The organism is Shewanella corallii (assembly GCF_023349125.1).
Taxonomy (GTDB): Bacteria; Pseudomonadota; Gammaproteobacteria; order Enterobacterales; family Shewanellaceae; genus Shewanella; species Shewanella corallii.
The window spans coordinates 403,701-461,371 of record NZ_JAKIKT010000002.1; the positions used below are offsets into that span (position 1 = coordinate 403,701).

Below are 57,671 nucleotides of genomic sequence, written 5' to 3' on the forward strand. Positions count from 1 at the left end.
TCGGCCCGTACCGAGAAGCCTTAGGAGGTAATCATTTACCCGCCTTGAACCTACGGTTCAAGGGCTACACCCGCATCGGCACCCTGGAGAGCACCAAAATTCAGTTTATCTGTATGTATGCAGATAATTGATAAATAAAGTATTTCCTTAATTGTGGAAACCAGAGCAGAACTCAGACGCCGAATAAGGCAACAGCGCAGCAAACTTACAGCTGCCCAGCAGACAGAGGCGACACAACAGCTCGTCGACCTGCTGCTACCTGAGCTGCTCAAACGTCAAGTCCAACATATCGCCCTTTACCTCTCCAACGACGGTGAACTCAATACCCTTCCTCTTATTCAGGCGCTGTGGCAACACAATATTCTCGTCGCGCTGCCGGTATTGCACCCCTTCTCCCCCGGGCATTTGCTGTTTCTCCACTACCACCCCGATTCCCCGATGACCACCAATCGCTATGGGATAGCCGAGCCCAGGCTCGACATCAGTCAACTTGTGCCTTTGCATAAGCTGGACCTGATCCTGACGCCTTTGGTTGCCTTCGATAAACAGGGAAACCGCCTTGGCATGGGCGGCGGTTTTTACGACCGAACCCTGGCTTGCAGCAATGCACCTGCAGCCATGGGAATTGCACATGAGTGTCAAAAGGTGTCTGCGTTGCCAGTGGAAAGCTGGGATATACCTCTACCAGAGATAGCCACCCCTGATGCTCTGTATCAATTTTCAACCCCCAATCTTCATCTATAGACCTCAATAACTGACGTCTTCACACCTTGAAGTAAAGAGGAATCGTGATCTCAGCATTCGCACCAAAGCTGCACTCTTTGGACAGGCATGCCCTGCTCATTGGCGTCATGCTATTTGTGTTGCCCATTCTGGCTGCGCTGTCGACCCATAAAATGTTGACTGCGCACCTGGTGGATTATCGGATGCAACAAACTATGGATAGTATTACTGGCCTGATTAACCAGCAAACCCATAACGGCGAGTCGAAAGATGCCCACAATCAATTGGTCAATGCTTTTAACTTTGACTGTGGCGCCAAAGATCAAGCCCTGTTGTCCAGCCCCGGGATAAGCCCCAGTGAAGTTCGGGTAGTACAACTTGAACTGGCCGGCGCGCAACGTTGTTCCAATCTGGGGACGCCGGTTGATTTCCATCTGGATAGTGTGAAAAAGGTGGATGGTGTTCCTATCTATCTGGGCACCAGCCGTTCGCCCCTGCTGGAAAGTCGCGCGCTGGTTTATATATTGCAGTTGGGCCCCCATCGCCTGCTGGCCATGGTAAATAACCGTGTCTACAGCGATATGCTCAATAACAACTGTAAAAACTGCTACCAGTTGGTATTCAACTACCCTGAACTGAAACCTATTCTGCTTGGGCCAACAGTGCTGAGACAAGACAGGTATAAGTACACCCGAGCCCGGGATGCAGATGCCTTTGGACTCGAGCTGACCCTTAATGCTGGCGATCAGTTGCACAAAGAGGTCAGCGAGCAGGTGTGGCTGGTACTGCTGCTGTCATCTCTGGGTATTGGCTTTGCTGCCAACTGGTTGGTTGCGCACTGGCGTAACCGCCGTATCTCTCCCGGATACCTGATTAGAAGAGGTCTGGAAAATGGCGAGTTTATCCCCTACTACCAACCTGTAATCGATACCCAGACCGGTGAGCTGATAGGTCAGGAAGTCCTGATTCGATGGCAGCGGCCCGATGGACAATTAATCCCTCCCAGCCAGTTTATTCCCTATGCGGAGGAACATGGACTTATCATCCCCATGACCCACCTGCTGCTGGAGAAAATTTGCCAGGATCTTCCTTCCCTTCAGGGTTGGGTGAGTATCAATGTGGTCGCAGAACACCTTGAGAAAGGCCTGTTAAGTCAATATCTCAAGTCCAAAGAGACAGATATCAGCCGAATCTGTTTTGAGCTCACTGAGCGGCAGCCAATGACCAACTTCAGCGCTGCGGTAAAAGAGATTGAGACCCTGGGTAAGATCTGCCATGGCGTCAAACTGGACGATTTTGGTACAGGTTTTGGCGGCTTTGGCTACCTGCATAAGCTGGGGATCAAGTGCATTAAAATCGACAAGATGTTTATCGATACCATAGGTACAGATGACCTTAAGCGAGGAGTGCTGAACTCCATTATTGCCTTCGGTCGTGAGACCAGTATGGAGATGATTGCAGAAGGGGTGGAAACCCAACAGCAGCTTGATTATCTGTCCGCTAAAGGGGTTCATCTGGTGCAGGGATATTTCTATGCCCAGCCCTTGTCACTGGCGGATCTGCTGCTGCGTTACCCCATTTTGAAGCCACACGATTAACCCCTTGTCAGGACAACCGGTACCCAGTTGTACCGGTTGTCTCCCCCATAGCCTCCCTTCATTTATCCTGGTTGCTTGCGTAACAACATGCCCTCTCATACCTAAGCCATAGTGCTGCTCTGGTTTCCTTCTCGTCCCTCAGGTTTACTGTGGACCGCTAATTTAGCGATATCAGCAACACTTTGTGACACTTGTCAGACTTTCCAACCATAAAACAACAAATTCACAAAGCTTTTATTGATCATGATAACCATTATCATTAACCTTTAAATCCGCAATACACCCCATACGCTAAATAACAATATCAACAGAAGAGACTGGATCCATGTTCACAAAAAGCACCCTGGCACTGGCTGTCATCCTGGCCATGCAATCCCCTTTGGTTGCAGCACACAGTAAAGAGACCCGTGCCGCGTCCCAACAGCAAGCCGCAGAAGAAGAAATGGAAACCATTGAAGTTCGCGGTGTACGCCAGCGCCTGGAAAAGGCCGGAGTACTGACCGACAGCATCATGAAAACGGAAATCGTCAGTGCCGAACTGATTGAAAACAAAAATGCCGTCAACCTGACCGAAGCGATTGACAACACTCCCGGTGTGCGGGTTTCCAACGAATGCTCCATGTGCGGGGTAAAACGCATCATGTTGAACGGTCTGCGTGGCGAACAAACCACGCTGCTGGTTGATGGCCTGCCGGTGCATGCCATGATTGCCGGCTACTATGCCGTGGATGCCATTCCCACTACAGGGGTAGACCGTATTGAAGTAGCCCGCGGCGCCGGTGCATCCCTTATCGCCCCTGAAGCCATAGGCGGCACCATCAACGTCATTACCAAAACCGCCACGGAGAATGCTGCCACAGTGGATGTTTCTGTGGGTGAGGATGGTAACCGCAAGATAGGTATTCTGGGGACAGGTATCAGTGAAGACGGCAAAACCCGCGCGACTTTAATTGCGCAGTACGATGCCAGAGATCAGGTAGATGAAGACAACAACCTGGTGAACGAGGCTCCCTCTCAGGAAAACCGTACCTTTACCGCCCGACTATCCCATGATCTGACAGATAAGGACAACCTGACCCTGAGGTACTCCAATGTAGACTCAGAAATTATTGGCGGTCCAATGATTGGCGCTGAGTTTGCTGATGGTGTGGCCAGCAGCATAGGCACAATTATCGCCGGTTACGACGGTGTCGATTCTGATCTGTTGTTTGATGGCAGCGACGTACGCAACGACTTTGTGGGTAAAGCCTGGGAAACCACAGAGTGGATCCATACTCAGCGTGATGAGGTGACCCTGAGTTGGTTGCGGGAACTCAATGATGACCTGAACATGACGCTGTCAGGTGTGTACTCCGACCACAGTCAGGATTCATTTTACGAAGGCTTTCGTTACTACGCCGAAGACACCATGATGTACTTCGACGCCAGATTTAACTACTTTCTCAACGCCAGTCACCTGTTGACCTTTGGCGTCGACCACAGAACCGAAGAGATGCGATCTCAGTCCAGCGGCGAAGTGGCAGCACCCGATAAGTATGTGTCTGACTCCTTCGACTATGACACTCTGGGCTTCTACCTGCAGGACACCTGGCAAGCGACTGACGCCCTGGAAATCGCCATGGCGCTGCGTTACGACAACGTTCAGGCTGACTTTATCGACCCCAAGAAGCCGGGTAAAGAGATAGACAAGTCGATTCTCGCCCCACGGGTCGACATTCGCTACAGCCACAACGACGAGTGGACGTCACGTCTCTCCGCCGGTCGCGGCTACCGCGCGCCACTCTCTTTCTTTGAAACCGACCACGGTATTCTGGATGCGGATCTGGGCTTTGCCATCGACATCGATGAACTGGAGCGTTCCACGTCTGCCACCTACGCCCTGAGCTATGCGGGCAATGACCTGACCATGACCACTTCGTTGGCATGGACTGAAGTTGAACACCTGGCCAGCCTGACAGAAACCGACGAAGGCATTCCGCTGCTGACGCAACTGGATGAGAAAGCGGCTGTGACCACTGCGGATATCGCTCTGGGCTATGACCTGACTGACGACCTGACTCTGGGCTTTACCGCGGAAGGTTTCTTTTATGATGACGCCTTTAAATCCTCCTACGCCATCGCCCCGGTAGAAGAACGACTGACCCTGAATGCTGATTATCTGATTGGCGGCTGGGATATCTTCGCCAATCTGGTATGGGTCGGCTCCCGGGATCTATCTGAATACGGTTATGAGGGTTACAACCAGGTTGATGGCAACGGCAATGTGATCGAAAGCTCCAAAAAGTCCACTGACGCTCCCTCCTACTGGACACTTGATCTCAAGGTGACCAAGGCGATTACCGACAATATCGATTTCTATGCCGGGGTTAACAACCTGTTTGATTACACCCAGGTGAATGAGGGGGAAACTCCACTGTTCTTCGACACTGATGGTGGCTATGACGTGGCATATATCTGGGGCCCTCTGCGCGGCCGAGAAGTCTACGCAGGCTTCAAAGCTGAATTTTAACCCAGGCAGATAACAGTAAAAGGACAGTTTGATGCAAAACCCCGGCAGCAACACCAATGGCCATCACGGCCACTCATCAACAAGACAGTCGCCATGGACAGGCCTGCTGTCACTGACGGTGTTGATTCTAATGCTCGGCGCGATCGCTCCCCGCGCAGTGGCACTGGAACTGCTGGGGTTTGAACATCAAAGTCTAAGTGACGGCAGTATCAGTAATCTCAAGCACCTTAAGGGCAAACCCACACTACTCATGTTCTATGAGCCTGACTGTCCCTGGTGCTTTAAACAGGGCAGAGCCTTTAATAAGCTGCTCAGCCACTGTGGCGAAGAGTTGCAGATAGTGGCACTTGGCACCCATGGTGACAAAGCCAGTCTTAAGCGTGAACTGTGGAAAATGAAGCCTGACTTTCCGGGTTTTATCGCCGGTCAGGAGATGATCAACTCTGTTGGAAACTTACCTGCTACGCCAATGACACTTGTTGCTGATAGCAATGGTGAGTTTATCAGTTACATGAGAGGTTATATTAAGCTGGAGACCCTTGAGCCCCTGCTGAAAAAACAGCTGGGACTCATCTGCAAAGGGTAATCGGAAAGCGCTATCGAGTGCTTTCAGTGTGCCGCTTTACCGCGGAGCTTATTCACCAAAGAGACCAGGATTAACGCGCCGATACCTGCCACGACGCCAAACAGGGCATTAAGCACAGTCGGCATGATATACGCCAGCACAGGACCTGCCACAGCGACAGACTCTACGCTCGCAGCCAACTGAGCAAAATACTCAGCCACTGAGTGCATGCCGTGCACCAGAATTCCGCCCCCCACCATAAACATGGCCAGCGTGCCGACAACCGCCAATAGTTTCATCAGCTTTGGTGCCGCCGCCAGCAGCATATTCCCCAGCCATTTGGCCCCGGAGGAAGCTCCCTCCTTACTCACCAGATACAAGCCTGCGTCGTCCATTTTGACAATGGCCGCCACCAAGCCATACACACCTATGGTCATGGCAATGGCGATAATGCTCAGGGTGACCAGTTGCGTTGTAAAGCTGGCATCCGCCACCACCCCAAGAGTGATGGCGATAATCTCGGCGGAAAGAATGAAGTCGGTGCGAATAGCCCCTTTTACCTTCTCCTTTTCCCACGCCTCCAGATCCAGGTCAGCCGGAAGTTCCTCTTCAGCCTTCAGCTCTTGATGAAACCAGCTGTGGTAGAGCTTCTCTACCCCTTCAAAACACAGAAACAGGCCACCGAACATTAATAAGGGCGTAACCAGAAATGGCGCAAACGCACTGATAAGCAACGCCGCCGGCACTAAAATCGCCTTATTGATAAATGAGCCCCTGGCTACCGCCCACACCACAGGTAGCTCCCGCTCTGCACTGACACCGGTTACCTGCTGGGCATTAAGCGCCAGGTCATCCCCCAGCACCCCGGCAGTTTTTCGGGCAGCCACTTTGCTCATTACCGCCACATCATCCAGCACAGCGGCAATATCATCCAATAAGGTCAATAAACTCGCACCGGCCATAGTTTCCCCCAAAACTTATCATTGGCACTGATAGATAAGAACTACTCTACTCCATCACTGAGTCCAAACATAATGATTGTATTTTCATAGAAAAATACCTAAGCACACTGCAATGCGGGTTATAATACGCGCCATTTCCCGGCTCCATTTGGAAGGACTAAGATGACTCAAGACGAAATGAAAAAGGCGGCGGCTCAGGCGGCCCTGACCTATGTTGAAGAAGGCAGTATTGTAGGTGTAGGTACCGGCTCAACCGTTAACCACTTTATCGATGCACTGGCCAGTATGAAGGATGATATTGAAGGCGCAGTTTCAAGCTCTGAAGCCTCCACTGAGCGCCTGAAAGCTCTGGGCATTGAAGTCTTTGACCTGAACAGTGTCAGCAACCTGTCTGTCTATGTGGATGGAGCCGATGAGATCAGTCCCCATATGGCGATGATCAAAGGGGGCGGCGCCGCCTTGACCCGGGAAAAGATCGTCGCTGCTGTCGCCGACAAGTTTATCTGTATCGTCGATAACACCAAGCAGGTGGACGTACTGGGTGAATTCCCGCTGCCGGTAGAAGTGATCCCTATGGCTCGCTCCTATGTGGCGCGTCAGCTGGTTAAGCTGGGCGGTGACCCGGTTTACCGTGAAGGTGTGGTCACAGACAATGGCAACGTGATTCTGGATGTTTATAACCTGAAGATCCTGAATCCAAAAGAGTTAGAAACCCAGATCAACGCGATTGTTGGCGTAGTAACCAACGGCCTGTTCGCCGAGCGTGGCGCAGATGTACTGCTGGTCGGTACCCCTGAGGGCGTACAAACACTCAAAAACTGATCCCGCTCAGTTTGTGCCTGAAAGAGATGCGAGTATGCTCGCATCTCTTCCTTTCTTAACGGGGCTCCAGCTGCTCCACCAGCAGTTGTACCGATTGATTCCCACGGAACTCATTCACGTCCAGTCGGTAAGCAAGACGGACATGCCCAATACTGGCATCAGGCCAGGTCTTAAGGTCCACATTAAACGCGATGGCATCGAGCATGGCACCGCCACACTCAGTTTCCACCACCATCTTCAAATGCTTTTCACCCACAACACGTTGCTGAATCAGACGAAAATAACCATCAAATAGCGGCTCTTCAAACGCCTGCCCCCAGGGACCGGCGCTTCTCAGCATCATGGCGATATCCAGATTCATCATATCAGCGGATAGCTCACCATCACTGAGGATCTCTCCTGTCAGTTGCTCCGGCTTAAGCAGCGCCTTTACCGCATCGTCAAAAGCGTTGGCAAACTCCTGATAGCTATCCGCCTTCAAACTCAACCCTGCAGCCATAGCATGACCACCGAATTTGGTAATCATGCCCGGATAACGAGCGTTAATCAGCTCAAGCGTATCCCGCATATGCAAACCTTTAATAGAGCGGGCAGACCCTTTTATCAAACCTTCACCTGCATCAGCGAAAGCGATAACCGGTCTGTGATATCTGTCCTTGATACGGGATGCCAGAATGCCTATCACCCCCTGATGCCAGTCGTCCTGAAACAGCGCGATACCCCAGGGCAACTCACTCTCATTAAACTCCATCGACTCCAGGCTTTTGAGCGCTTCTGCCTGCATTCCGGTCTCAAGTTCCCGACGTTCAGCATTCAAACCATCCAGCTCCGCCGCCATGCGACGGGCTAAATGGATGTCTTCGCACAGCAGGGTTTCCACCCCCAGCGCCATCTCATCCAGACGACCGGCTGCGTTCAATCTGGGACCCACGGCAAAGCCAAAGTCAGAGGCCACCATGCGTTGAGGATTGCGCTTGGCTACATCCAGCAAAGCCGTGATCCCGGGGCGGCAGCGCCCTGCCCGCACCCGCTTAAGCCCGGCTTCAACCAATATTCGATTGTTGGCATCCAGCGCGACCACATCCGCCACTGTACCCAAAGCAACAATATCCAATAAGGTCGCCAGATTAGGTTCGGCAATACCTTGTTGCGCAAACCAGCCCCGGTTCCTGAGCTCGCCACGAAGAGAAGACATTAAATAGAAAGCAACGCCTACTCCGGCAATGGACTTGCTGGCAAAGTCACAGCCATGCTGATTGGGGTTCACAATGGCATCCGCATCGGGCACTTCTGCGCCGGGCAGGTGATGATCGGTCACCACCACTTTCATGCCAAGGGCTTTGGCGGCTGCCACACCCTCGATGGAGGAGATGCCATTATCTACAGTGATAAGCAATTGGGCTCCCTGACTGTGAGCCACAGCCACAATCTCAGGACTCAGCCCATAACCATAATCAAAGCGATTGGGGATCAGATAGCTCACGTCCGCAGCGCCCATCATACGCAGTGCCAACATACAGACACTGGTACTGGTGGCACCATCGGCATCGAAATCACCCACAATAAGGATTCGGGCATTATCGGCCATGGCATCGGCCACTATGGCAGCGGCTTTATCCAGTCCCAGCATGGTATTAGGCCTAAGTAAACCAGCCAGCTCAAGTTGGCACTCATCGGGCTGAACGCCTCTTCTGGCGTATAGCTGTCGCAGCAAGGGCGGCAAGGAGGGAGAAAGATGACTGTCATCAACCTGAGGACGGCGAACGATATTGTGGATCACGGGAGAATTCCTGCTGGCCGAAACAAAGCGAACAAGATAACAAAAAGGTGAGCCACTGGCTCACCTTTTTCGCGGAGTTAACACTGTTATCAACGGGTTTCCAGCATACGCAGCAAAGAATCTGCAGGTTGGTAACCCGGGATCAGAATACCATCTTCCAGTACAACGGCCGGGGTACCTGTTACCCCCAGAGTGCCACCCAGCTGGTACTGCTCAGTAATCTTGGCATCACATTTCGCTGTAGGGACCCGCTTGCCATTCTGGGCGTCGTTCATCGCCTGCAGTGGGTCAGCAGCACACCAGATAGAACGCATATCCTCAGCATTTTTGGATGGAACACCCTGACGAGGGAACGCCAGATAACGCACTGTAATGCCGGCGTCGTTGTAGTCCTTCATCTCATTGTGCATCTTACGACAGTAACCACAGGTCACATCGGTGAATACAGTGATCACATGCTTTTCATCTTTGGCCTTGTAAACCAGCATGTCATCTTCAAATTCTTTGATCATCTCTTTGCGTGGGCCAGCCAGCGCTGCATCAGTCAGGTTCAGCATGCCACGGTCCATGTCATAGATATTGCCGTGAACCAGCTTGGAGCCATCCTCAGTCACATAGATAACACCACGGTCAGTCAGAGCCTGATACAAGCCAGAGATAGGCGATGGCTGCAGGTCGGCAACTTCCAGACCCAGAGTGTCACTGAGCTTTTGTTTAAGCACATCAGCGTTCTTGATATCTGCGGCCTGGGCAGCAAAAGCTGACATCACCAAAGCAGCGGTAAGCGAAATCGCACGGGTAAACTTCATTATCAATCCTTAGGGCTTATCGGGTTCCGTATCGCGTCTATAAAACAGAACCTTGTTTGGGCAGAAAAATTACAGAGAGATCCGCGGAAATGCAACTTGTCTGCCGGAATAAACTGTATGCAACTTTGACAAGGGCGACAGTTTGCCGGGAAATGTGCGAGCCATCATCCCCTTGGATGATGCTGGCTATGCAGTTGTGCCAATCGCAACTTAGCGACATGGGTGTATATCTGGGTGGTCGACAGCGAGCTGTGACCCAACAGCAGCTGTACCACGCGCAGATCGGCGCCATGGTTCAACAGATGTGTGGCAAAAGCGTGCCTTAATGTGTGCGGCGACAACTCACCCTGAATATTTGCCCTGAGCGCATAGAGTTTAATTCTGTGCCAGAAAGTCTGGCGTGTCATCATCTGGCCTCTGCCTGAGGGAAAAACCACATCTGAAACGCGACTGCCAAGCAGCAACCCTCTTGCCGAACTCAAATAGTATTCCAGCGCCGCAGTGGCAGGCTCGCCCATGGGAACCAATCTCTCCTTCCCGCCTTTACCCACCACTCTGACCAACCCCTGACGCAGACTGACCTGCTCCAGCGTCAAGCCCACCAGCTCTGTCACCCGCAGACCTGTGGCATACAATAGTTCCAGCATGGCCTGATCACGACACTCTAAGGTATCTTCAGGGTCAGGCTCAGCCAGCAACAGCTCTACATCCAGCTCAGACAAGGTCCCCGGTAATTTGCGGTCCAGCTTTGGGGCGGCGAGATCAACACAGGGGTCCTGATTGATCTGCGACTTCTCCAGCAGAAAGCCGTAATAGCGCTTGATAGCACTGAGCACCCTGGCGCTGGAGGACTTGGCAAACTCCTGGTCCTTTCGCCACTTCAGATACAACTGCAATTCACGGCGGGAAGCTTCCTTCATCTGTAATTTGCGTCCAGCCAGGAAGCAGGCCAACAGCCCCAGATCGCTGCGATAAGCCGCCAGCGTGTTGTCACTTAAGCCATTGACCGACCATAGTTCATCGAGAAAGCTCTCAATTGCTGCCTGACTTTTGCTGAGTACTACAGGGTCGGCTTGCTGTCTCAATTCCGACGTGATCTCTTTTAATTTTGTCTGTTTTGCCAAAGCGTTTTCCAATGATGCCGGATACAAAAAACGACGCCTGAGCGTCGTTTTATTATGTTGCTATACAGTCGATTATGCCACTGTCTCAGCCTTGACTGGCTTTTTGATAAACAGACAGATGAACATAGTGAGCAGGGTCGGCAGCAACCAGGCCATACCTTCAGCATACAAAGGCAGGAAGTTCAGGAAGCTGGTATCAAGCCCAGCCACTTTCAGACCATCAAAGATACCGAATACCAGAGCCACAGACAGAACCAGACGATGAGAGAATTCAGGTCTGGCAAACTTCTGGGTCAGGAAAGTCACCAATACCAGTGCGATAGCCACTGGATAAACGGTTACCAGCACAGGAATACTGAAGTTAATCAACTCTTTCAGTCCCAGGTTAGCCATCGCCATACAACCTGCACACATCAGCAGCACCCAGATGCGGTAACTGATCTGTGGCAGCAGTTCATTAAAGTACTCCGAACAGGCACTCACCAGACCAACTGCAGTGGTCAAACAGGCCAGAGTCACCACGCTCGCCAGCAAGATAACGCCGGTATTGCCAAAGTAGTGGGTCACATATTGAGTCAGCAGTTGACCACCAGTCTCAGCACCAATCGCCAGATCACCGGCAGTGGTGCCAAGATAGAACAGAGACAGATAAACAAAGGCCAGACCACCGGCAGCAATCAGCGCTGCACGAACCAGGTATTTGGTTTGAGTTGCCGCCTCAGTCACCCCTTTCTTGCGCAGGATATCAATAATCAACATACCGAAAATTAATGACGCTAAAGTATCCATGGTGTTGTAGCCCTCAAGGATACCTTTAGTCAGTGGAGAGCTGGCATAGTCTCCCTGAGGCACCCCCGGCTCAGCACCCGGCAGAATAAATACTGACACCGCCAGGCCCACCAGCAGGAAAATCAACAGAGGGGTTAATACTTTGCCCACGCTATCGAGCAGGTTACCCGGGAAAGCTGACAACACCATGGTGATCAGGAAAAAACCCAGGGTGTAATACAGCTGACCATTGGTGGCATCGGCTGACAAAAATGGCAGTGCGCCGATTTCAAAGGCAACCAGACCAGTACGGGGCGCAGCGATAATAGGACCTATGATGAGATAGATAGAAACAGTAAGAGCCGTTGCCGCAGCAGAAGGCAGGAAAGCTGTCACTTTACCGTTGGATTTGGCGATGGCAATCAGACCTACCAGCGGCATACCCACGGCGGTCAACAAAAAGCCAATCATGGCAGGCAGTGTGTTGTCACCTGCCATATGCCCTGCGAATGGCGGGAAAATCAGGTTCCCGGCGCCAAGAAAAAAGGCGAAGGTCATAAAACCCAGACCTATGGTATCTCCCATTGTCATTTGCTTGTTTTGCACAAAAACTCCCCACTTATTATTGTTTGGATACTGAACACCCCTGAATCAGCGAATATTGTTCAGACATTCCTTATGTTTTTTTAACCAACTTAAGTCATCGACTCTGGATATGCCAGCCGGATCGCCGACACCGCAAACCAAGCGTAAACATTAAGTTACAGCGACTATTCGCCTTATTCAGACCTTTCCTGGTGATATTTTGTGCAAATTTATCGTATTTGATGACCGCACGCTGGAATCGAATTCCTGTCCCTGTATCTCCCCGAGCTAAAACCCCAATATATTGTGTTTTGCCGGGCGGTCACATTTATCAAAGTTAATCCGGAATGACAATACAAAAACTGGCCAAGCGAGCAGAAATGCACCACACAAAAACAAGGTGTTAACACCAACCCAGGTAGTTCAACACCTTGCCTGTAAGCTGATGTCTGCAAAGCTGATTTTCCAGCGCCATAGCCCACTACTGGTAAGACCAGAATTTAGGTCGTAGAGCATCTTCAGCCAGCTGATAACTCCCCCGAACACGCAAACTGAGACAGGATTATCAGGCTCTCGTGCCGCCTATTCGCGACTAATACCCGGTGGCTGAATTTAACACTGGAGAAAGCGGCCAACACTGGCTACAATCCGCCCTCATTTTTCCGTCGGGTTCGTTATCAGTGCCATTCACTTTTAAGCAGTTCCATATCGATGATCAGGGTTGCGGAATGCCCGTCAGCACGGATGCCGTGGTTCTGGGTGCATGGGCGCCATTGACTCAGGCAAAGCAGATTCTGGATATTGGCGCTGGCAGTGGTTTACTGAGTTTGATGGCAGCGCAAAGGTCAACGGCCCATATCACAGCCGTAGAAATTGACGACGCTGCGATTCAGGCGTGCCAACGAAATATCGATGCCAGTCCCTGGGCCGACAGAATCAGTTTAATTGCCGGTGATATCAGTGAGATTGCTACGAAGCAAAGTCAGCGGTTTGACCACATCATATGTAACCCGCCTTACTTTGAAACGGGCCCCCAGTCAGACAAGACAGGCCGGGCTACGGCCAGGCACACGGATAAACTGACCTTTGCAGCACTGACCCGAGCCTTCGATGGACTCTTGTCTGAACAGGGCAAAATCACCCTGATAATGCCGATTGAATCCCTGGCAGCCTGGAACAAGGCGCTTGAGCAGACACCACAGCTGACACTATTGCACCAATGCGATGTGGTCAGTGTTCGGGGAAAAGTTGCCAAACGTGTGCTTTTACTTCTGGGTCGAAATAGGGCAACACCAGTTCAAAGCCAGTTGGTGCTCCGGGAGCCCAACAACAGCTACAGCCAAGAGATGATAGCCCTGACCCGGGACTTCTATTTGTTTATGTAATGGAAACGGCGAGTCCGCTTTTTCCACGCAGGCCCCGCGCTGATCAAATTGGTATTCCCAGTCAGCGGCGAATATAATGGCGGCCGATTATTTAAGAGATGCAGCCAATGCAATTTGAAGATTTTGATCTCGACCACAGCTTGCTTGAGTCGTTAAAAGCTATGGGGCATAAAACCCCCACCACAATCCAGAGCAAAACTCTGCCATTGGCGCTGGAGCAGCGCGACATTATGGCCAGTGCCCCAACCGGTACAGGTAAAACCGCCAGCTTCTTGCTCCCTGCTCTGCAGCATCTGATCGATTTTCCACGCCGATTCCCCGGCCCAGCCCGGGTATTGATCCTGACCCCAACCCGTGAGCTGGCCAGTCAGATCCATCGCTATGCCTGCCACCTGGCAACCGATATGGGCCTGGATATCAATATCGTCACAGGTGGCGTTCCTTATGGTCCACAGGAAGAGGCTCTTGCGGGCAATGTGGATATTCTGGTCGCAACTCCCGGCCGCCTGGTGGAGTATCTGGACAAGCGGAAATTTGATGCTCAGTCAGTAGAGCTGCTGATTATCGACGAAGCAGACCGTATGTTGGACATGGGCTTTAATCAGGTGGTACAGACTCTGGCGATTGAAGCCCAAGGCCGTAAACAAACCATGCTGTTCTCTGCCACTTTGGAAGGCTATGGCGTGCAGAAATTTGCCGCCGACCTGCTGACCAATCCTGAACGCATTGATGCCGACGACCTGCCTCGCAGTGAAAAAGCCAAGATCCATCAATGGGTGCATCTGGCTGACAGCCGCGAGCACAAATTCGCGCTGCTGTGTGCCTTGCTGAATAAAGAAGAGGTCACCCGGGCAATTGTGTTCTGTAAAACCCGCGAAGTAGTAGCATCGCTGGAAGGCCTGCTGCAACAAGCGGGCATTCAGGCATCATTCCTGCGTGGCGATATGGACCAAAAACGTCGTTTCCAGGCGTTGGGTCGCTTTATCAAAGGTGAAGTGAATGTGCTGCTGGCTACCGACGTGGCCGCCCGTGGTATCGATATTGACGATATCAGCCATGTGATCAACTTTGATATGCCGCGCTCATCCGATGTATATGTTCACCGTATCGGCCGTACCGGCCGCGCTGGTAACAAGGGCACCGCTATCTCTTTGGTTGAAGCCCACGATATGCGTATTCTCGGTAAGGTTGAGCGTTACATTGAGCAACCGCTGAAGCGCCGCTTTGTTGAAGGACTGCGTCCCAAGCACAAAGAAGCCAAGGTGCCGACCAAAAAGAAGCCTAAAGAGAAGGCAAAGGCCGCTGCCAAACGTGCCAAAAAAGCGAAAAAGAAATAATTAAGAAAGGGCTGCACTGAATGCAGCCCTTTTTATTGGTCAGTCAGGCCATGACGAATATTTACACAGCCAAAAACTCCCTCTCTAACTTCCCATTCCCCCATACATTGCTAATACCATGAAATGAAATCAAAAATTAACAACAGCAAAGATATTGCGCGCCGCACTTTATCCAGCGAGTCCTGCTGTCGCTATTAATCGACACCAAAGGAAACATTTTATTTACAAAAAGAGATTTAAAGCCTTCTGCTGGTTTGATAATTTAGATAACAATTCAATATTCAGGCATGGAGCCACCCCCTAGTATGTTGATCACAATTCTCCGGCGTGTACTGCCTCCCCTGTTAATCATCGTCGTTTTTATCGGCCTTGCTATGTTACTTATGATGACTCGCGAAGAGCCTGAAAAGAGGGAGGAGGAGGTCAAACTCACAGTGGTTGATGCCCGCAACGCCTCCCAGCAAAGGGTGTCACTGAACCTGCCCTCGTACGGCGTCGTAGAGCCCAAGCACAAGACACAATTGGTTGCGGAAGTGACCGGCAGATTGCTGACCATAGCGCCCGAGTTTGTCGCCGGTGGCGTAGTCAAAAAAGGCCAGCAACTGGCAATGATAGAGCAGTCTGACTATGAAGCAGACCTGGCTCAGGCACAGGCTTCTCTTGCCCAGGCGCAAGCCGCATTGGAAGAAGAGATTGCCCGTGGCGAAGTAGCCAAAATCGAGTTCCGTGATTTCGACAATGGTGTACCTCCTGAACTGGGCCTGCGTAAGCCTCAGCTCAAGAAAGAGCAGGCCAATGTAAAGTTTGCACAGGCCGCGCTGGACAGAGCCAAGCGCAATCTGGAACGTACGGTCATCCGCGCGCCATTCGATGGCATAGTTAAAGCCCGCAGCGTAGACCTTGGTCAGTATGTCACTCTGGGCACCAATCTGGGTGAACTCTTCAATACCGATATTGCAGAAGTACGGCTGCCATTGGCCAATTCAGATTTGGCTTACCTGGAGTCCGTGGATAATCCGGACACTGAGGTGGTGCTAACCGCGGATCTTGCAGGCCGCCAAGTCACCTGGCAGGGCAATATAGTGCGTAGCGAAGGGGTCATTGACGCGGGTAACCGTATGGTCTATCTGGTCGCAGAAGTAGAAGACCCGTACCTGCATGGCAACAAGAGCCTGGGCGAATTGCCATTGAAATTTGGCACCTTTGTCAATGCCACGATTCGTGGCCGAACTGTAGAAGGCATTGTTAAGCTGCCACGCCATCTGGTGCGCAACAGCGAAGTCGCTATGGTCAAAGGTGACAACACCATAGAGATGAGAGTCGTCAACGTGGTTCGCACCGACACCAATCATGTTTATATCAAAGACAGCATTAAAGATGGGGAGCTGGTTTCCTACACGCCAATCAACACCCTTGAGGCCGGAGAGGAAGTCAAACTACTTGGGCAGGAGGATAGTTCAGGCAGACAGGGAAAAGACACCCAGGAACGATTGGCAGCCGCTGAGGCACAGGAGTAATTATGCAGTTTGATACTTCCAAAGGTATCATCGCCTGGTTCGCCCGCAACAATGTAGCGGCCAACCTGTTGATGATTATCTTGCTGCTGGGTGGCTTGGTCAGTGCGTTTACCATCAACAAAAAAGTGTTCCCCAGTTTTGACCTTAATTACCTGCAGGTTTCGGTTGCCTATCCGGGAGCGGCACCTCAGGAAATAGAGGAAGGCATCAATATCAAGATTGAAGAAGCCATCGAGGACATTTCAGGTATAGAGAGAATAACCTCGGTCGCCTCTGATGGTTTCGGCAGAGTGACGATTGAAGTTGATGAAGACTACGAAGTGCTCGATGTCCTTGATGAAGTCAAACTTCGCATTGATGCGATCGCCACCTTCCCTGCCAATATTGAAAAACCCGATATCTTCCAGATAAATCCCGAGCAAAGCGTACTGTGGCTCTCCATCTATGGTGATATGACCCTGACCGAGATGAAGGAGTTAGCCAAGACTATCCGGGATGAGGTCACTTCATTGCCATCTGTTACCCGCGCCGATGTAGCCGGAACCAGGGACTATGAGATAGGTATTGAACTGTCGGAAGATAAACTGCGGGAGTATGGCCTAACCTTTTCTCAGGTAGCTCAGGCAGTACAAAGCTCATCCATTGACCTGCCCGGAGGCTCGATCCGCGCCGAGGATGGAGACATATTGCTGCGTACCAAGGGACAGGCCTATACGGGTGAGGACTTCGCTAATATCGTGGTCAGCACCCGCGCCGATGGCAGTCGTATTATGTTGCCACAGGTCGCTACTATTAATGATGGATTCGAGGAACGTCTTGCCTATACACGTTTCAACTCAAAACCTGCTGCATTAGTAGAGATTAAGAGTGTCGACGACCAGGATGCTCTCGCCATCTCGGAGCAGGTTAACAGCTATATCGAGCAGCGCCGTGAAACCCTGCCCGCTGGTGTTGAGCTGGATATCTGGGGAGACACCACTCACTACCTGGACGGGCGCCTGAATATGATGCTGTCCAATATGCTTACCGGCGCCCTGTTGGTATTTATTATCCTGGCACTCTTCCTTGACCTGAAACTCGCTTTCTGGGTGATGATGGGCCTGCCCGTCTGCTTCCTTGGCACCTTGATGGTAATGCCGCTGGAGCCTTTCAGCCTGAGCATCAATCTCCTGACGCTGTTTGCCTTCATTCTGGTGTTGGGGATAGTGGTGGATGATGCCATTGTGATAGGTGAAAGTGCGTACAGTGAAGTGGAGCGTGAAGGCCACTCGATAGACAACGTCATTCGCGGAGCCAAGCGTGTTGCCATGCCGGCCACATTCGGTGTACTGACCACTATAGCCGCCTTCACCCCTATGCTTATGGTGTCCGGGCCCCAGGGCGTCATCTGGCAATCCATTGGTGCTGTAGTAGTCCTGTGTCTGGCCTTTTCTCTGGTGGAATCCAAGTTGATCCTGCCCGCCCACCTCGCTCATATGAAGATGCGTAAAAAAACCGGGCACCGCAGCTGGCTTGGTCAGAAAAAAGATGCTTTCAATGCCCGCATTCAACACTTTATCAACCACAGCTACCGCAACTTCCTGGAGAAGGCGATCAAGCAAAGATATAACGTCTTGGCGACCTTTGTAGGCGTCCTGATCCTGTCTATCGCTTTGGTCGCCAGTGGCAAAGTACGCTGGATCTTCTTCCCCGATATTCCGTCTGACTTTATCCAGGTGGATCTGGAGATGGAAGAAGGCAGTTCTGAGCTGAATACCCTCAAAACAGTTATGGCGATGGAAGACGCCCTGTTTGCCATGGATCAACAGATGGTTGAGGAGTATGGCGAAGGCGTGGTTCAGCATAGCTTTGTCTATATGGGATCGCGTACTTCTGCCTTTGTCATGGCGGAGTTGACCAAAGGTGAAGACAGAGCCGTCGATGGTGTCGCCATTGCCGAGGCATGGCGTAATGCCCTGCCTGAGTTGCTGTCGGTTAAATCCATTGAGATGAACGCCAGTACTAATGAGGGTGGCGGTGATATCTCCTTCCGCCTTGAGTCTGATGATCTGGACCAGTTGAAGCTGGCAGCAGCAGATCTTAAGAGCAAACTGGCGGACTATGAAGGCGTATATGATATTTCAGACAACTTCTCCTCAGGTAGTCAGGAGATTCGCCTGGAAATTCTGCCTGAAGCGGAAGCGTTGGGACTGACCCTGTCTGATCTGGCGCGCCAGGTGCGTTATGGCTTCTATGGCTATGAGGCTCAAAGGATTCTTCGAAACAAAGAAGAAATTAAGGTGATGGTGCGTTATCCCTTGGAACAACGCCGTACTGTGGGGCACCTGGAAAATATGATGGTGCGTACCCCATCAGGTACAGCTGTGCCTTTCCAATCAGTTGCGCGCATTGAACTGGGTGAGTCCTTTTCAGCCATTACACGGGTAGATGGTCGCAGAGCCATCACTGTGTCAGCTGATGTCAACAAGAACAAAACTGAGCCATCCAAGGTAGTCTCTGAAATTCAGGAGCAGTTTCTGCCCGAGCTCACGAGCAAATACCCAAGAATCAGCACTGAGCTGGATGGCAGCAGTCAGGATGAAGCAGATGCTATGGTTGCTCTGATGCAGGGCTTCATGTTTACCCTGTTCGCCATCTACGCCTTGATGGCGGTGCCACTCAAGTCCTACAGCCAGCCTCTGATCATCATGTCGGTGATCCCGTTTGGCATGATTGGCGCCCTGTTTGGCCACTTTATTCTCGGGCTATCGCTGAATATTCTGAGCCTGTGCGGTATCGTTGCGTTGGCAGGTGTAGTGGTTAATGACTCCCTGATCCTGGTGGACTTTGTTAACCGCGCCCGCCAAGAGGGACATTCTATCGCCCACGCAGCAGTAGAAGCCGGTTGTCAGCGATTCAGGGCGATTATTCTGACCTCACTGACTACCTTTGCTGGCTTGGTGCCTATCATTCTGGAGAAAAGTCTGCAGGCGCAGATTGTCATCCCCATGGCGACCTCGCTTGCCTTCGGTATTCTGTTCTCCACTGTGGTGACCTTGATTCTGGTACCTACTCTGTACCTAATCCTGGATGATATCCGCAGAACCGGCCGCAAGATCTTTAATCTCTGGTGGCATGGCTCAACTGCAGGCAGGGTTGAGCCCAGCGTTTAATCAGTAAAAGTGAAAAGGCCGCATTTGCGGCCTTTTTTATCTCCGTGTTTTGCGAGCTCTGCGGCAGTGATAAACAGGTGTTCAGGATACACTAGCTCAAAGCTCTCAATAACAGCGCCACATGAAATCTTCAACACTGGTTTATGATATCCGCAACAGCCGTTACCTGAACATTACCGGTCGCTGCACCCTGAGATGCGTTTTTTGCCCAAAGCAGCAGGGCTCGACTCAGGTGCATGAATACCAACTTAAGCTCGATACCCAGCCCTCCCCTGACGACATCATCCCCCTGCTTGGAGACGTTACTCAATTTGATGAGTATGTTTTTTGTGGTTACGGCGAACCCACCCTGAATCTGGATACCTTGCTGATAGTGGCCAAAGAGATAAAGGCCAAAGGCGGCAGAGTCAGAGTCAACACGGATGGGCTGGGAAATCTATTTCACAGGTGCAATATCCTGCCTGAGTTGGCACAGTGCGTTGATGGCCTGTCTATCTCCTTGAATGCTCACAACGAAACTGTCTATCAGACTCACTGCCAGCCGAAGTTAAAACACTCCTGGCAAGCGGTGAATGAGTTTATTCAGCTGGCCCCGCAATTTATAGACAAAGTTCAGGTGTCTGCCATCGATGGGTTGGAGGGCGTGGATATTCCTGCCTGTCGGGCACTGGTTGAAGCTGCGGGCTGTGAATTCAAACACAGAACTTTAGATATTGTGGGTTGAATCTGGCTCCAATCACCCGGGTTGGACTTTTGTAGCAGCAGAGCGCAAGTCGCTGAAATCGTGTTAACATGTCGCCAGAATTTTGTGAGTCTGCCTAACATGCTGAAACGAAACCTAGCGCCTGCATCCAATCAATCTATGCTGCTGCCCTCACAGGGCCCGAGATGGTCCAGACAACGTCTGCTGGGGATCAGCGCCCAGCTTGCCATGTTGCTGCTCCTGGCGGTGCTTTTTACCAATGTGATGATCACTCTCGGGGAGCAACGTCTGCGTCAGGACTGGGCAACCCAGAGATACAGTGAACTGCAGACCGTAGGCACCCTGCTGGCCGACAAGGTTAACTTTCAGCAATTCAGAACCCGTATTTTTGCCCGTGGCGAACTTCTGAGACAGTACCTGGAGACTCCCAGCGACACCCGTAAAGCCCTGATACTGGATCACTGGCATACATTGGTCCACAACATGCCGGATCTGCTGGGGGTCGCGCTGTATAACCCTTCCGGGAGGCTGGAATTTGCCAGCTCAGATATTTTTGGTGATGCGAGGCTTCCAGCCTCACTGCTCGGTGGCAACCGCACCATGGGCGGCAAGGATATCTATAACTCCCCGGTAGAGTTGGTCGCCAATCAAGGGCAGCTCGAACCATTTATGTATCAGTTAGCATGGCTGGAAAACCCTGACCAGAGTGTGCGTGGCTATCTGGTAACCTACAACTCCCTGTCCCGAACCCTGACCAGCGTCAGACCGGCTTTTGCCGGAAAGCACTCTCCATTGATGCTGTTTGATAACCAGGGGCTCATGTATATAGGCCCTGGCACTCATAATGATGACAAACTGCCTGCCATTCAGGGTGAATCTCTGGCCGAGACCTACCCGGAACTCTGGCAGCAAATGAGCGGCAAATACTATGGTCAACTTCATGAGCAAGAAACCACCTATGTTTACATCAAGGTTGAGTTGGCCACCCAGTATGAGACCAAACGCGAGCTCTACCTGGTTAGCTATATCAAAGATGGGGAGGTAGCGGCCAAATTTACACACTGGCGTCATATCCTGCTCACCTTCGCAGTCGTTATCACCCTGGTCTCAGCAGGAGTGATAGTGCTGTTCCATTTGTACAAACTCGAACAGAGATCAAGACTGCTCAATATTGAACTGAGTCGCGGCCTGTTCAACACGGATGCGGGCTGGATGATAGTCGGCGACAGCGGTCGCATTATCAAAGCCAACCGTGCAGCAGCTCAGGCTCTTAAGCAGGAAACCGATGCTCTCGAAGACCGAAGTCTGCAATGGGCACTGCAACTGGATGATACGACCTACCGGGAAGTCACTGCTCTGCTGAATGCCACCGCCTACTGGCAGGGAGAGGTTGACCTTAGTGGCCACGGTGGCTCAACCGTCCGTACCCGTATCCGTAAGCTGATGTTGCTGGACCAGAGAAAAGAGTACCTGCTGGTCAATATCGACAACATTACTGAGTTGACCCAAACCCGTCATGAAGCCTTCCTGTATCGCATGATGACTGAAGTAGATACGGCGCTGGCACTGACCGATGCCCAGGGTAAAATTCTCAAGATGTCCCCTGAGTGCCTCAGCCTGCTGCAATTGGAAAGCGGTCAACAGTGTAACCTTGCCGACTGTCTGGATGATCAGGGGCAAGGGCAATGGCAACGTATCTCGGAGCAACTCAACGCTCAGGGCTTCTGGCGAGGACAGATCTCCTGTAATCACAGAGGCAGTGGTGACGCAGGGCTGCAAGCCAGCCTGAAAGCAATCGTCAATCATGAGGGCGAGGTCGAGTATGTGGCCTGCAGCTTCAATGAGTGCTCGCAAAAGGGACTCGCCACAGACAGCACCCTGCCTCACCGCTCTACCGTGTTGGTTAATCATTCCAATCTGATACGCTATTACGAGTCTCTCGCTGTGGAGGCCCGTGACAACGCCAGTGTCATGCTGTTGGATGTGACCCCATCAAGAATGTTGAGCCATATGAGTGATATCGGTCAGCTTGAGCAAAGAGCCAACCAGATCGAAATTCAGTTGTTGAGGGAGCTCCCCAGAAACTACCAAATGTCCCATTGGCAGTTAGGTAAGTTGATTGTGGTTATGCCCAATACACATCCCAACAAAGCACATGAGTTTGCGGAACATGTTCTGCATAAGTTGGCGGACCTGGGATTGGCTGAAGGCCTGAGTATCGGAATTGCCGCCAACCAGCCAGAGCAGAGTCTGCAAAACCTGCTGGACAATGCTGAAGTAGCCTTGCGCCGGGCTAAGCAGCCGGGTGAACAGAATATCTGCCAGGCCTTTACCCGCTCTCTTTAAGCGTATCACGCACAGAGGAAGCCGACCCGCCTGAGATTCGGCTTTCCATCTCACGGCCTGTGTGTTTGGACTCTATCGACGCCACGCCGTCGGGCACCTCGCTTTGGGTGATCTCCACAATATTGGAGCGATTCATGGTGATTTTGTAGCGGGCAAATCTGGGGGCTGACTTGCCCTCTTTTAAAGACACGACCACGTTAACCTGGTAACGCCGCTCAGCGGAGTCGTAACTGACTTTACTGTCCCTTTCCTGGTAAACCTTGGCCTTACCCCTTTCCAGATAACGGGCAAAGGGAACCAAAGAGAAACTCACCTGTTCCTGCAGCATGTTGTAGCCACTCAGGAAGGAGTCTTTCTGCACCCTGGTGTTGACGCCATAATGCAATATCTCCGCGTCCACCTTGTTCTGACGGTGACGGCGCTTAAGGATCTCATCGACTTCAGCAGGCAGATCCTGTGGGGTCATAAAATCAAGCCAAACCAATTGTCTGGCGACGGCCATACCACTGGTGGTATCCCGCAGAATACGGCTCCACCTCGGCCTGCCCCGCTGGATACGACGCCACATAGCATTTCGGATATCATCCTTGAATACCTCACGAAAGGCATAAATGACTGCCAGGGTAAACAGCATGGCAATGGTCAAGCCACTGAGCACGCCCTGGGCCTTCAGGATCAATGCTGATACCACCAGCATGATAATGCCGGTAGCAAACCCTGTGGTCGCTTTCTTCAGCCAGGTTCCCAGGGTTTTACTTTCCTCTTTAAGCACGACACCACGCTGGATAAGACGTCTGAGCAGCAGCATCTTGTTGGATATACGGTTGGCGTCCTGCACTGTGCCGGAAGAGTTGTAGTTGCGCTCAAGACGATAAGCAGACTCATTGCGACAGACAACGAAAATCTCGTCTCTCAGTTCTGTGTAACCACTTGATCTCGGGCGCTCAGACATCAGCTTCAGCAGTTGTTGTTCACAAAACCAGGAGAGGTAGTTGTCGGCATTCTCGAAATAGGATTTACGCTTCTCTTCCGAAGGCTCACTGCGGCGAAACTTCTTCAGCGTCGATTCAACCTGTCTGGCAAGATCCACTACCGAAGGATAAAAAAGCTCTGCCTCATTCAGATGTTTCAGCTGCTTGGCATCATTCTCAACTGCAATCGCAAACTGGTAGGCAAACAGGTTGAGGTAAAGACGAAACTCCTCAATAGTGCGCTTACTGAGACTGACAAAACGACTTTGCACCAAGGGGATATGCAGGCCTTCAGAATAATAGGAACGACGGCCCAGAATACCGCTGTGAAAGTACTCTTGCTCATCGAAGCTTTTAGGGTTGATCCCCATCTCGTTGGGCAGGGAGAAGTAGAGGTCGACACGGCAGTTGGCGTTGACTTCCAGCAGGTGGGTAAACTTAATGGAAAGCGCTTCTTCCTGTTTAATTTCAATACTCGACACGTTTTCACCCCCCCAAATACTGCCAGTCTCAGCGCCGCATAAGCTTACTCTGAATCACCACCCGGTTAAATGGGGCTGGCGATGCTTATTGCATCAATCGGCACCCACATACGGTATTGCTGGGCTGGAACAGCACTATGGCGTAGTCGTTGGTATCGTCTTTATCGAGTATCTCTACACTCAGCCCTTGCTTGCCCTTGTCATTGGTATTCAGGCCACTGATATAGGAGATGTATTTGAAGTGAGAAGGTAACTCCTCCCTGGCAACAAGCACAGACTCCTGTTTTTTATGCATATTTAAAGTATAGAGGCGATTATCAGCAGACACAGATTTTAATTCGCCGGACATGGCAACCATACTCAAAATTTTTCCCTGTATATCAAAATACCTGTAATTCAACTGCACTGAGTTTCCTTGCATATTCAGATCCACCAGCAAATAACTGTCATGCTCTCCAATACGGGCCCGGTCAAACAGCTCAGAAGAGCAGTTCATCATCAGTGTCCGTTGAGACTCTTCACCCATCACCCGGATAACCCCGGCAATTGTGATTACGAGAGTTGAGAGCACAGCCGCCAACATGCAGAGATAACCTTTACTCACAGATACCTTCCTGTTGCAGCCACACCGGATTAATAAACTCTCTGGGTTCCCGGGAGTCGCTTATCTTAAGGTTACGCACCTCAGGTTGCCCGTGACGGTTACCTCTCACAGTAATATTCAACACCTGACCGTCATGGGACAGCGACATGTACACCTGTTCCCAGGGAGGTTCAATACAACTCCCCAGAGCCAGTTTCAGTTGCTCTGCCTGTTGCAGCAACTGGCTACTGTTGGTCTTTGACTTTGTAAACAGGGAAACGCCAATGGACTTTCCTGAACCTGTCATCACCTGGCTGGAATACAGGGGAGAATCACTGACCTGGGTGACAGTATGCGAAACAAAAAACAAGCGGTGAAGGCTCCAGATACCCACGGTGGCAGCGATAGCTATCCCCAATATCAGCGCCGTATACAAGCATAGAGAGTTGGGTGGAGAGCCTTGCGAACGAAACTGTTCAGGCTGTGGCAATAGTAAATATCCCTGTCCTTTGACCGTCTCAATCAGGTACTCAAATTGAGGTCCAAGGTGACTTCTAAGAATAAATACAGCCCTGGCAACTGAAGACTCGCTCAATACAGCTCCTTCTCCCTGCCCCTGTCTTAGCACCTGTTTGCAGACAACGGTCCCCCTGTGTCTGACAAGTAAACGCAGTACCTGCAGCTCTGCTCTGGGTAAATTCCAAATATCATTCGAGCCTGTCAGGGTTCCCTTTACTTCATCGAATTGGCAATTGCCGATCAGCATTGTTTTTACTCTTATTAACAATACCTTGCCAGTGTAGACAGCTTAAATCAGGTGAAATGTGATCCATTGTGGGATACAGGATCACCGATAACAGAAACGCGGACTGGCTTTTACAAATTGAGAATAAGATCACTTCTTTTCATTGAGCTGAATAAGCGGATAAAAGTGGATGAATTTACATGAATAACACAAATATACAGGTGTGAATCACATTCTAATCGATTGTAGCGAGTGAACAGTGCCACACTAAACTGATTTGATGTAATAGCCTGTAGTCAAAGCCAAAACCTCATCGGCGCTCATTCAAGCTACAGAGATCACATTCTTCATCATCCTGCGTCATAGACTGGTTTCAACTTCGACCAGTATGAAAGTCGACTGAACAATAAGGATGGAGACGATGAAGATGAATAGACGGGATGCCTTGCATCATATTGTTGGTATCAGTGGCGTAGCCGTTGGCGCTTCTCTGTTGCCCAATTCGGTTATCGCAATGGAGACAGGCTACATCATACAGCCGGGAGAAAAGCTCAGGTACGTACCTCTTGATCCTATGACAGTGGCCAAACTGGCATACAATACCGGCAATGGCTGTATGTACCAGGTTTTTCACTCAGTGATCTATAGTCTGGGTCAATCCAACAGTGTTGATGCTGAAAAGTTCAGAACCATACCTACCGCATTGGCAGCCTATGGCTGGGCGGGTGTAATGGGGCAGGGCACCATATGCGGCAACCTCAATGCGCTGGCTATGTTGGTCAATATTCTTGATGATGTGAATGGCCAGCAAAGTGCATTGGTTGATGCCATGTACCGATTCTTTGAGCGAGAAACTCTGCCTTACTCCCATAAAGAGTTCATTGATGGGATAGGCTCCACTGATGACAAGACGCTGGAAGTGGGCCAATCCTCTATTGCCAATAGCATCACCTGTCACTCCTCTATCAGTAACTGGTCCAAAGCATCAGGAAAGTCCTTCAGTCAAAAGAAAGAGCGTTGCTATCGCCTGTCAGCGTCTGTAGTGCATAAGTTGGTGGAGCTACTCAACGCCGCCCACAATGGCGCCGATATTGCCCAGCTAACCGGCCTGACAATCACAGAAGAAACCGCCCAATGTCAAACTTGTCATTCCACCAGCAAGCCGCTGGCGCCTGCCTCCAGCGTAAAAACCAATATGGAATGCACTACCTGTCATACTGGCCATTTTTTCTAAGGAGGCAGCATGAAATATCTTTGTACTGCAGCCATTTTGGCATCACTGATTCTGGTCGCTGGCTGCGATGACGATGATGACGAGCCAGTTGAACCGCCATTAACTGTTGCCAATATAGATACAGCTGCCAGCTTCGAGTTGGTGATGAACAACTTTGATGGTCCGAGCGGTGAACTGGGGTTCACTCTGGTCCACGATCAAGGTGTGCGCCTCAATGGCGCAGCTTCCTACACTATCCACTATTTGGGAATGCCAGCCGAGCCTTCAGTTAAACCCAAGTCCTGGAAGAAATGGCACACTATCAATACGTTCAGCTGCCAGGCTGGCCAGACTGAACCGTGCCAGGGAGCGCTGGATGCTCTCGATGATGAAGGTAACTACAGATTTATTGCGGACGGGCTGAACTGGGATAAATCTGCAGTAGATAGCGCCGTAGGTGTGTATAAAGTCGCAGTGGAAGTTCACGGCGCATTGGCAAGTAATCCAGTTGAGTTTTACACAGCGGAATAACCTTGCAGGGAAAGCTGCTTTGCAGCAAAACAACAAAGGCGCCATTGGCGCCTTTGTTGTTTTGGGAATTAATCTGCCTGGATATCACAGGCCCAGATATTATTTCCCGGGGTAAAGTTCAGGATAGCAAACCCCTGTTTAAGGTCCATTTCCGACATACGTAAAGTGAAGGTCATCCCCTGATTAACCCGCTCAAGAAAATCCAGGTTATGCTCGAGAATTTTTTGCAAATAGTAAGGCCGCTCAGCAACTGAGTCATCGCTCACCACTTCACCTCTGGTCACTCTGATATGCAGGATTAACGAGGACACTTCAAAGTCAGTAATCTCACCATACATGCGAATACTGCCCTGATACTGTTTATTCTGGAAATAGTCGTAGCTGATAACAGCTTCACCATCTTTACTACGCACCTTCAATTTAACTGAACGTTCGATATCATCAGCACTTCCCTGCTTATACAGAGCGGCGCGGCAGGTCAGGTTCCAGTCTTCTTTTTTATCAGCGATACCATGTAATCCAAATACCACCAACAATATGGTTAACATCATTACAGCAAGCGGCCAGATTTTAACGCCCTTGCGATCAAGCAGGGGACTAACGTTCACATACCCCTGCCTTTTCCAGCCAGGCTGGATTGATAAAACTGATATTCACGTCTGTAGCAAACACTTTGATATTTTCATACTGGGGAACACCGGCGACACGTTTCAACAGCAATATGTTAAACATGCTGTCGTCACCGGAAAATGATACAGAGACCTCATCCCAGGACACTCTGTTGCATTGCTTGAGCTGATCGATAAAGAAAGACACCTGCCCTTCCCTGTCTTTCCTGCCGGCAATACGGGGAACCGGATACACATGAACCGGTATCAATTCACCACTTTGCAAGCTCACCTGATGGGTGTAATAGCCTTCTATATTCTTCGGTGTATCCACCTCGGAATAGAGCCAGAACACCATCACCAGAATCACTGCCGTCAGTAAACTGTATAGTAGAATTGACATCGCCTGGTTGGGAGAGTCTGTCAGGCTTGAGCTGTTATGCTTAAGCCTGCTGTGCAACATATAGCCCTGATCGGCAACAGTCTCCAGCAAAGGCGCATACTTATCCCCCATAAAACTTTTCAGCTTATGGATGATATCGATTAATTCCAACTCGGGATTTTCATGCTGTTCCAGCACAGACAACAGCGCCTGTCTGGATACCACCTTATTCTGGCAGGTCACCAGCAAATCAAGCACATTGAACTCGTCGTCTGTTAAAGACAGCACTTGCCCATCGGTCCGGCCGACCAACTGTCGTTTTGCTGTGTCGAACCAACAGCCGCCAATCTGCATTGAAATACTAGCTCCAGATAACATTCAGGAGCATAGTATAGCGAGCAAAACCAAGAGTCTGGTACAGTCAGTGGCGGAACCGTGAACAAGCCGACAAAATTTCTTATTTGCGATTCGACAACCTACATATTAAGCCGATTTAATATGTAGGCCTCTATTTATCAAATATTTAATAATCAACAACTTAAATAACAAACAAAAACACAGTGCAATTAAGCAACAAAATCACTGCAATCTGGCCATTTCTACATATTCAACCAAATATGGCAGCCAATACTGGCGAAGTATCCCAGCATAATAGCCGGTGTCCATTTCAGGTGAGCACTGAAAGTGTAAATCCCCCTTGCCTGCCCCATTAACGCCACACCGGCAGCACTGCCAATCGAGAGCAAACTTCCTCCAACACCCGCAGTCAGAGTCACCAGTAACCACTGCCCTAAACCCATCTCCGGCTGCATAGTGAGCACCGCATACATCACGGGGATATTATCCACCACAGCTGACAGGATACCCACGGCAATATTCGCCAGAGTTGTGTCCCATACTTGATAAATCAGCTCAGAGGCCACCGCCAGATAGCCCATAATCGACAGGCCGCCGATACAGAGCATCAGACCATAGAAGAACAACATGGTGTCCCACTCCACCTGAGAGATTCGGCTGAAGATATCGAAGGGCTGACGACCACTCAGATAGGCAATCTGGGCATCATCTTTATTGGCCCTGGCCGCTTTCATCTTAAGAGCGATAGAGCGGGGAAAACTGCGGCGCAGGAAATAACCGAAAAACTGCAACAGGCCCAAACCTATCATCATGCCCAATACTGGTGGCATCCCCAGCACGGAATGAGCACTGACCGCACAGGTAATAGTAATCAGAAACAGTGCAACAATGCGTAGCGCACCCCGTTTAAGGATCACCTGCTCCTTTTCCACTGCAGGTTTGGCATTACCAACAAACAGGCTCATGAGTACAGCCGGTACCAGGTAGTTAACAGCTGATGGCACAAACAAAGCAAAGAACTGAGTAAACTCAACCATCCCTTTTTGCCATACCATCAAAGTGGTGATATCGCCAAAAGGGCTAAAGGCACCGCCAGCGTTGGCGGCCACCACAATATTGGTGCAGGCGATGGCGATAAATTTAGGCTGCCCCTGTCCCAGCTTGGTCACCACAGCGCACATCAGCAAGGCTGTAGTGAGGTTATCCGCCACAGGAGAAATGAAGAAGGACATGACTCCGGTCAACCAGAATACCTGCCGAAGACTCAAACCTTTGTTTACTATCCACACTCTCAACGCATCAAATAGCCCACGTTCCTCCATGGCACTGATATAAGTCATGGCCACCATCAGGAACAAAAACAGCTCCGTATATTCAAGCAAACTGTGCCTGAATGCAGCCTCAGCCGTCGCGGACAACCCCGCGGATGAATAAGACAAGGCCACCACCACCCAGATAATGCCTGCGGCCAGCAGCACAGGTTTAGACTTTTGCAGGTGCAGAGACTCTTCGGCAATCACCAGTACATAGGCCAGCACAAACACCACAAGAGCACAGATTCCAGCGACGGAGGAGGTTAAATCAATAGTAGCCAGGGTTGAAGCCTGGGCAAGGGCGACGGACATAAACGACTCACTTCTACAGCAGGTGGCCGACTACATGACTGACCTGAATAAAAAAATGCCCCGGCTTATCAGACGGGGCATTTGGGTTAAAACGCGTACAACAAGGTCATATTGGTTTCTGTGTCCGTGGACTTTTTCCCATCCAACGGCTTTTCATCATAACGAACCACAAATGACAGTTTCATCGCCAGCGCGCCAATAATGTTGGCGGTCAGCGAGGTTTCAGAGCGAGCCAGCAGTTTATCGCCATAATCGGCTACGAACCTTTGCTTAAAGGTAGAGTTATCACTGATCTTGCTCTCGAAGTTAACCACACCATGAGCGACTACACTGTCTTCTGAGCTAACGCCCTGCAATGCAGCTTCTTCATTTGTCAGCTTTTGGTATAAGTAACCAGGACCAACTTCCAGATCCAGGAAGGTCGCTTCGGTCTCATAGGCACGATAGCCATAACCGGCGGACGCAGTCAGGGTATAGTCATAACCGGTCGAAGGATCGCGGTAATAGTTGGCGTTGGCAAACGTATAATTGCGGGCATCAAAACGGTAATTACCCTGGAAACCCGCCTGATAACTCTCATTTTCAGTGGTACTGCCATCGTCACTGTCGGTGTTCTCGTTATAAAGAGCTTCCAACAGATAGTTGTTTTCCCAGTTGCCCAGCTCATGTTTCATGCTCAAACGAGCCTTGATGGACGAGCTTTCGCTGTTACCAGTAGTCAGAGTACCACCCAGCTCAGCTTCACCGGCGAAGGTTTTGTCACCTTCAACAAAGTCCGCTCCCGCCAGGGCAGAAAAAGGGAAAACTGCTGTGATTGCCAGCATACTCAGTAATTTATTCATCGGACATCTACTCCTGTATGGAATTCTCCCAAAAAAGTCCCGAAAAATATTAACATTGAAGCAACGATTTAGCCATCTTAGCATCGCAAAACCATCAGGTTTATTGGCATTTAGTTGTAGAAAAGCCCGCATAAGCGGGCTCTTTAGTATGGAACCTTTGGAATATTAGAAATTCACTTTTGGATCCAGCTCACCAGTCTGGTAGCGCTTGTACATGGCTTGCAGTGACATAGGCTTGATCTTGGAAGCCATACCGGCACAACCAAAGGCTTCGTAACGTTCTGTACAGACGTCAGCCATAGCGATCATGGATGCCTGCAGGAACTTACGAGGGTCAAATTCACTTGGGTTTTCAGCCAGGAACTTACGTACCGCACCGGTAGAAGCCAGACGCAGGTCAGTATCGATGTTGACCTTACGCACACCATGCTTAATACCTTCAACGATCTCTTCCAATGGCACACCATAGGTTTCAGGAATAGCGCCGCCGTACTCGTTGATGATCTGCAGCCACTCCTGAGGTACAGAAGAACTGCCGTGCATAACCAGGTGAGTGTTAGGAATACGGGCGTGGATCTCTTTGATGCGGTCGATACGCAGTACATCACCGGTAGGCTTGCGGCTGAACTTGTAAGCACCATGGCTGGTACCGATAGCAATTGCCAGCGCATCAACATGGGTATCAGCAACAAAACGCGCCGCTTCTTCCGGGCTGGTCAGCATCTGGTCATGGCTCAGTACGCCTTCAGCGCCGATACCATCTTCTTCACCGGCCATACCGGTTTCCAGGCTACCCAGACAGCCGATTTCACCTTCAACGGATACACCACAGGCGTGGGCAAATGCCACTGTCTTGCGGGTAACATCTACGTTGTAGTCATAAGAAGCCGGCGTCTTGCCGTCATCCATCAGCGAGCCGTCCATCATCACAGAGCTCATGCCCAGCTGAATAGAACGCTGACACACGTCCGGGTGAGTACCGTGATCCTGGTGAATACACACAGGAATGTCCGGATACTGCTCCAGCGCCGCATTCATAAGATACTTAAGGAACTGAGGACGGGCATACTTACGGGCACCGGCAGAAGCCTGCACGATAACCGGGCTGTCAGTCGCTTCAGCAGCCTGCATGATGGCGCGCATCTGCTCCAGGTTGTTAACGTTGAACGCAGGTACGCCGTAACCGTGCTCTGCAGCATGGTCCAGCAGCTGACGCAGTGAAATTAAAGCCATAACTTTTTTGCTCCAATATATAGGGTGAAGTTACTCACCGAGGTCTCTATCTTGGTTCTATTTTTATTCTGTCAGGCCGAAGCCTGACAGGAGGATGCTTGTATTTATTATTGTGGAATCTATTTCAATGCTTGTCGAAATAGTCGGGTGTTCCACTTATTATCAGGCGCCACGTGCTTCCAGCATGGCAACAGCAGGCAGCTCTTTACCTTCCAGGAACTCCAGGAAAGCGCCACCACCGGTGGAGATATAAGACACCTTATCGGCGATGCCATACTTATCTACCGCCGCCAGAGTGTCACCACCACCGGCGATAGAGAAAGCGCTGGAGTCTGCAATCGCCTGGGCGATACGCTTGGTACCTTCCCCGAACTGGTCAAATTCGAACACACCTACAGGGCCATTCCATACAATGGTGCCCGCTTTAGCGATGATGTCAGCCAGCACCTGCGCACTATCAGGGCCGATATCGAAGATCATATCATCGCTGTCTACCTGAGTAACTGGCTTAAGCACAGCTTCAGCCGCAGGACTGAACTCTTTGCCTACAACCACATCAGTTGGCACAGGAATGCTGCCACCACGACTCTGAGCGTTAGCCACCAGACGCTTGGCTTCATCTACCAAATCAGCTTCAAACAGAGATTTACCCACACCATGGCCATCGGCCGCGATAAAGGTGTTGGCAATACCACCACCCACAACCAGCTGGTCAACAATGCCGGACAAACTTTCCAGCACAGTCAGCTTGGTCGATACCTTGGAACCGCCGACAATGGCCACCATAGGACGGGCTGGGTTATCCAGTGCTTTACCCAGGGCATCCAGTTCAGCCGCCAGCAAAGGACCGGCACAGGCCACCGGGGCGTACATGCCAACACCATGGGTCGATGCCTGAGCGCGGTGAGCCGTACCAAAGGCGTCCATCACGTACACGTCACACAGGGCCGCCATCTTTCTGGACAGGGCTTCGTCGTTCTTTTTCTCGCCCTTGTTGAAGCGTACGTTTTCAAACACTACAACTTCGCCAATACCAGCCTGCACTCCGTCCAGATAGTCAGTTTCCAGACGTACCGGACAATCCAGCGCCTTGGTCAGGTAGTCAACGACCGGCTGCATGGAGAAGGCAGCATCATATTCGCCTTCAGTAGGACGCCCCAGGTGAGACATCACCATCACTGCTGCGCCCTTTTCCAGCGCCAGCTTAATGGTTGGCAGCGACGCGCGCAGACGGGCATCACTGGTCACCACACCATCTTTCACAGGTACGTTCAGATCTTCGCGGATAAGCACGCGCTTACCGGCAAGATCCAGGTCTGACATCTTGATAATCGCCATTAGGGATTTCCTCAAACACTGTTAAAAAACAAAAAAAGACTGCCGCCTGAGCGACAGCCGGAATGCTGTTAACTGCCTGACTTGTCGGCGTTCATCATCGCCAGACTGGTGTCCAACATTCGGTTGGCAAAGCCCCACTCGTTGTCGCACCACAAGAGCATTTTCACCAGATGTCCATCACTGACACGGGTCTGGGTACCATCCACCACGCTGGATCTCGGGTCGTGGTTAAAGTCGCATGACACCAGTGGCTCATTAGTAAAACCGACTATGCCCTTGAATCTGCCCTTGGTCTGGGCTTCCAATTCGCGATTAACCTTATCAATATCCACCCGGGTATTCAGCGTCACAGACAGGTCGATGGCGGTGACATTCACTGTCGGTACCCGCACCGAAATCGCCTCAAACTTATCCTTCATCTGCGGCAAAATGCGCTCAATACCGCGGGCGAGTTTGGTGTCGACGGGAATAATGGACTGTCCGGCAGCGCGGGTTCGGCGCAAATCGTCATGATAGGCATCAATCACCTGCTGATCATTCATTGCTGAATGGATAGTGGTAATGGCGCCACTTTTCACGCCAAAGGCTTTATCCAACACGTCGATAACCGGCACCAGGCAGTTGGTAGTGCAGGAGGCGTTGGAAACAATATGGTGGTCTGAGCGCAGGCTGGATTGATTAACGCCATACACAATAGTGGCGTCGACATCAGGCGATGAGGGGTGACTGATCAATACCCGCCCGGCGCCAGCTTTGAGGTGTGACTCACAAGCGGTTCTGTCAGCCAGGGCGCCGGTACACTCAAGGACAATATCCACCCCCAAATCACCCCAGGGCAATTGGGTGGCATCCGCCTGGTGCAGAAGCTGAATTCTGTCGTCTCCGATCACCATCACGCCATCTTCGTGCTCAACTTCGTGAGCAAAGCGTCCGTGAGTAGTGTCGTAGCGGGTCAGGTGCACCATAGCTTCGGGTGTCGCCAGCTCGTTAATGGCAACCAACTGGATCTGCTGCCGCTTACCCGACTCATAAAGAGCCCGCAGGACCGAGCGGCCTATACGGCCATATCCATTAATGGCAATCCGAATCATGGGGCAGTGATGCTCCTTTCCGTGAACTCTGGTTAAGTCATATCAAGTATGCCCGGCATCACCTGCATACTTGATAGGACTCAGTGGCTGACTGTAAAAGCAGTGCAACCAAAGAGATATAAAGACGGCCTACCCTGTCCGGGTAAGCCGTCTGTGCCGCTCAGTGCTCTATTTGAACACAGCAGCGTATCTTATTCATCAACAACTTAGCTGAACGTAACTGAAATTATCAGGCCAGCAGGCTGTTGGTGGTTTCAACTACATTTTCAACGGTGAAACCAAACATCTTGAACAGCTCACCGGCAGGAGCAGACTCACCGAAGGTGGTCATGCCGATAATGCGACCGTTCAGACCCACATACTTGTACCAGTAGTCGGCGATACCGGCTTCAACCGCCACGCGGGCAGTCACAGCTGCAGGCAGAACCGCTTCTTTGTATGCCGCATCTTGAGCATCAAACAGGTCTGTACATGGAATAGACACCACGCGAACCTGACGGCCCTGGGCAGCCAGCTCAGCCTGAGCCTTCACCGCCAGTTCAACTTCAGAACCGGTAGCGATAATGATGGCTTCCGGAGTGCCTTCACAATCAACCAGTACATAACCACCCTTCTCAACGGCAGCCAGTTGCTCGGCAGTGCGTGGCATCTGTGCCAGGTTCTGACGGGAGAAGATCAGAGAGGTTGGGCCATCTTTACGCTCAATGGCGTGTTTCCAGGCGATAGCAGACTCAACCTGGTCACATGGGCGCCAGGTGCTCATGTTAGGGGTCATACGCAAAGAAGCAACCTGCTCAACCGGCTGGTGAGTCGGACCGTCTTCGCCCAAACCGATAGAGTCGTGGGTGTAAACCTGAATGTTCTGCACCTTCATCAGTGCAGCCATACGCATAGCGTTACGGGCATACTCCATAAACATCAGGAAGGTCGCGCCGTATGGTACGAAACCACCGTGCAGGGCAATACCGTTGATGATGGCAGTCATACCAAATTCACGCACACCATAGTGCAGGTAGTTACCTGAAGCATCTTCCGGGGTGATGGACTTGGACGCTGAGTACATGGTCAGGTTGGATGGTGCCAGGTCAGCACTGCCGCCCAGGAATTCTGGCAGCATCTTACCGAAAGCTTCCAACGCGTTTTGAGACGCCTTACGGGAAGCGATATCAGCTGGGTTAGCCTGCAGCTCTTCGATATAAGCTTTTGCCTGAGCATCGAAGTCTGTTGGCAGCTCACCGGCCAGACGACGCTTGAGTTCAGCAGCCAGCTCTGGGTGAGCGGCTTCATAGGCAGCAAACTTCTCATTCCAGCTCGCTTCCTGAGCCTTACCGGCTTCTTTGGCATCCCACTGACCATAGATGTCTGCTGGGATATCGAAAGGACCCTGTTCCCAACCCAGGAACTCACGGGCTGCAGCAATTTCGGCATCACCCAGTGGTGCGCCGTGACAGTCGTGGCTGCCGGACTTGTTTGGTGAACCGAAACCAATCACTGTCTTGGTACAGATCAGCGTTGGCTTGGAGGTTTCAGCCTTGGCAGCTTCAATAGCGGCATTAATTGCATCGGCGTCGTGACCATCAACAGCACGAATAACATGCCAGCCGTAGGATTCGAAGCGGGCTGGAGTATCATCAGTGAACCAGCCTTCTACGTGACCGTCGATAGAGATACCGTTGTCATCCCAGAATGCGATCAGCTTGCCCAGACCCAGAGTACCGGCCAGAGAGCAGGCTTCGTGGGAGATACCTTCCATCAGACAGCCATCACCCATAAATACATAGGTGTTGTGGTCAACGATATCGTGACCTTCGCGGTTGAACTGAGCGCCCAGCACCTTCTCGGCAATCGCCATACCTACACCATTGGTGATGCCCTGGCCCAGAGGACCTGTAGTAGTCTCTACGCCTGGCGCATAGCCATACTCAGGGTGACCTGGAGTTTTGGAGTGTAGTTGACGGAAGTTTTTCAGATCTTCGATGGACAGGTCATAGCCTGACAGGTGCAGCAGAGAGTAGATAAGCATTGAGCCATGGCCGTTTGACAGAACGAAACGGTCGCGGTCGGCCCAAGTTGGGTTGGATGGGTTGTGCTTTAAGTGATCACGCCAAAGAACTTCGGCAATGTCAGCCATTCCCATCGGCGCCCCCGGGTGACCGGAATTGGCTTTCTGAACGGCATCCATACTTAACACACGGATTGCGTTGGCGAGTACTTTACGGGAAGACATGCTCTCTCCTGCTGATTTAATGAAACACCATTTCATTTCGCACAACTGATAATCAGGTTAACGAAATGATATGGTGCTCCCCGGTCCTGAACGGGGCCATATTTTCCCCTATGTATCGGTGCATACGCAAATAAAATTATGCCGGTATGTGGCGCGGGTTCGATACAGGCCCCCTGCTTTTAACAAGTTCCCTGCATACGTCAACTTAACGTGCCACTGAATTGGCCCGCTTTTTGGTTTCATCCATTTGGCTGATTTTCATTGATATTCACTATTTGCACAGGTGCAAAAACAGCCTATTGGTCACAAACCCGATTAAATTTCATCATGGGGGGATGATAGTTCCCGGCATTTAAACTAGAATAGCCGTCTAGATGGAGATGCATCCAAACATTAATTTGATGCCTCCCCCAGAATTCATTTTTTTAAACGAGATTTTTTCCAATATGGCAAAGCACTTGTTTACCTCTGAGTCAGTCTCAGAAGGACATCCAGATAAAATCGCCGATCAGATTTCTGATGCGGTATTGGACGCGATCCTGGCTCAGGATCCTAAAGCCCGCGTGGCGTGCGAAACTTTCGTAAAAACCGGTATGGTGATGGTAGGCGGTGAGATCACCACTACTGCATGGGTAGATATTGAAGAACTGACCCGTAAAACCATCCGTGAAATCGGCTATGTTCACTCAGACATGGGCTTTGATGCCAATTCATGTGCTGTACTTAGCGCTATTGGTAAGCAGTCTCCAGACATCAACCAGGGTGTTGACCGTGCAGATCCTAAAGAACAGGGTGCCGGTGACCAGGGTCTGATGTTCGGTTACGCCAGCAACGAAACTGACGTACTGATGCCAGCACCTATTACCTATGCTCACGCACTGGTTAAGCGTCAGTCTGAAGTACGTAAAGAAGGCATCCTGCCTTGGCTGCGTCCAGATGCCAAGTCCCAGGTTACTTTCGCCTACGACGAAGGCAAGATCGTGGGTATCGATGCAGTAGTACTGTCTACTCAGCATTGCGACAGCGTAAACCAGAAAGATCTGATCGAAGGCGTGATGGAAACCATCATCAAGCCAGTTCTGCCTTCTCAGTGGCTGAACCAGGACACCAAGTTCTTCATCAACCCAACCGGTCGTTTCGTTATCGGTGGTCCAATGGGTGACTGTGGTCTGACTGGTCGTAAGATCATCGTAGACACCTACGGTGGTATGGCTCGTCACGGCGGTGGTGCTTTCTCCGGTAAAGATCCATCCAAGGTTGACCGCTCTGCAGCATACGCTGCCCGTTACGTTGCCAAAAACATTGTTGCTGCCGGTCTGGCTGATCGCTGTGAGATCCAGGTGTCCTACGCTATCGGTGTAGCTGACCCAACCTCTATCAGCGTTGAAACCTTCGGTACCGCCAAAGTATCTGAAGAGGTTCTGGAGCGTCTGGTTCGTCAGCATTTCGATCTGCGCCCTTACGGCCTGCAGGAGATGCTGGATCTGGCTCGCCCAATCTACCAGGCTACCGCTGCCTACGGTCACTTCGGTCGTGAAGAGTTCCCTTGGGAGCGTACTGATAAAGCGGAAGCTCTGCGCGCCGACGCTGGTCTGTAATCCTCAGGGATTCAGACAAACAAAAAACCGCCATCCGGCGGTTTTTTTGTTTATTGAAGTTCGCTGATAACGGCTCAATAACAGTGGTCGAAGTGGGCTGATTGCATACACATCAGGGCAATTCTGTGCTCATCCAACAAGGGCACCTCTACAGTCTGACAATCATCTATCTCAATATCGGCAGGTAGTAGCTTATAGCTGGCCTGATAAGCTCTGCTCACACCACAATCTATCCAAATACTCACTTGGGCTAGTGATTCACTCCCGGCACAACTGGCTTTCAGTAATAAATGAGACTCGCCCCATAATTGTGCCTCTACACCCTGCGCCTCGATGGCCTCCAGAGCCAACACGCTGGCCAGCAGCTTCTGATTGTCTTTGGCACTCAGTGACAGCCCCTGGTATTTGCTCAATATCGCTTCCAGCATCTGCGTCAGTGTCTGCGAACTCATTATGCTCAGCCCTATTTTAAATCCAGGGAAGTCAGATAATATCCCCGGTCAGCAAATTCCATAAAGTCGACTATCTGCATGCCATCATCCTGCACATGAGCCTTGATAGACGCCTCATTATCTTCCCCTATCAGGGCAATCATCCTACTGTAACGCCCCTGCAGCTTGTTCCCCAGTGTTTGCCACAGCTGCCGGCACAAACCGCGGCCACGATAGGACGATGACACCCATACAGGGCCATAGTGACAGCTGGATTGCTCGATATTCCCAAATTGCTGTTTCAGTACAGACAAAGCACAACGCTGCATGGGCCAGTGGGCAAACTCCCGCCAGGGACCACACACCAGATAGCCAACAATCTGCTTCCCCTGAGGTAATTCATCCTCTGCAATCAAAATATGCCCTGAAGCTATCAGTCGTCCGATTAACGCGCCGTCCAGGCAAGCTCCTTCCAGTTGCCCCTGTCCCGGGGACAGTTCATCTGCCGCATGTATGCGTTCAAGCCTGACTAATTCAGACTTATCAGTTTCCAGTGCCAGTCTCAGGCGAATCATAGGTGGCTCAATCAATTAATGTCCGTCCATTATACTGTCGGTTTGCTAAAACGCCCCTGCCGTACCACACTTATTGGAGACTTATTTACCCACTCGGACTGAACGGAATGCTCCCGCACACCATAGATACGGAAATCAGCCTGCTTGAATATGACAGCCCCCAGGTTAATCTGGTGCGCTGGATGCACCAATGTGAGTTATTGAAGCGTTTCTATCAGGCAAAGGAAGTATTGGTTGTCCAGCAATCCCACAGAGGCCATGAAGTGGTCGTCAGGGCCCCATCCGATGATCCGGCCTTTATCACTGGCACCCAATTGGATTCAGTCCATGATTCTATGCAGGCACTATTCAACTCGCCAATGGAAGGGATCCATCTAAAACTCAGCAACGACCTGTCCCACAGGCTGCCTGAATGCTTCAGAGATCATACAAATCTGTTGGTAAGGCCAATACTTTGGCCAGACTCGAGCCATTTCGGTTATCTCTGCGTGCTGGACCCGGATATGGAAAGTCAGGGGGAACTGGCGCCAAAAATGCTTGAGCCTTTTCAATTACTGCTTCAGCAGGAGTTGTCACTCTTGTGTCAACATCATCGAATCGAGTCCATGTCTATGCGGGATGCCAAAACAGGTATGCTGAATGACCATGGGTTCATGATGATGGCTCCCCGCCAACTCAGTCTTGGCCGACGATTTGGTGCCCACGCCGGGATTTTCGTCTTTGAGCTGACATCGTCACCCACCCTGGAAGCCAGACACCACAACTTGCTGGGAAGTATATTGCAAAATACCGTCCGGGCAGCAGATATCGCCGCTCACTTTACTGAAACCGAATATGTGGTTCTCGCCTTCCTCGATGCGGAGCTGGATATGGCTACCATAGTTAAACGGGTGCGCAACCAGCTTAGCCATCTGGATGAATCGCTGGAGCTGGATGTGGGATACTGCTTCTTCAGCCCTGATTCGACCGTGCGACTGGCCGCCATGCTGGCGCAGGCGAAAGAGGCACTGAAAGAACAAATGGCTAAACCAAATGCAAAAACAGCAACATCGAACCAAGCAACATAGAGCCGTTAACCAGCCCAAAACTCCAGTTGAGCACTCACTTCGATGAAAGCTTGCTACTATCACGCTCACAGACAGAAAAAATCCCCTTTTGCTTTACTGACAAACTTGTCAAACTAGTGGGATTGTTTGTGAGGCTTTCTGAATAGCAGGATAGTCATATCTCAGATACACGCGTGTCGTGTTATTCCGTAAGCCAACAGCAATCCTGTTCGCACTTTTCAAAGTCCATTTAATTGTGGGATTAACACATGAATAAAAAAATTATTATCGCCGGCCTGATGGCCGTAGGTCTGGCTGGTTGTCAAAGCACGTCAGAACAGAGTAAAGCAGTTGACCTGGTTGGTAACTGGAAGCTGGAATACATTATGGGTCAGCCTACCGTTGACTACAGCCCGGCTCAAATCAACTTTGACAAAGACGGCAAGCTGTCAGGTAACAACAGCTGTAACAACTTCTTCGGTACTTATGTTCAGCAGGGAGATACTCTCACCCTGGACCCTGCTGGCAGTACTATGAAAGCCTGTGTTGATGCCCTGATGGCTCAGGAGCAGTTGGTAAACCAGGCTATGCCTCTGGTTAAAACTGCTGAAATGGACGGCGGAAAGCTGGAACTGAAAGGTGAAGACGGTAAAGATCTGCTGGTGTTGACCAAGCTCTAATCCCTTCTCTGCAAATATAAAAAACCGCCTGAATGGCGGTTTTTTTGTATCAGTAAGATGAGGCTATCAAGCTTTAGCTTCAGTTACCGGCGCATTCTGCTCGGCAATCAAGGCACTTTCCTGCATATCAGCATTGTAGTGAACTTCATCCAGCTCATCTTCTGACTTGGCAATTACAGTAGTCGCCACCAGGTCACCGGAGACGTTAACCACAGTGCGGGCCATGTCCAAAATACGGTCGATACCGGCAATCAGTGCGACACCTTCCAGCGGCAGACCCACAGTGGTCAGTACCAGCGTCAGCATCACCAGACCAGCACCCGGCACACCGGCAGTACCAATCGAAGCCAGCGTCGCGGTCAGAATGATGGTCAGGTAATCCACCCAGGTCAGGTCAATACCAAAGGCCTGAGCCACAAACAGTGCGGTCACCCCTTGGTAGAGCGCAGTACCATCCATATTGATGGTGGTGCCCAAAGGCAGAACGAAAGAGGAGATCTTCTTGTTTACGCCCAGATACTCACTGGCACACTTCATACTGGCAGGCAGAGTACCGGCGCTGCTTGAGGTGGTAAAGGCAACAGCCATGGCATTGCTGATCCCCTTAAAGAAGTGCACAGGGTTTAGACCCGCCAGGCCTCGCAGCACCAGGCTGTAGAAGCCCACAATGTGCAGGAAGCAGCCAATATACACTGCCAGAATCACCTTTATCAGCGGCAGCAACATATCCATGCCATACTCACCGGCCACCCAGGCCATCAAGCCAAATACCCCGTAAGGCGCCAGCTTCATCACCATATCGGTCAGCTTGTACATAGCTTCAGCCAGACTCTCAAATACCTTGATGGCAGGCTTGCCATGGTCACCAATCAGCACCAGAGCGATGCCCAAGGCCACAGCAAATACTATCACTTGAAGAATATCGCCATTGGCCAGCGCGGCAATCGGGTTGGTCGGTACGATATTAATCAGAGTTTCCATGACAGAAGGAGCAGCCTTGGCCTCCTGCGCCAGCTCTACACCATGCAAAGACAAACCTGCGCCTGGCTGCATCACATAGCCAACAGCCAGCCCCAGGGTAATGGCGATGGAAGTGGTCCCCAGATAGAAAGCGAAGGATTTGAAGCCGATGCGGCCCATACGAGCTGTATCCTGCATGGAGGTAACACCCACAATCAGTGAGCAAAACACCAGAGGTACAATCAGCATTTTAATGGTGTTCACAAACAGTGTGCCTATGGGTTTGAGCATAGTTGCGTCTTTGCCAAGTGCCAGACCGGCAGCAATACCCAAAATCATACCCACAAGAATTTGCAGCCACAGCGGCAAGGACATCCAGCCGCGCCAGACTTTACCCAAAGCCGAAGGCTCTCGGGAAACGGAAGAAGATTTCGTCATCATGTACACCCTGAATCAATTAACGAAGAGTTCAACCTTTCCCTGGTCGTATCGGTTGCTACCGATAGCCAACTTTCAAGCGGCAGCGGAGCGTAACATGAAATCAGGCAGTTGCGGGCTTTGCATTGTTGTTTTCCAGATAAAGCCCTGAGGGATTGCATAACCATAAATTATTCATGGTTAATATTGAGAAAAGTTAAATTAACGGCGGGGTTCAAGCTAATCAAGCGTCAAAAGTATCAGATGATGCCTTGCGCTTGCCATATTGCATGGAGTAAAGAGACGCCGGTGGCTGCTCCCGTTCGATTAAATAACTCCAATAGTCATGATCAAAGTTATCAAACAAAGAGAAAGATTTGCCTTCAGCACGCTGCAACAGATAGCACCAAACAATTCCCCAAAGCCCAAACGTCAACATTGTCAGGGTAAAGTGCAACAGCGGATTTGGCTTGCGAAATTTAGGTCTGGCCATTTCGGTACACTCAGATAGGGGCGATAATTTGAGTCTAGCAAAGGTTAGACTTTAGTCGAATGCTGGCTCAGCCCTGCCCCTTGAATATCCTCTGTCAGTTGAGATAATGCCCTGAACTCGAACAACAAAAATTTTCTATGAATATTCGACAGGCAAGTAATCAGGATCTGCAGGCTCTGGTAGAATTCAACCGCGCCATGGCACTGGAAACAGAAGGGCTGGAGCTTTGCGTTAACACCCTGACCAAAGGGGTTGAAACCCTGCTGAGTCAACCGGCAAAAGGCTTCTATCTGGTGGCAGAAATCGAAGGCGTATTGGCGGGCTCGTTAATGGTGACCTATGAATGGAGCGACTGGCGTGCCAAAGATTATTACTGGATCCAAAGCGTCTACATCAAACCTGAATTCCGCCGTCGCGGTATCTACCGTCATCTTTATGCCGAAGTAAAGCGCATCGCAGAGGCCAATGGTGGCGCCGCCAGCTTCCGTCTGTATGTAGAGCAGGACAATACCCGGGCCCAGCAGACCTACGCGTCACTGGGTATGGAGCAAAGTTACTATCTGATGTTTGAAGAAAAACAGTGACTGGTAAGCACACACAAAAAAGCCGGCTAATTGCCGGCTTTCTGTTTGTCTGAACGATTATACGTTCAGTACCTTGATGGCCAAACCACCCTGACTGGTTTCACGGTACTTAGGCAGCATGTCCTTACCGGTTTCGTACATGGTGGCAATCACCTTGTCCAGGCTCACGGTTGGATCGCTGTTACGGCGCATCGCCATACGGGCTGAGTTAATCGCCTTAACAGAAGCGATAGCATTACGCTCGATACAAGGTACCTGCACCTGACCGGCAACCGGGTCACAAGTCAGACCCAGGTTGTGCTCCATGCCAATTTCGGCAGCAATACATACCTGAGCTGGGTTGGCACCCATCAGCTCGGCCAGACCGGCAGCAGCCATGGAACAGGCTACGCCCACTTCCCCCTGACAACCTACTTCGGCACCAGAGATAGAGGCATTACGCTTATACAGGCCACCAATCACAGCAGCAGTCAGGTAGAACTTGGTGTACTCCTTCTCGCCTACCGGTTGGATGAACTTGTTGTAGTAAGCAATTACCGCTGGGATGATACCGGCAGCACCATTGGTTGGAGAAGTTACAACACGGCCACCGGCCGCGTTTTCTTCACTCACAGCCAGGGCGAACATGTTCACCCAGTCAACGATCATCATAGGATCTGAAGTCAGACGCTCGCTGGTGACCAGCTGACGGTACAAAGCAGGAGCGCGACGAGGTACACGCAGTGGGCCAGCCAGCACACCTTCGGTGTGGCAACCACGCTCAATACCTTCAGACATCACTTTCCACACTTTGGCAAAGCCAGTGTGGATGTCTGCTTCGCTACGGAAAGCTTTTTCGTTTTCCAGTGCCAGCTTGCTGATGCTCAGACCATGCTCTTTACACAACTCCAACAGCTCGTCAGCGTTGGTATAGTTGTAAGGCACCTGAACTTCCTGCTCGCTGTCTTTACCGAAGTTTTCTTCGTCAACTATAAAACCACCACCGATAGAGTAGTAAGTCTTGCTGTATTCCAGCTTCTCACCAACCCAGGCGTGGATCTTCATGCCGTTCTCATGCAAAGGCAGAGCTTCCGGATGCATGATCAATGAGCCTTCAGGGAAGTCTACTGTGTGGCAATGCATACCAACCGGCAGACGACCGGTTTGCTCTACTCGCTGAATAAACTCAGGGATAGCTTCAATATCAACAGTCTCAGGGCTGTTACCACCCAGACCCATGATAATGGCGATATCGGTATGGTGACCTTTACCGGTCAGAGACAGAGAACCATATACGTCTACGGTAATCTTGGTGATGTCCCGCAATGTACCTTTGGCACGCAGGTCATCAATAAATTCTTTGGCGGCTTTCATCGGGCCCACAGTGTGGGAGCTTGAGGGGCCAACCCCAATCTTAAAAATATCAAATGCGCTAAACATGAACTACACCCCGAAAAGAGTAAAAAGGACCGGGTTTTGCAACCCGATCCCTGGAACAATTAAAACTTTGAAATTACAGCTGTATTGGATTACAGCAGGCCATACAGGATGGCGGTCATTGACGCCAGACCGGCGATGATGACGAAAATGTTGGTCACACGGCCACGGTAGGCTTTCAGTGCGTCAACTTTGTACACAGCATACATTGGCATCAGGTACAGGATAGCCGCGATAATTGGACCACCCAGAGCTTCAATCATGCCCAGTACACTTGGGTTGATGATGGCAACAGCCCAGATTGAGAAGAACATGAACGCCAGGATGCCTTTGTTCAGCTTGCCTTCGTCTACTTCTTTACCGTTACCTTCAATCTGCTTCACGATAATGCCGCGCATACCTTCACTGGCGCCCATGTAGTGGCCGAAGAAGGAGGACACAATCGCAATGAAGGCGATAAATGGCGCGAAGTAAGTGATGAACGCACTGTCATACACGTTAGCCAGGTAAGACAGAATTGGCAGGTTCTCAGCTTTGGCCTGAGCCAGCTGCTCTGGAGACAGAGACAGTACACAAGAGAACACGAACAGCATCACAAAGCCTACCAGCATCAGCGAGGTGTTACGCAGAATCACGTCAGCCTTGCGAGATGCATCTTTACCATGTTCACGCTTCAGAGACACAGAGAACTGAGAGATCGCTGGAGAGTGGTTAAAGGCAAAGATCAATACTGGAATGGTCAGCCAGATAGTACCGATGAAATCACCGGCAGATGGCAGCTCCATCAGCGCATCCATTTTCCAGTTTGGCACCATGTACAGGGCCAGGAACGCCAGGATGATAACCAGTGGGTATACCAGGAACTGAGTCACTTTCAGCATCAGTTTCTCACCGGCAACCATCACTGACATCATAGCCAGGATCAGACCACCAGACAGCAACCAACGTGGCAGAGAGTCCATGCCCAGCTGGTTAACCATAAAGCTGTCAACTACGTTGGTAATACTTACACCATAGATAAGTACGATTGGGTAGATGGCGAAGAAGTACAGAACGGTAATCGCTTTACCAGCGCCTTTACCAAAGTGCTCTTCCACTACCTGAGTAATGTCACTGCCTTCGATGTTGGAAGAACATACGAAGCGAGACAGGCCACGGTGGGCCAGGTAGGTCATAGGACCAATAATCAGAGCCATGACCACCAGAGGCCAGAAACCGCCCATACCGGCATTGATCGGCAGGAACAGAATACCGGCGCCTACGGCAGTACCGAACAGGCTCAGCATCCAGGTTGTATCCTGGGCAGTCCAGGGCAGCTTGGCGTTCTCAGTCGCCTTGTTGTCCTGAGCTTTGATAGCTTCTTTTTGCATATAAGTTACCTTAACGCTGTTTACAGCAATAATTGATTTCGGCGCAAAGGATATAGATTTAGGACTTTGAAAAGGTGATCTATGCCCACATTCAGTAAATGAATTTCAGAATAAGCTGATATTGAGATCAGGGTCTCAGTTTACCCGTAATAAAGCACCATTTTCGCATCCCGATTACAACTTTTGCGCAATGCTTGAACAACCTTTGATTAACCTAATTTAGGGAGTCATGATTTAACCAGTAAAATACTACCCCACCAAACAAAGAGGCAGATCACTTTACGCTATCAAGTTGCGACAAAGATCAAACCACGCAGAGCAAATATTGAAGTGAGTCACAATTTAAATTTGGTCAGGGCAGCATAACAGTGGATGTCAAAATCGGGATAGCTAGATTAACGAAAAGTCATGTTTCAACAAATCGACTTCAGGAAATAAAAAGCCCCGGACCAAAGGGCCCGGGGCTGAAGCTTATTACAGATAAGGCGTTATTTCTGCTTACTCAGCTCCAGTGTCGATACCAGGCCGGAAGTAATTTCATCTTCGGTATACAGCAGTGGGCGCAAGCCCGTACCGGAAGAGTACAGAGCTGTTTGGTCAGCAAACTCCGGACGCAGGATATTGTTGGTCTGAGAATAGGTCAGAATACCATTGGCCTTGGGGCCATCGTCGGTAAAGCTCACCACAAACATCCAGCTTGAGCCATAACGAATTGGATAGCCTTCAGCAGTCAAACCGGACGCCAGCTCCTTATCGCTCACCACATCAGTAATACCTGGGTAGGTGTGCTGCGGCATCAGAGTGTCATCACCACTCAAACGGGTAGAGAACACGTTGAAGCCACCTTCCACATGGTGAGTTCCCGGCCATGGCAGCTTCTGACCTGAAGGCAACCCATTTGGCAGTGAACGCTCTACAAACTGGACAGTCCCCAGAGGCGCGTCCACATCAAAACCGGCTTTCTCCAGGTTGAGTGTCGCCTGAGCCAGTGCCTTAAGGGCGCTGCCATCAGTTGCCAGCGTATTAGGCGTAGTGGCAGCCTGCTCTGGGTCAAAAGGCACAGTCAGCATAGTCTCTTCGTTAAACAGGTGGGCAAACTCACGGATTAATGCGCCACCCACACTGTCGTTGTTTTGCTTGCCATTCCAGCTTGACAGCGCCGCGCAGGCAGCAGACAGGTCTTTGCTCAGCCCATCAGCAACCACAACTGGCTCGCTGCCCTGTGCATCACATTGAACCAGCAGGTCGGTCAGCACCAACTCAGGCAGATAAGCACGGTTATTGGTCAGCATGGCAGACAGCTCATCAAAACTGAACTTGCCGTCGCTGCCTGCTGCGTCTTCCATCATCTTCAGGCCCATACGGGTGCGCATGCTCAGTTGACCACGCTCTTCGCCGTACATGGGAGAGAAATACTCCAGCGGCTCATTGAGGTTGGTTGACCAGAAAGAATCATTGGAGTTCTGAACAAAGTCGCTGCGCAGCAACTGAGGGATCAGCTCATGGGGCGTAGCGCCATCAAAAGCAAACAGTGAGGAGTTACCCGCCAACACAGTAAAGCCTGCCTGCTCACGCAAAGCTCTCAGCTCAGGAGAAGTACGCAGCAGTACCACAGCAGCTTCTGACAGGCCGGGAACAGCCGAGTCATCGATATAGAAGGCGTTACCCTCTTTATCTGCATACATGGTGTTGTTGAAGATCAGGCCATCGTAATCCACAAAGGTTTGCTGGAACTCTTCCAGATTGGAGGCGCGGTTCATAGCCAGCCAGTGATCCAGCGGATCCATATTGGCCATGTTCACATCCTGGATCATAAATGCCTGGCCATCATCCCAGCCAAAAGGTGCCAGGGCTGGCGGTGCTTCCAGAATAGGTCCCTTGTCGGTGAAGAAGATATCCTTTTCAAACGGCACTATCTGACCGCCACCGACATTCACATTAACCGTCACTGTCTCGGACTTGATAGGCTTGGGAGCACCATCAAACAGATACTGCATACGATCACCGGAAGTCAGCTCCAGCTGGTACACCACAAAGTGCTCCGCGGTAGAGAAGGTATGGGTCCAGCCCAGATTTTCATTAAAGCCGATGTTCACCAGCCCGGGCATACCCACCAGCGAGCCGCCCATCATATTGATATGACCTGGAATCGTAGTGTGTGACTGCCAGAACCTCAGGTTACCTGTATGGGGGAAGTGTGGGTTGCCCAGCACCATACCTTTGCCGTTCTCAGTCTTGTCACTGCCCAGGCCCCAGCCGTTGGACCCGAGGTCTCTGTGGTTTGGTTCCGGCGTACTGATATTGGCCATCGCGGTTTGCAGCCCCTTGTCCAGCTTGTTGCTGAATGCAGCCACCTGCTGTTGACTCTGAGCCGGACGCGGCAGGTACTCATCACCATCCCCCGGGTTGGCAAAGAAGATCAGATCCAGGAAGTTGGCCGCACCGGGCAGCACGGTAATGGAAAATACGTACGTGAGGTAATCCACCTCAGTGATCGGCTGCACCCAGGCTTGACCTGCGCAGAAAGGTTCTACACCAGATTCCTTACCTGACTCAACGTCGGCCAGGTACTGGTTATACCCCTGCACAAACCCTGAAATCATGGCACGGGAGTTTTCAGTCATCTCTGGGAGCTTGGCCTCTGCCAGCTCACGGATTTTCAGTGCTTTGTAACCAAAATCAGAAATAATATTGGCATTGTCTTCCGCGGCAGGCACCCCGGCAACAAAGTCAAAGGTATGTGGACCAAAGAACTGTGAGCGCTGGGAGTTTGCCTTAACAAAGCCATCAGCCAGAATACAGAGGTTGTCCTGCGCCTGCACATAACCACTGCCGAAGGCGAGACTTTCGAGGTTGTCAGCCTGAATATGGGGAACACCGTAAGTGGTTCTTCTTACGGTAGCCTGGAGCTTGCCATCCGGGGCAAAGGCTTTCAAAGAGGTGTCAGGCTCTGGTGGGATAACGGTTTCCGAGTCGCTGCCGCAACCGGCAAGAAATGAAGCCATGGCGACGCCGATGGCCAACTTGAGTTTGTTGAATTCCATGTTATTGTCTCTCGATTGAGTATCGTCCTGATCCCGTGTCCACCAATGGATTCACGGGTATAGGGTAACCCCGGTCAGCAGAGCTCACCGTCCATTTCCCCGCCGATCTTTTGCCGGCTATTGTTTGGGAAATGAGTTGATTTGGAATAAATCCACATCATGGTTACCGGCACATTAAACCAATGTTTCAAACAAGCGTCCACATTGATAAACAAAATCCCCATGAATAAGCAAACTCTTAACCTGATTGTGGGTTCTACCAACCCGGTCAAAATACAGGCAGCCAAAGATGCCTTCGAGCTGATGTTCCCCGAATCGAAAATCGTTGTGACAGGTATAAAGTCCCCATCCGGCGTACCGGATCAACCGATGAACAGTAAACAAACCCGTGATGGTGCGGTTAACCGTGTTGAGTATTGCCGCACCCGGGAGTCAGCAGATTTTTATCTGGCGATGGAAGGAGGTGTTGATCAGTTTGAAGATGGCCCGGCGACTTTCGCGTATGTCGTGGTCGCCTCTGAAAACAGCATGAGCGTGGGGCGCAGCGCTAACTTGCCGCTGCCACAAACCGTATTTGATGCACTGCTGCAGGGGGAAGAGTTGGGACATGTGATGGATAGGCTGTTCAATACCACCAATATTAAACAGGCGGGTGGCGCCATCGGCCTGCTGACTAATGGCCGGGCAACCCGTGGCAGTATCTACACTCAGGCGATTATGCTGGCTATGGCTCCCTTACTGCACACAGAACTTTACAAAAAATAAGCACTTGCCAAGCGGGGCGTGAATTTATAACTTGGTTGCAGAAAGCAACTTAAAGTTAACAACATGCCCCAATCCAAGGAATCACAACCTCTTTCTCTGACCCGCCACAGCGAAGCGTTCAGCCGTCTGTTGTCGCGCCTGTGTAAGCCCCTGACTCAGACGTTGGGGCTGTCGCAGCAACAACTGGCCATGATGAAGGAGCTGGAGCGACACAGCCTGTCGGTCAAGCAATTGGGAATACTGCTGGGAATAGATAAATCCAATGCCAGTCGCACCCTTGCGCAACTAACAGATAAAGGCTGGGTCAAGTGCCAGGCCAGTCCCAGAGATCAGCGTATGCTCAAAGCTGAGCTGACACCCTCCGGCCGTCGTTTGATGGCAAAGTGGTGGCAAGGTCATGCCCAGCATTTCGACGCTGCTTTGGCGCAGCTCTTGCCGGAGCAAAGAGAGCACACTCTTGAAGCTCTTGCGCGTTTAACCCGTGCCATGGAACAGGCTCAGGCCCAGGCTGAATACGAAATTCGTCTGTTACTGCCGGAAGATAACGCCGCTATGGCTCAGGTGATCCGCACTGTTTCTTCAGAGTATGGGCTGACCCCGGATAAGGGCTATGGGGTATCAGATCCCACCCTGGATTGCCTCAGTGAGGTATATGCCGATGATCGTGCCTGCTACTGGGTGATCTCCCAGGAGAATCGGATCCTGGGCGGCGGTGGTATTGCACCATTGACAGGCAAACAGGGACGCAAGGATATTTGCGAACTACAAAAGATGTATTTTCTGCCCGAACTCAGGGGCAAGGGCTTTGCCCGCAGATTAACGCTGCAGGCGCTCGCCTTTGCCAAAGCTCAGGGCTATGCCTGCTGTTATCTGGAAACCACTGCCTGTTTAACCGAGGCTGTGCGTCTGTATGAAGCCATGGGCTTTGAACATCTGCCGAGTCATATGGGAGAAACCGGTCACGACGCCTGCGAATTGCCCATGTTAAGAAACCTGTAAAGAATGGCTGCCCGCCTTGATGAAAGCGGGCAATCGGCTTGCAATCGCCCGATTGGGTGTTAGCCTCAAAGTATGACCGCAAAAACTCAAGTTATTGCAATCAGGTCAGCTTGTACGGCTTTCAAGGAGAAACCGTCACATGAAATACAACCGCCTGCCCCACTCCACATTGGAGATCAGCGCACTGTCTCTGGGCACCATGACCTGGGGAGAACAGAACACCGCCGCTGATGCCTTCGCCCAACTGGACTATGCCATCGCCCAGGGGATCAATTTTATCGACGCCGCCGAAATGTATCCTGTCCCTCCCCGCCCTGAGACTCAGGGGGAGACAGAGCGGATTATCGGCCAATATCTGAGAAAAAGCGGTAATCGCGAAAAACTGATTATCGCCTCCAAAGTATCAGCGCCCAGAGATGGCGGTGACTACATCCGTTCCGATATGGCGCTGGACTGGCGCAACCTGCAATTGGCTGTGGATGCCTCCCTAGACCGTCTGGGCGTAGACTGCATCGACCTGTATCAGATTCACTGGCCCCACCGCAGTACCAATTTTTTTGGTCAGTTGGGATATGAACAGCAGGAAACCGAGGCCCAGACACCTATCTTTGACACGCTTGAAGCCCTGGCAGAGCTGGTACGATTGGGCAAGATTCGATACGTGGGTGTCTCCAATGAAACCCCATGGGGCCTGATGAAATACCTGCAACTGGCTGAAAAGCATGGTCTGCCGCGTATCGTCAGCGTGCAAAACCCCTATAATCTGCTCAACCGCAGCTTTGAAGTGGGCATGGCAGAAATCGCCCACAGGGAAGATTTACCATTGCTCGCCTACTCCCCCCTGGCCTTCGGCGCATTAAGTGGTAAATACCTGAATGACCAATGGCCTGAAAATGCACGCCTGACATTATTCAAACGCTTCGCCCGCTACAATGGCACTGATATGGCAATACAAGCCACTCAGGCCTATTGCGACCTGGCGGCAGAGTTTAAGCTGTCACCGGCGCAAATGGCATTGGCGTTTGTGCAATCCCGCCCGTTTGTGGCAAGTACCATTATCGGCGCCACGAATATGGAGCAGCTGAAGCAGAATATCGCCAGTGAGCAGGTACTGTTAAGTGATGAGCTGCAAAGCCGTATTCGCGAGCTTGGTGAAGTATATCGTCTGCCCTGCCCCTGAATCATCTCGAACAGCAGTCGACGATCATTAACAGGCTTGCATTGCACGGGCAGATCCACCAAGATCTGCCCGCACTGTTTTTACCTGCCCAAGCTCAAGCATGAATAACGATTTGAAAGCACTATTCCCCGCATTGAACCAGACACTGGATGGTTATCCTCTGTGTTATCTGGATACTGCCGCCACCAGCCAGAAACCTGCACAGGTGCTGGAGGCAATGGATAGCTTTTATCGTCAACACAATGCCAATGTGCACAGAGCAGCCCATCAGTTATCTGCCCGGGCAACCAGTGCTTACGAAACTGTGCGTGACAGTCTCAAAGAGTTCATTGGCGCAGCCCAAAGCAACGAAATTATTTTCACCTCAGGCACAACCCAGAGCATCAATATGTTGGCCTGGGGCCTGACATCTCAATTGCACCAAGGTGATGTGATTCTGGTCGACAGCGCTGCCCACCACGCCAATATCGTGCCCTGGCAAGAGCTGGCGAAACGCAGTGGCGCCGAAGTGGTGCCCATTCCGCTGACGGCAGATCTCAGACTGGATATCCAGGCTTACCAAAAGCAACTGGACACCCTCCCTGTACGAATCGTGGCGCTGGCTCATGTCTCCAATGTGTTGGGGACGGTCAATGACATTAAGGCCCTGAGCGCGATGGCAAAGGCCAAAGGCGCTTTGGTGGCTGTGGATGGGGCTCAGGCCATTGCTCATCATAAGGTGAATGTCGTTAAGCTCGGCTGTGACTTTTACAGCTTCTCCAGCCACAAGATGTATGGTCCATCCGGCGTTGGCGTGCTGTGGGGATGTTATCAGGAGTTGGACAAACTTGAGCCCATGCTGACCGGCGGCGAGATGATAGATACCGTCAGCTTTGACGGCACCTGCTTTGGTCAATTACCCAATCGTTTGGAAGCTGGCACACCGCCCATAGTCGAAGTAATAGGCCTGGGCGCGGCACTGAAATTTATCAAAGAACTGCCTGTGGAAGCCTTCGACCATGAACAACAGATGTTGAATCTGCTACAGCAACGGCTGGCGCAGCTTCCTCAGGTTGAGCTGTATGGCGCTCATCAGGATAATACAGGTGCGGTGGCCTTTAATCTCAAAGGTGAGCATCATCAGGACGTGGGGATTTTGCTGGATCAGCAGGGGATTGCCATACGCTGTGGCCATCACTGTGCTCAACCTCTTATGCAGATTATGCAGATCTCCGGCTGTTGTCGTGCATCAGTTGGCGTATACACCAGCCGTGAAGATATCGACCGCTTTATCACCGCGCTTGAAGATGCCATTGACCTGCTGGGCTAGTCTGGCACGACTCAACTTATTCGATGGCCGAGCGGCCATAAGCCCAGCTGGCAGATTTATTTAAGGAACCTCTATGTCCGCCTCACCCGCTTCCCAGGATTTTCTGTTCGATCTGGTGCCACTTCAGTCGGCACGTGACAAGGTACTGGATGCCAATAACTGGCAGGAAAAGTATCGTCAGATAATGTTGCTGGGTAAACAACTGCCGACGTTGGCAAGTGAGCTACAGTGTGAATCAGCACAGGTGAAAGGTTGCGAAAGCAAAGCCTGGCTGTACTACTGTAAGATTGATGGCAATCACTATTACCTGGTAGACAGCGAAGCCCGGGTAGTGAAGGGACTGGCAGCTTTGGTCATTGCTCAGTTGCAGGGTAAGGACAGCGCTGAAATTGCTAAATTCGACCCCGCACACTATTTTGAGCAACTGGGGTTGGCAGGTCAGTTAAGCCCATCCCGCACCAATGGCCTAACGGCCCTGGTGAACGGAATGATAGCGGCAGCTGACTGAGGTCATGAGGTCAGCCCAGAGGTTAGATAAATATAATCATACAGGCGGCAAAAGTGCTCCAGCAGCCGATATAGGCCAGCTCTTTCCAGATACTTTTCAGATTAAACATGGATCCAATTCCTTCAGGATAATGAAACATGTATTAATCTAATACCCACTTGCCATCCCGGGTGAGATCCAGCTCACCCTTCATATTAAACTTGATTAATATTAGGCATTTTCTGCATATCCCACTCAGCGCATCAAGCTTAACTCAGAATATAAACCAAACAAATTTAATCACTTGAAAGTCTGACTTGCTGTACAAACAAAAATGCACCGCCTGCTGGCAGTGCATTTCTATTCAAATCAGGTCATCATTCAAAGCATGTGATTGGCCATGGTGCGCTGTATTCCCACCACGTCAGTGCCCTTCTTGAGCTCTTTCACCAGAGGATCTTTTTGCCCTGAAATATATATCTTGAGTTCAGCATCCATATCAAAGCGCCCTGCAGTCTCCACTTCAAAGAAGGTAATCGACTTATAGGGAATAGAAAGGTAACTCACCTTCTTGCCGGTTACGCCCTGCTTATCGATCAAGATCAGGCGCTTGTCGGTAAATACAAACATATCCCGGATCAACTTGTAGGCCAGCGATAACTGCTCATTATCGGACAGTATTGGCAGCAACTCCTGCTGCAACTCAGTCAAATCTACTTCAGTGGCGTTGCCCATAATGGCATCGAGTAGTCCCATCCCTGCTCTCCCATAATTAATCAAACGTTTTTGGTTCGTTCAATCTCTATCATTTCACATTTTCGGCAATCAAACATCAGCCTGATATCAATGCCCATTTCAAACACCATGGTCAGCATAAAAGGCACTGGCACACAAATACAAAAGACCCGCAGCTTACGGAGAAGTTCTGCGGGCCAATGGGCTTTCTTTTTTCAGACGGGGACTTACTGAATATTCGCTACCGTCTGGGATACATTTTCAGCGCCTGTACGTATCTCTTCCATCACCTGGGCAACCTGATTGATTTGGTCTTTACCTGACTCCGCTGTCTGACCAACCTGATTCATCATCTCAGTCGCGCCAGCGGTGAGATTACGGTTTTCGCTGACAACAGAAGCAATCTCATCAGTACTCTGACTGGTGCGCGCTGCCAACTGTCTGACCTCATCCGCTACCACAGCAAATCCACGTCCCTGATCCCCGGCCCGGGCAGCCTCAATGGCGGCATTCAACGCCAGCAAGTTGGTTTGCTCTGCAATGGCACTGATGGTGGAAACAATGGCTTCAATGTTCTTGGACTGCTCATTCAGCTGATTAATCGACTCCGTAGTACGTTGCACCTGCTCGGCAATCACACTGGAGGTTTGCACACTGTTGCGCAGCAAGTCGGCTCCCTGCACCGCAATCTGTGCCGTCTCTTCAGAGGTGGAGTAAGCCACTTCCGCCGCTTCACGTACAGCATGCTGGCGGACAATACGTTCAGTGATATCAGAGCAGAACTTGATCACCTTAACCACTTCACCCCTGTCATTCATCACAGGGTTATAGGTCGCTTCCAGCCAGAGCACCTGCCCACCGGCGCCTCTTCGCTCAAACAGGCCGGATTTATGCTGCCCACTGGCAAGGTCCGGCCAGAAATTTGGGTTGTCCTGCAGGAATGACTCCGGACAGAACATTCTGTGGTGCTTGCCAACAATCTGCTCGCGACTATAGCCAACGGCTCCCAGGAAGTTCTGATTTGCCGTCAGGATATTACCATCAGGCGTAAACTCGATAATCGCCTGTGCACGCTCCAACGCTTCAAACACAGCCGCCTGCTCGTCAAGACGCAGCTTCTCCTCCGTGATGTCTGAGGCGACTTTTACCACCTTGACCACGCTGCCATTTTGCTTAACCGGTATGTAGGTCGCCTGCAGCCACATCTCTTCACCAGCTTTATTTTTACGGTTGAACATACCGGTTTGCGCCACACCATTGGCAAGATCAGCCCAGAATTGACGATATTGAGAACTGCTGGCATAGGCTGAATGACAGAACATCCTGTGGTGCTGACCACGGATTTCATCAATGCTGTAGCCAACAGCAGTCAGGAATAGATTGTTGGCATCCTTTATGGTTCCATCCGGCGTAAATTCGATAAAAGCGACACTGTTCTTGATTGAGTCAACCAGGGCGGTATCCATTTTAGCGCTACTGCTTACACTGGATGGCGCCTGATCCTGCTTTGATTTGAAATTGAACATGCACTGTATTCCTGCTGTTTGCGATTATTCAGGGTCTTGCTGCCAACAGAAGGCCAGAGTAATACCTTCCATTGGTGAAAAAACATTCTAAATTCAGCATAGCAGGGATTTTTTAAAGCATCGGAAAAAGCCAGATTTTTGTTTTGGTTAGCGGCTGCTATTTAAGATGTCGACCACCATCCAAAGGCATTATCCGCCCCGTGATATAGCGACTGCTCATCAGATAGTCCACTGTCGCCAGAACTTCCTCCGTGCCCCCTTCTCGTGGCAGTACAGCCTTGGAGAGTGCTTTTTGTTTGTAGGCGTCATCATCCCAGGGATTGAAGCACACCAGCGCAGGGGCGATGCTGTTCACCTTGATGCCCGGCGCAAACCTCGCGGCAAATGACAGGGTGAGGTTATCCAGCGCTGCCTTACTGGCTGCATAAGCAATATGCTTCTTGCTGCCTTTGGCCGCCACATAGTCGCTCAGGTGAATAATATCCGCCTCACCTATCCCATCACCTGCCAGCTTATCCTGCAGGGCCAGATTCAGTTGATAAGGCACGCTGACATGCACTTGCATCATACGCGCCATCACTTCACCCGGGTTATTCAAGGCATCGTCTTTAAGCCAGTCTGAAGCATTGTGAATGATGGCTCGTAATCTGGGATATCGGCTCCTGACAGCCTGAATAAACTCCAGAACTTCAGCATCCTGATAAAAATCCACGCAATAGAGGTCTGCGCCTTTCTCTGCCAGTTCAACCACTTCAGGGTATTCAGTTCTGAAGGTGCCAATAACAGGTACACCTCTGGCCATAAACTGCTGTGCAAGGTAAAGACCCACACGCTTGCCTACCCCCGTGATCAACACGGGGGCATTATTGGAGCTATTTGTCATAAGTGTTATTGCCTGAAAAATTCGTCGCGGGTACGTGGATTGACCTTAAAACTGCCACCCAAAGCTGTGGTACGGGTGACGCTTTCACTGTCCATCACCCCTCTGGACTTCACGCAGTAATGGGTTGCATCAATGCTGACAGCCACATCCTCAGTTTGCAGCAGGGTTTGCAGTGCTACCAGAATCTGCTGCGTCAGCCGCTCCTGGACCTGGGGACGCTGAGCAAAAAAGCGCACGATTCGGTTTATTTTGGACAGACC

At 50.9% G+C, this 57,671-nt stretch carries 49 protein-coding genes and 1 other RNA gene (2 of these 50 cut by a window edge); 23 read left to right on the forward strand and 27 right to left on the reverse strand.

The features are described 5' to 3' along the window. The 5 genes from ssrS to L2725_RS07090 form a co-directional block, all read left to right on the forward strand. A non-coding RNA gene (gene ssrS, locus L2725_RS07070) (6S RNA) lies at positions 1-94 on the forward strand (it extends 87 nt beyond the left edge of the window). A gap of 59 nt (positions 95-153) precedes the next feature. Then, positions 154-744 (forward strand): 5-formyltetrahydrofolate cyclo-ligase, encoded by a 591-nt coding sequence (locus L2725_RS07075; RefSeq protein ID WP_249248297.1) that lies wholly within the window; start codon positions 154-156, stop codon positions 742-744. Between the two features lie 44 nt (positions 745-788). After that, positions 789-2,321 carry an EAL domain-containing protein gene (locus L2725_RS07080; protein WP_249248298.1) on the forward strand — a complete coding sequence of 511 codons (1,533 nt, stop codon included), beginning with the start codon at positions 789-791 and terminating at the stop codon, positions 2,319-2,321. Between the two features lie 325 nt (positions 2,322-2,646). Beyond that, on the forward strand, positions 2,647-4,830 hold the full coding sequence (locus tag L2725_RS07085) for a TonB-dependent receptor plug domain-containing protein (RefSeq protein WP_249248299.1): 2,184 nt from the start codon (positions 2,647-2,649) through the stop codon (positions 4,828-4,830). A 31-nt stretch (positions 4,831-4,861) separates the two neighbouring features. Then, positions 4,862-5,416 (forward strand): TlpA family protein disulfide reductase, encoded by a 555-nt coding sequence (locus L2725_RS07090; RefSeq protein ID WP_249248300.1) that lies wholly within the window; start codon positions 4,862-4,864, stop codon positions 5,414-5,416. 23 nt (positions 5,417-5,439) lie between these two features. Here L2725_RS07090 and L2725_RS07095 read toward each other — a convergent pair whose 3' ends face one another. Further along, on the reverse strand, positions 5,440-6,357 hold the full coding sequence (locus tag L2725_RS07095) for a DUF808 domain-containing protein (RefSeq protein WP_249248301.1): 918 nt from the start codon (positions 6,355-6,357) through the stop codon (positions 5,440-5,442). A gap of 162 nt (positions 6,358-6,519) precedes the next feature. Here L2725_RS07095 and rpiA point away from each other — a divergent pair, with 162 nt between their 5' ends. Further along, the gene (gene rpiA / locus L2725_RS07100; RefSeq protein ID WP_249248302.1) at positions 6,520-7,179 is read left to right on the forward strand and encodes a ribose-5-phosphate isomerase RpiA; all 660 of its coding nucleotides are present in this window, start codon (positions 6,520-6,522) and stop codon (positions 7,177-7,179) included. 55 nt (positions 7,180-7,234) lie between these two features. Here rpiA and recJ read toward each other — a convergent pair whose 3' ends face one another. The 4 genes from recJ to brnQ form a co-directional block, all read right to left on the reverse strand. Continuing rightward, on the reverse strand, positions 7,235-8,959 hold the full coding sequence (gene recJ, locus L2725_RS07105; RefSeq protein WP_249248303.1) for a single-stranded-DNA-specific exonuclease RecJ: 1,725 nt from the start codon (positions 8,957-8,959) through the stop codon (positions 7,235-7,237). 89 nt (positions 8,960-9,048) lie between these two features. Then, positions 9,049-9,768 carry a bifunctional protein-disulfide isomerase/oxidoreductase DsbC gene (dsbC, locus tag L2725_RS07110; protein ID WP_248935196.1) on the reverse strand — a complete coding sequence of 240 codons (720 nt, stop codon included), beginning with the start codon at positions 9,766-9,768 and terminating at the stop codon, positions 9,049-9,051. A gap of 164 nt (positions 9,769-9,932) precedes the next feature. Then, a complete protein-coding gene (xerD, locus tag L2725_RS07115; RefSeq protein ID WP_249248653.1) occupies positions 9,933-10,853 on the reverse strand; it encodes a site-specific tyrosine recombinase XerD in 921 nt (306 codons plus the stop codon). A 111-nt stretch (positions 10,854-10,964) separates the two neighbouring features. After that, complete coding sequence (gene brnQ, locus L2725_RS07120) at positions 10,965-12,266, reverse strand: branched-chain amino acid transport system II carrier protein (RefSeq protein WP_249248304.1); 1,302 nt, start codon at positions 12,264-12,266, stop codon at positions 10,965-10,967. Positions 12,267-12,973: 707 nt separating this feature from the next. Between brnQ and L2725_RS07125 the strand changes: the two genes are divergently transcribed. The 6 genes from L2725_RS07125 (at position 12,974) to L2725_RS07150 (ending at position 22,685) form a co-directional block, all read left to right on the forward strand. Continuing rightward, a complete protein-coding gene (locus tag L2725_RS07125) occupies positions 12,974-13,630 on the forward strand; it encodes a tRNA1(Val) (adenine(37)-N6)-methyltransferase (protein WP_283164223.1) in 657 nt (218 codons plus the stop codon). A gap of 107 nt (positions 13,631-13,737) precedes the next feature. After that, on the forward strand, positions 13,738-14,967 hold the full coding sequence (gene srmB, locus L2725_RS07130) for an ATP-dependent RNA helicase SrmB (RefSeq protein WP_248935199.1): 1,230 nt from the start codon (positions 13,738-13,740) through the stop codon (positions 14,965-14,967). Between the two features lie 305 nt (positions 14,968-15,272). Continuing rightward, positions 15,273-16,484: an efflux RND transporter periplasmic adaptor subunit gene (locus L2725_RS07135; RefSeq protein ID WP_249248306.1), complete on the forward strand. Its 1,212-nt coding sequence runs from the start codon at positions 15,273-15,275 to the stop codon at positions 16,482-16,484. 2 nt (positions 16,485-16,486) lie between these two features. Continuing rightward, positions 16,487-19,636 (forward strand): efflux RND transporter permease subunit, encoded by a 3,150-nt coding sequence (locus tag L2725_RS07140; RefSeq protein WP_249248307.1) that lies wholly within the window; start codon positions 16,487-16,489, stop codon positions 19,634-19,636. Between the two features lie 121 nt (positions 19,637-19,757). Then, a complete protein-coding gene (locus L2725_RS07145; RefSeq protein WP_249248308.1) occupies positions 19,758-20,360 on the forward strand; it encodes a TatD family nuclease-associated radical SAM protein in 603 nt (200 codons plus the stop codon). 99 nt (positions 20,361-20,459) lie between these two features. Then, positions 20,460-22,685 (forward strand): PAS domain-containing protein, encoded by a 2,226-nt coding sequence (locus L2725_RS07150; protein ID WP_249248309.1) that lies wholly within the window; start codon positions 20,460-20,462, stop codon positions 22,683-22,685. On the opposite strand, the gene L2725_RS07155 is transcribed toward L2725_RS07150, so the two are convergent. The 3 genes from L2725_RS07155 to L2725_RS07165 form a co-directional block, all read right to left on the reverse strand. Further along, on the reverse strand, positions 22,669-24,138 hold the full coding sequence (locus tag L2725_RS07155) for a hypothetical protein (protein ID WP_249248310.1): 1,470 nt from the start codon (positions 24,136-24,138) through the stop codon (positions 22,669-22,671). The genes L2725_RS07150 and L2725_RS07155 overlap by 17 nt on opposite strands. 85 nt (positions 24,139-24,223) lie before the next feature. Then, entirely contained in the window at positions 24,224-24,742 is a 519-nt protein-coding gene (locus L2725_RS07160; protein WP_249248311.1) for a hypothetical protein, read from the reverse strand. Further along, on the reverse strand, positions 24,735-25,487 hold the full coding sequence (locus tag L2725_RS07165; RefSeq protein ID WP_249248312.1) for a winged helix-turn-helix domain-containing protein: 753 nt from the start codon (positions 25,485-25,487) through the stop codon (positions 24,735-24,737). Before L2725_RS07165 ends, L2725_RS07160 begins: the two co-directional genes overlap by 8 nt. A 400-nt stretch (positions 25,488-25,887) precedes the next feature. Between L2725_RS07165 and L2725_RS07170 the strand changes: the two genes are divergently transcribed. Next, the gene (locus L2725_RS07170) at positions 25,888-26,700 is read left to right on the forward strand and encodes a C-GCAxxG-C-C family (seleno)protein (RefSeq protein ID WP_249248313.1); all 813 of its coding nucleotides are present in this window, start codon (positions 25,888-25,890) and stop codon (positions 26,698-26,700) included. Between the two features lie 9 nt (positions 26,701-26,709). Beyond that, positions 26,710-27,210 (forward strand): hypothetical protein, encoded by a 501-nt coding sequence (locus L2725_RS07175; RefSeq protein WP_249248314.1) that lies wholly within the window; start codon positions 26,710-26,712, stop codon positions 27,208-27,210. A gap of 68 nt (positions 27,211-27,278) precedes the next feature. Here L2725_RS07175 and L2725_RS07180 read toward each other — a convergent pair whose 3' ends face one another. The 8 genes from L2725_RS07180 to tkt all read right to left on the reverse strand — a co-directional run bounded on the left by L2725_RS07180 (position 27,279) and on the right by tkt (position 36,913). Next, positions 27,279-27,818, reverse strand: a complete 540-nt coding sequence (locus tag L2725_RS07180) for a hypothetical protein (RefSeq protein WP_115135928.1) — start codon at positions 27,816-27,818, stop codon at positions 27,279-27,281. Then, positions 27,808-28,554: a winged helix-turn-helix domain-containing protein gene (locus L2725_RS07185; RefSeq protein ID WP_162807097.1), complete on the reverse strand. Its 747-nt coding sequence runs from the start codon at positions 28,552-28,554 to the stop codon at positions 27,808-27,810. Before L2725_RS07185 ends, L2725_RS07180 begins: the two co-directional genes overlap by 11 nt. Before the next feature lie 245 nt (positions 28,555-28,799). Next, positions 28,800-30,182 carry a sodium:proton antiporter NhaD gene (gene nhaD / locus L2725_RS07190; protein WP_249248315.1) on the reverse strand — a complete coding sequence of 461 codons (1,383 nt, stop codon included), beginning with the start codon at positions 30,180-30,182 and terminating at the stop codon, positions 28,800-28,802. 86 nt (positions 30,183-30,268) lie between these two features. Next, entirely contained in the window at positions 30,269-31,024 is a 756-nt protein-coding gene (locus L2725_RS07195) for a DUF481 domain-containing protein (RefSeq protein WP_249248316.1), read from the reverse strand. A gap of 165 nt (positions 31,025-31,189) precedes the next feature. Then, on the reverse strand, positions 31,190-32,257 hold the full coding sequence (gene fba, locus L2725_RS07200; protein ID WP_249248317.1) for a class II fructose-bisphosphate aldolase: 1,068 nt from the start codon (positions 32,255-32,257) through the stop codon (positions 31,190-31,192). A gap of 162 nt (positions 32,258-32,419) precedes the next feature. Further along, on the reverse strand, positions 32,420-33,595 hold the full coding sequence (locus L2725_RS07205; RefSeq protein WP_249248318.1) for a phosphoglycerate kinase: 1,176 nt from the start codon (positions 33,593-33,595) through the stop codon (positions 32,420-32,422). Positions 33,596-33,663: 68 nt separating this feature from the next. After that, positions 33,664-34,686, reverse strand: coding sequence for an erythrose-4-phosphate dehydrogenase (gene epd, locus L2725_RS07210; protein WP_249248319.1), 1,023 nt, complete (start codon positions 34,684-34,686; stop codon positions 33,664-33,666). 229 nt (positions 34,687-34,915) lie between these two features. Continuing rightward, positions 34,916-36,913: a transketolase gene (gene tkt, locus L2725_RS07215; RefSeq protein WP_249248320.1), complete on the reverse strand. Its 1,998-nt coding sequence runs from the start codon at positions 36,911-36,913 to the stop codon at positions 34,916-34,918. Positions 36,914-37,359: 446 nt separating this feature from the next. Here tkt and metK point away from each other — a divergent pair, with 446 nt between their 5' ends. Next, positions 37,360-38,511: a methionine adenosyltransferase gene (metK, locus tag L2725_RS07220; protein WP_115135978.1), complete on the forward strand. Its 1,152-nt coding sequence runs from the start codon at positions 37,360-37,362 to the stop codon at positions 38,509-38,511. Positions 38,512-38,585: 74 nt separating this feature from the next. Here metK and L2725_RS07225 read toward each other — a convergent pair whose 3' ends face one another. Next, positions 38,586-38,963: a hypothetical protein gene (locus tag L2725_RS07225; RefSeq protein WP_249248321.1), complete on the reverse strand. Its 378-nt coding sequence runs from the start codon at positions 38,961-38,963 to the stop codon at positions 38,586-38,588. Between the two features lie 11 nt (positions 38,964-38,974). Next, on the reverse strand, positions 38,975-39,517 hold the full coding sequence (locus L2725_RS07230) for a GNAT family N-acetyltransferase (protein WP_249248322.1): 543 nt from the start codon (positions 39,515-39,517) through the stop codon (positions 38,975-38,977). Between the two features lie 107 nt (positions 39,518-39,624). Between L2725_RS07230 and L2725_RS07235 the strand changes: the two genes are divergently transcribed. Together L2725_RS07235 and L2725_RS07240 are read left to right on the forward strand one after the other, a co-directional pair. Then, complete coding sequence (locus L2725_RS07235) at positions 39,625-40,584, forward strand: GGDEF domain-containing protein (RefSeq protein WP_249248323.1); 960 nt, start codon at positions 39,625-39,627, stop codon at positions 40,582-40,584. 248 nt (positions 40,585-40,832) lie between these two features. Beyond that, positions 40,833-41,243 carry an META domain-containing protein gene (locus L2725_RS07240; RefSeq protein ID WP_249248324.1) on the forward strand — a complete coding sequence of 137 codons (411 nt, stop codon included), beginning with the start codon at positions 40,833-40,835 and terminating at the stop codon, positions 41,241-41,243. Positions 41,244-41,309: 66 nt separating this feature from the next. Here L2725_RS07240 and L2725_RS07245 read toward each other — a convergent pair whose 3' ends face one another. Further along, on the reverse strand, positions 41,310-42,644 hold the full coding sequence (locus L2725_RS07245; protein ID WP_249248325.1) for a dicarboxylate/amino acid:cation symporter: 1,335 nt from the start codon (positions 42,642-42,644) through the stop codon (positions 41,310-41,312). Positions 42,645-42,864: 220 nt separating this feature from the next. Further along, positions 42,865-43,113: a hypothetical protein gene (locus tag L2725_RS07250; RefSeq protein ID WP_115135941.1), complete on the reverse strand. Its 249-nt coding sequence runs from the start codon at positions 43,111-43,113 to the stop codon at positions 42,865-42,867. Between the two features lie 137 nt (positions 43,114-43,250). Between L2725_RS07250 and L2725_RS07255 the strand changes: the two genes are divergently transcribed. Next, the gene (locus L2725_RS07255) at positions 43,251-43,697 is read left to right on the forward strand and encodes a GNAT family N-acetyltransferase (protein WP_249248326.1); all 447 of its coding nucleotides are present in this window, start codon (positions 43,251-43,253) and stop codon (positions 43,695-43,697) included. 57 nt (positions 43,698-43,754) lie between these two features. Here L2725_RS07255 and L2725_RS07260 read toward each other — a convergent pair whose 3' ends face one another. The 3 genes from L2725_RS07260 to L2725_RS07270 all read right to left on the reverse strand — a co-directional run bounded on the left by L2725_RS07260 (position 43,755) and on the right by L2725_RS07270 (position 49,527). After that, positions 43,755-45,116, reverse strand: a complete 1,362-nt coding sequence (locus tag L2725_RS07260) for an L-serine ammonia-lyase (protein WP_115135979.1) — start codon at positions 45,114-45,116, stop codon at positions 43,755-43,757. An 89-nt stretch (positions 45,117-45,205) separates the two neighbouring features. Further along, positions 45,206-46,483 carry an SLC5/6 family protein gene (locus L2725_RS07265; RefSeq protein WP_115135980.1) on the reverse strand — a complete coding sequence of 426 codons (1,278 nt, stop codon included), beginning with the start codon at positions 46,481-46,483 and terminating at the stop codon, positions 45,206-45,208. 488 nt (positions 46,484-46,971) lie between these two features. Continuing rightward, positions 46,972-49,527, reverse strand: a complete 2,556-nt coding sequence (locus L2725_RS07270) for an acylase (protein WP_249248328.1) — start codon at positions 49,525-49,527, stop codon at positions 46,972-46,974. Positions 49,528-49,749: 222 nt separating this feature from the next. Between L2725_RS07270 and yjjX the strand changes: the two genes are divergently transcribed. The 5 genes from yjjX to L2725_RS07295 all read left to right on the forward strand — a co-directional run bounded on the left by yjjX (position 49,750) and on the right by L2725_RS07295 (position 54,288). After that, positions 49,750-50,292, forward strand: coding sequence for an inosine/xanthosine triphosphatase (gene yjjX, locus L2725_RS07275; protein ID WP_249248329.1), 543 nt, complete (start codon positions 49,750-49,752; stop codon positions 50,290-50,292). A gap of 63 nt (positions 50,293-50,355) precedes the next feature. Then, positions 50,356-51,291 (forward strand): bifunctional helix-turn-helix transcriptional regulator/GNAT family N-acetyltransferase, encoded by a 936-nt coding sequence (locus L2725_RS07280; RefSeq protein WP_249248330.1) that lies wholly within the window; start codon positions 50,356-50,358, stop codon positions 51,289-51,291. Positions 51,292-51,430: 139 nt separating this feature from the next. Further along, positions 51,431-52,471: an NADP(H)-dependent aldo-keto reductase gene (locus L2725_RS07285; RefSeq protein ID WP_249248331.1), complete on the forward strand. Its 1,041-nt coding sequence runs from the start codon at positions 51,431-51,433 to the stop codon at positions 52,469-52,471. A gap of 100 nt (positions 52,472-52,571) precedes the next feature. Next, a complete protein-coding gene (locus tag L2725_RS07290) occupies positions 52,572-53,780 on the forward strand; it encodes an aminotransferase class V-fold PLP-dependent enzyme (protein ID WP_249248332.1) in 1,209 nt (402 codons plus the stop codon). 73 nt (positions 53,781-53,853) lie between these two features. Continuing rightward, positions 53,854-54,288, forward strand: a complete 435-nt coding sequence (locus tag L2725_RS07295; protein ID WP_249248333.1) for a SufE family protein — start codon at positions 53,854-53,856, stop codon at positions 54,286-54,288. Between the two features lie 360 nt (positions 54,289-54,648). Here L2725_RS07295 and L2725_RS07300 read toward each other — a convergent pair whose 3' ends face one another. The 4 genes from L2725_RS07300 to folE form a co-directional block, all read right to left on the reverse strand. Next, a complete protein-coding gene (locus L2725_RS07300) occupies positions 54,649-55,023 on the reverse strand; it encodes a PH domain-containing protein (protein WP_249248334.1) in 375 nt (124 codons plus the stop codon). Positions 55,024-55,229: 206 nt separating this feature from the next. Continuing rightward, positions 55,230-56,528: a methyl-accepting chemotaxis protein gene (locus L2725_RS07305; protein WP_249248335.1), complete on the reverse strand. Its 1,299-nt coding sequence runs from the start codon at positions 56,526-56,528 to the stop codon at positions 55,230-55,232. Positions 56,529-56,685: 157 nt separating this feature from the next. Beyond that, positions 56,686-57,411, reverse strand: a complete 726-nt coding sequence (gene folM / locus L2725_RS07310) for a dihydromonapterin reductase (RefSeq protein WP_249248336.1) — start codon at positions 57,409-57,411, stop codon at positions 56,686-56,688. 5 nt (positions 57,412-57,416) lie between these two features. Next, positions 57,417-57,671, reverse strand: the final stretch of a protein-coding gene (gene folE / locus L2725_RS07315) for a GTP cyclohydrolase I FolE (RefSeq protein WP_115135990.1). The gene runs 414 nt beyond the window's last position; the window shows 255 of its 669 coding nt (coding positions 415-669); its start codon lies beyond the right edge, outside the window — the gene reads right to left on this strand; the stop codon is at positions 57,417-57,419.

What these genes read in the sequence shown, in the direction of transcription:
- yjjX (WP_249248329.1), top strand. Translation starts at nt 49,750, where the DNA reads ATGAATAAGCAAACTCTTAACCTGATTGTGGGTTCTACCAACCCGGTC.
- L2725_RS07255 (WP_249248326.1), top strand. Translation starts at nt 43,251, where the DNA reads ATGAATATTCGACAGGCAAGTAATCAGGATCTGCAGGCTCTGGTAGAA.
- srmB (WP_248935199.1), top strand. Translation starts at nt 13,738, where the DNA reads ATGCAATTTGAAGATTTTGATCTCGACCACAGCTTGCTTGAGTCGTTA.
- fba (WP_249248317.1), bottom strand. Translation starts at nt 32,257, where the DNA reads ATGGCTTTAATTTCACTGCGTCAGCTGCTGGACCATGCTGCAGAGCAC.
- L2725_RS07145 (WP_249248308.1), top strand. Translation starts at nt 19,758, where the DNA reads ATGAAATCTTCAACACTGGTTTATGATATCCGCAACAGCCGTTACCTG.
- L2725_RS07090 (WP_249248300.1), top strand. Translation starts at nt 4,862, where the DNA reads ATGCAAAACCCCGGCAGCAACACCAATGGCCATCACGGCCACTCATCA.
- L2725_RS07175 (WP_249248314.1), top strand. Translation starts at nt 26,710, where the DNA reads ATGAAATATCTTTGTACTGCAGCCATTTTGGCATCACTGATTCTGGTC.
- L2725_RS07250 (WP_115135941.1), bottom strand. Translation starts at nt 43,113, where the DNA reads ATGGCCAGACCTAAATTTCGCAAGCCAAATCCGCTGTTGCACTTTACC.
- L2725_RS07135 (WP_249248306.1), top strand. Translation starts at nt 15,273, where the DNA reads ATGTTGATCACAATTCTCCGGCGTGTACTGCCTCCCCTGTTAATCATC.
- L2725_RS07285 (WP_249248331.1), top strand. Translation starts at nt 51,431, where the DNA reads ATGAAATACAACCGCCTGCCCCACTCCACATTGGAGATCAGCGCACTG.
- L2725_RS07095 (WP_249248301.1), bottom strand. Translation starts at nt 6,357, where the DNA reads ATGGCCGGTGCGAGTTTATTGACCTTATTGGATGATATTGCCGCTGTG.
- L2725_RS07225 (WP_249248321.1), bottom strand. Translation starts at nt 38,963, where the DNA reads ATGAGTTCGCAGACACTGACGCAGATGCTGGAAGCGATATTGAGCAAA.
- L2725_RS07235 (WP_249248323.1), top strand. Translation starts at nt 39,625, where the DNA reads ATGCTCCCGCACACCATAGATACGGAAATCAGCCTGCTTGAATATGAC.
- dsbC (WP_248935196.1), bottom strand. Translation starts at nt 9,768, where the DNA reads ATGAAGTTTACCCGTGCGATTTCGCTTACCGCTGCTTTGGTGATGTCA.
- L2725_RS07170 (WP_249248313.1), top strand. Translation starts at nt 25,888, where the DNA reads ATGAAGATGAATAGACGGGATGCCTTGCATCATATTGTTGGTATCAGT.
- L2725_RS07280 (WP_249248330.1), top strand. Translation starts at nt 50,356, where the DNA reads ATGCCCCAATCCAAGGAATCACAACCTCTTTCTCTGACCCGCCACAGC.
- L2725_RS07305 (WP_249248335.1), bottom strand. Translation starts at nt 56,528, where the DNA reads ATGTTCAATTTCAAATCAAAGCAGGATCAGGCGCCATCCAGTGTAAGC.
- L2725_RS07195 (WP_249248316.1), bottom strand. Translation starts at nt 31,024, where the DNA reads ATGAATAAATTACTGAGTATGCTGGCAATCACAGCAGTTTTCCCTTTT.
- L2725_RS07150 (WP_249248309.1), top strand. Translation starts at nt 20,460, where the DNA reads ATGCTGAAACGAAACCTAGCGCCTGCATCCAATCAATCTATGCTGCTG.
- epd (WP_249248319.1), bottom strand. Translation starts at nt 34,686, where the DNA reads ATGATTCGGATTGCCATTAATGGATATGGCCGTATAGGCCGCTCGGTC.
- L2725_RS07140 (WP_249248307.1), top strand. Translation starts at nt 16,487, where the DNA reads ATGCAGTTTGATACTTCCAAAGGTATCATCGCCTGGTTCGCCCGCAAC.
- L2725_RS07295 (WP_249248333.1), top strand. Translation starts at nt 53,854, where the DNA reads ATGTCCGCCTCACCCGCTTCCCAGGATTTTCTGTTCGATCTGGTGCCA.
- L2725_RS07125 (WP_283164223.1), top strand. Translation starts at nt 12,974, where the DNA reads ATGCCCGTCAGCACGGATGCCGTGGTTCTGGGTGCATGGGCGCCATTG.
- L2725_RS07245 (WP_249248325.1), bottom strand. Translation starts at nt 42,644, where the DNA reads ATGATGACGAAATCTTCTTCCGTTTCCCGAGAGCCTTCGGCTTTGGGT.
- L2725_RS07260 (WP_115135979.1), bottom strand. Translation starts at nt 45,116, where the DNA reads ATGTTTAGCGCATTTGATATTTTTAAGATTGGGGTTGGCCCCTCAAGC.
- metK (WP_115135978.1), top strand. Translation starts at nt 37,360, where the DNA reads ATGGCAAAGCACTTGTTTACCTCTGAGTCAGTCTCAGAAGGACATCCA.
- L2725_RS07290 (WP_249248332.1), top strand. Translation starts at nt 52,572, where the DNA reads ATGAATAACGATTTGAAAGCACTATTCCCCGCATTGAACCAGACACTG.
- L2725_RS07265 (WP_115135980.1), bottom strand. Translation starts at nt 46,483, where the DNA reads ATGCAAAAAGAAGCTATCAAAGCTCAGGACAACAAGGCGACTGAGAAC.
- L2725_RS07240 (WP_249248324.1), top strand. Translation starts at nt 40,833, where the DNA reads ATGAATAAAAAAATTATTATCGCCGGCCTGATGGCCGTAGGTCTGGCT.
- L2725_RS07270 (WP_249248328.1), bottom strand. Translation starts at nt 49,527, where the DNA reads ATGGAATTCAACAAACTCAAGTTGGCCATCGGCGTCGCCATGGCTTCA.
- L2725_RS07300 (WP_249248334.1), bottom strand. Translation starts at nt 55,023, where the DNA reads ATGGGACTACTCGATGCCATTATGGGCAACGCCACTGAAGTAGATTTG.
- L2725_RS07085 (WP_249248299.1), top strand. Translation starts at nt 2,647, where the DNA reads ATGTTCACAAAAAGCACCCTGGCACTGGCTGTCATCCTGGCCATGCAA.
- folM (WP_249248336.1), bottom strand. Translation starts at nt 57,411, where the DNA reads ATGACAAATAGCTCCAATAATGCCCCCGTGTTGATCACGGGGGTAGGC.
- L2725_RS07230 (WP_249248322.1), bottom strand. Translation starts at nt 39,517, where the DNA reads ATGATTCGCCTGAGACTGGCACTGGAAACTGATAAGTCTGAATTAGTC.
- L2725_RS07165 (WP_249248312.1), bottom strand. Translation starts at nt 25,487, where the DNA reads ATGCTGATCGGCAATTGCCAATTCGATGAAGTAAAGGGAACCCTGACA.
- L2725_RS07205 (WP_249248318.1), bottom strand. Translation starts at nt 33,595, where the DNA reads ATGGCGATTATCAAGATGTCAGACCTGGATCTTGCCGGTAAGCGCGTG.
- tkt (WP_249248320.1), bottom strand. Translation starts at nt 36,913, where the DNA reads ATGTCTTCCCGTAAAGTACTCGCCAACGCAATCCGTGTGTTAAGTATG.
- nhaD (WP_249248315.1), bottom strand. Translation starts at nt 30,182, where the DNA reads ATGTCCGTCGCCCTTGCCCAGGCTTCAACCCTGGCTACTATTGATTTA.
- L2725_RS07185 (WP_162807097.1), bottom strand. Translation starts at nt 28,554, where the DNA reads ATGCAGATTGGCGGCTGTTGGTTCGACACAGCAAAACGACAGTTGGTC.
- rpiA (WP_249248302.1), top strand. Translation starts at nt 6,520, where the DNA reads ATGACTCAAGACGAAATGAAAAAGGCGGCGGCTCAGGCGGCCCTGACC.